This is a genomic window from Pseudoroseomonas sp. WGS1072 (assembly GCF_049340465.1).
Classification (GTDB): Bacteria; Pseudomonadota; Alphaproteobacteria; order Acetobacterales; family Acetobacteraceae; genus Pseudoroseomonas.
This window is the reverse complement of sequence record NZ_JBMPSU010000001.1, coordinates 388,058-442,701: the sequence shown is the minus strand read 5'-3', so window position 1 is coordinate 442,701 and position 54,644 is coordinate 388,058. Positions and strand designations below refer to the sequence as shown.

General features: G+C 70.0%; 53 protein-coding genes, 1 tRNA gene, 2 pseudogenes and 1 other annotated feature (2 of these 57 running past the window's edge). Of the genes and pseudogenes, 28 read left to right on the top strand and 28 right to left on the bottom strand.

The genetic code is table 11. The annotated features are described in order from the left end of the window. On the top strand, positions 1-236 hold the end of the coding sequence (locus ACF3NH_RS02135; protein WP_422921698.1) for a flavin reductase. 295 nt of this gene lie to the left of the window's left edge; only the last 236 of its 531 coding nucleotides appear in the window; its start codon lies beyond the left edge, outside the window; its stop codon occupies positions 234-236. 56 nt (positions 237-292) lie between these two features. Here the strand turns inward: ACF3NH_RS02135 and ACF3NH_RS02130 are convergent, their stop codons facing one another. After that, positions 293-1,531, bottom strand: coding sequence for a polyhydroxyalkanoate depolymerase (locus tag ACF3NH_RS02130; protein ID WP_422921697.1), 1,239 nt, complete (start codon positions 1,529-1,531; stop codon positions 293-295). Positions 1,532-1,732: 201 nt separating this feature from the next. After that, on the bottom strand, positions 1,733-2,908 hold the full coding sequence (locus ACF3NH_RS02125; RefSeq protein ID WP_422921696.1) for a BaiN/RdsA family NAD(P)/FAD-dependent oxidoreductase: 1,176 nt from the start codon (positions 2,906-2,908) through the stop codon (positions 1,733-1,735). Between the two features lie 116 nt (positions 2,909-3,024). Here ACF3NH_RS02125 and ACF3NH_RS02120 point away from each other — a divergent pair, with 116 nt between their 5' ends. Both ACF3NH_RS02120 and ACF3NH_RS02115 read left to right on the top strand, forming a co-directional pair. Further along, the gene (locus ACF3NH_RS02120) at positions 3,025-3,966 is read left to right on the top strand and encodes a diacylglycerol/lipid kinase family protein (RefSeq protein ID WP_422921694.1); all 942 of its coding nucleotides are present in this window, start codon (positions 3,025-3,027) and stop codon (positions 3,964-3,966) included. Next, the gene (locus ACF3NH_RS02115) at positions 3,963-4,820 is read left to right on the top strand and encodes an inositol monophosphatase family protein (protein ID WP_422921693.1); all 858 of its coding nucleotides are present in this window, start codon (positions 3,963-3,965) and stop codon (positions 4,818-4,820) included. The genes ACF3NH_RS02120 and ACF3NH_RS02115 overlap by 4 nt, the downstream gene beginning before the upstream one ends. A 42-nt stretch (positions 4,821-4,862) precedes the next feature. On the opposite strand, the gene ACF3NH_RS02110 is transcribed toward ACF3NH_RS02115, so the two are convergent. Beyond that, positions 4,863-5,036, bottom strand: coding sequence for a hypothetical protein (locus ACF3NH_RS02110; RefSeq protein WP_198366019.1), 174 nt, complete (start codon positions 5,034-5,036; stop codon positions 4,863-4,865). Positions 5,037-5,198: 162 nt separating this feature from the next. Between ACF3NH_RS02110 and ACF3NH_RS02105 the strand changes: the two genes are divergently transcribed. The 3 genes from ACF3NH_RS02105 to ACF3NH_RS02095 all read left to right on the top strand — a co-directional run bounded on the left by ACF3NH_RS02105 (position 5,199) and on the right by ACF3NH_RS02095 (position 8,041). Beyond that, on the top strand, positions 5,199-7,007 hold the full coding sequence (locus ACF3NH_RS02105) for a monovalent cation:proton antiporter-2 (CPA2) family protein (protein WP_422921692.1): 1,809 nt from the start codon (positions 5,199-5,201) through the stop codon (positions 7,005-7,007). A 62-nt stretch (positions 7,008-7,069) separates the two neighbouring features. Continuing rightward, complete coding sequence (soxR, locus tag ACF3NH_RS02100) at positions 7,070-7,519, top strand: redox-sensitive transcriptional activator SoxR (protein WP_198366021.1); 450 nt, start codon at positions 7,070-7,072, stop codon at positions 7,517-7,519. Between the two features lie 90 nt (positions 7,520-7,609). Beyond that, on the top strand, positions 7,610-8,041 hold the full coding sequence (locus ACF3NH_RS02095) for a DoxX family protein (RefSeq protein ID WP_422921690.1): 432 nt from the start codon (positions 7,610-7,612) through the stop codon (positions 8,039-8,041). 22 nt (positions 8,042-8,063) lie between these two features. On the opposite strand, the gene ACF3NH_RS02090 is transcribed toward ACF3NH_RS02095, so the two are convergent. Beyond that, complete coding sequence (locus tag ACF3NH_RS02090; protein WP_422921689.1) at positions 8,064-8,690, bottom strand: YcbK family protein; 627 nt, start codon at positions 8,688-8,690, stop codon at positions 8,064-8,066. A gap of 131 nt (positions 8,691-8,821) precedes the next feature. Further along, positions 8,822-9,364 carry an NUDIX domain-containing protein gene (locus ACF3NH_RS02085; protein ID WP_422921687.1) on the bottom strand — a complete coding sequence of 181 codons (543 nt, stop codon included), beginning with the start codon at positions 9,362-9,364 and terminating at the stop codon, positions 8,822-8,824. Between the two features lie 185 nt (positions 9,365-9,549). Here ACF3NH_RS02085 and ACF3NH_RS02080 point away from each other — a divergent pair, with 185 nt between their 5' ends. From ACF3NH_RS02080 to ACF3NH_RS02070, 3 genes are all read left to right on the top strand, one after another. After that, complete coding sequence (locus tag ACF3NH_RS02080) at positions 9,550-10,551, top strand: glycoside hydrolase family 26 protein (RefSeq protein WP_422921686.1); 1,002 nt, start codon at positions 9,550-9,552, stop codon at positions 10,549-10,551. A 36-nt stretch (positions 10,552-10,587) separates the two neighbouring features. Further along, positions 10,588-11,307, top strand: a complete 720-nt coding sequence (locus ACF3NH_RS02075) for a 4'-phosphopantetheinyl transferase family protein (protein WP_422921685.1) — start codon at positions 10,588-10,590, stop codon at positions 11,305-11,307. A gap of 226 nt (positions 11,308-11,533) precedes the next feature. Continuing rightward, positions 11,534-14,605, top strand: a complete 3,072-nt coding sequence (locus ACF3NH_RS02070; protein WP_422921684.1) for an acetoacetate--CoA ligase — start codon at positions 11,534-11,536, stop codon at positions 14,603-14,605. A 65-nt stretch (positions 14,606-14,670) separates the two neighbouring features. Here ACF3NH_RS02070 and ACF3NH_RS02065 read toward each other — a convergent pair whose 3' ends face one another. From ACF3NH_RS02065 to ACF3NH_RS02045, 5 genes are all read right to left on the bottom strand, one after another. Further along, entirely contained in the window at positions 14,671-17,130 is a 2,460-nt protein-coding gene (locus tag ACF3NH_RS02065; RefSeq protein ID WP_422921683.1) for a glycogen/starch/alpha-glucan phosphorylase, read from the bottom strand. Between the two features lie 83 nt (positions 17,131-17,213). Then, a complete protein-coding gene (gene glgA / locus ACF3NH_RS02060) occupies positions 17,214-18,662 on the bottom strand; it encodes a glycogen synthase GlgA (RefSeq protein ID WP_422921682.1) in 1,449 nt (482 codons plus the stop codon). Continuing rightward, complete coding sequence (gene glgC, locus ACF3NH_RS02055) at positions 18,662-19,939, bottom strand: glucose-1-phosphate adenylyltransferase (protein ID WP_198366029.1); 1,278 nt, start codon at positions 19,937-19,939, stop codon at positions 18,662-18,664. Before glgC ends, glgA begins: the two co-directional genes overlap by 1 nt. A gap of 228 nt (positions 19,940-20,167) precedes the next feature. After that, complete coding sequence (locus ACF3NH_RS02050) at positions 20,168-20,404, bottom strand: hypothetical protein (RefSeq protein ID WP_198366030.1); 237 nt, start codon at positions 20,402-20,404, stop codon at positions 20,168-20,170. A 185-nt stretch (positions 20,405-20,589) separates the two neighbouring features. Then, a complete protein-coding gene (locus ACF3NH_RS02045; protein WP_422921680.1) occupies positions 20,590-20,991 on the bottom strand; it encodes an MAPEG family protein in 402 nt (133 codons plus the stop codon). Between the two features lie 160 nt (positions 20,992-21,151). On the opposite strand from ACF3NH_RS02045, the gene ACF3NH_RS02040 reads away from it, so the two are divergent. Together ACF3NH_RS02040 and ACF3NH_RS02035 are read left to right on the top strand one after the other, a co-directional pair. Next, positions 21,152-24,091 carry a glycosyl hydrolase gene (locus ACF3NH_RS02040; RefSeq protein ID WP_422921679.1) on the top strand — a complete coding sequence of 980 codons (2,940 nt, stop codon included), beginning with the start codon at positions 21,152-21,154 and terminating at the stop codon, positions 24,089-24,091. 97 nt (positions 24,092-24,188) lie between these two features. Then, positions 24,189-24,650, top strand: coding sequence for a nuclear transport factor 2 family protein (locus tag ACF3NH_RS02035; RefSeq protein WP_198366033.1), 462 nt, complete (start codon positions 24,189-24,191; stop codon positions 24,648-24,650). Between the two features lie 55 nt (positions 24,651-24,705). On the opposite strand, the gene ACF3NH_RS02030 is transcribed toward ACF3NH_RS02035, so the two are convergent. The 3 genes from ACF3NH_RS02030 to htpG all read right to left on the bottom strand — a co-directional run bounded on the left by ACF3NH_RS02030 (position 24,706) and on the right by htpG (position 28,510). Further along, positions 24,706-24,906 carry a hypothetical protein gene (locus tag ACF3NH_RS02030; RefSeq protein WP_422921678.1) on the bottom strand — a complete coding sequence of 67 codons (201 nt, stop codon included), beginning with the start codon at positions 24,904-24,906 and terminating at the stop codon, positions 24,706-24,708. Positions 24,907-24,976: 70 nt separating this feature from the next. After that, positions 24,977-26,554, bottom strand: coding sequence for an aldehyde dehydrogenase (NADP(+)) (locus ACF3NH_RS02025; protein WP_422921677.1), 1,578 nt, complete (start codon positions 26,552-26,554; stop codon positions 24,977-24,979). Positions 26,555-26,671: 117 nt separating this feature from the next. Continuing rightward, on the bottom strand, positions 26,672-28,510 hold the full coding sequence (gene htpG / locus ACF3NH_RS02020) for a molecular chaperone HtpG (protein ID WP_422921676.1): 1,839 nt from the start codon (positions 28,508-28,510) through the stop codon (positions 26,672-26,674). Positions 28,511-28,661: 151 nt separating this feature from the next. On the opposite strand from htpG, the gene ACF3NH_RS02015 reads away from it, so the two are divergent. Beyond that, positions 28,662-29,888 carry an ABC transporter substrate-binding protein gene (locus ACF3NH_RS02015; protein WP_198366037.1) on the top strand — a complete coding sequence of 409 codons (1,227 nt, stop codon included), beginning with the start codon at positions 28,662-28,664 and terminating at the stop codon, positions 29,886-29,888. A gap of 21 nt (positions 29,889-29,909) precedes the next feature. Here ACF3NH_RS02015 and ACF3NH_RS02010 read toward each other — a convergent pair whose 3' ends face one another. Continuing rightward, on the bottom strand, positions 29,910-30,167 hold the full coding sequence (locus ACF3NH_RS02010; protein ID WP_198366038.1) for a hypothetical protein: 258 nt from the start codon (positions 30,165-30,167) through the stop codon (positions 29,910-29,912). A gap of 521 nt (positions 30,168-30,688) precedes the next feature. On the opposite strand from ACF3NH_RS02010, the gene ACF3NH_RS02005 reads away from it, so the two are divergent. The 14 genes and pseudogenes from ACF3NH_RS02005 to ACF3NH_RS01940 form a co-directional block, all read left to right on the top strand. Beyond that, a complete protein-coding gene (locus ACF3NH_RS02005; protein WP_422921675.1) occupies positions 30,689-32,926 on the top strand; it encodes a VapE domain-containing protein in 2,238 nt (745 codons plus the stop codon). A 277-nt stretch (positions 32,927-33,203) separates the two neighbouring features. After that, positions 33,204-33,485 (top strand): hypothetical protein, encoded by a 282-nt coding sequence (locus ACF3NH_RS02000; RefSeq protein WP_422921674.1) that lies wholly within the window; start codon positions 33,204-33,206, stop codon positions 33,483-33,485. Further along, positions 33,482-33,658 (top strand): hypothetical protein, encoded by a 177-nt coding sequence (locus tag ACF3NH_RS01995; protein WP_422921673.1) that lies wholly within the window; start codon positions 33,482-33,484, stop codon positions 33,656-33,658. Before ACF3NH_RS02000 ends, ACF3NH_RS01995 begins: the two co-directional genes overlap by 4 nt. 739 nt (positions 33,659-34,397) lie before the next feature. After that, positions 34,398-34,541: a hypothetical protein gene (locus ACF3NH_RS01990; RefSeq protein WP_422921672.1), complete on the top strand. Its 144-nt coding sequence runs from the start codon at positions 34,398-34,400 to the stop codon at positions 34,539-34,541. Next, the gene (locus ACF3NH_RS01985) at positions 34,538-34,990 is read left to right on the top strand and encodes a hypothetical protein (RefSeq protein WP_422921671.1); all 453 of its coding nucleotides are present in this window, start codon (positions 34,538-34,540) and stop codon (positions 34,988-34,990) included. Before ACF3NH_RS01990 ends, ACF3NH_RS01985 begins: the two co-directional genes overlap by 4 nt. A gap of 20 nt (positions 34,991-35,010) precedes the next feature. Continuing rightward, entirely contained in the window at positions 35,011-35,442 is a 432-nt protein-coding gene (locus ACF3NH_RS01980; RefSeq protein WP_422921670.1) for a hypothetical protein, read from the top strand. Further along, complete coding sequence (locus ACF3NH_RS01975) at positions 35,439-35,660, top strand: hypothetical protein (RefSeq protein WP_422921669.1); 222 nt, start codon at positions 35,439-35,441, stop codon at positions 35,658-35,660. Before ACF3NH_RS01980 ends, ACF3NH_RS01975 begins: the two co-directional genes overlap by 4 nt. 54 nt (positions 35,661-35,714) lie before the next feature. Further along, positions 35,715-36,194 carry a hypothetical protein gene (locus ACF3NH_RS01970; RefSeq protein WP_422921668.1) on the top strand — a complete coding sequence of 160 codons (480 nt, stop codon included), beginning with the start codon at positions 35,715-35,717 and terminating at the stop codon, positions 36,192-36,194. Next, a complete protein-coding gene (locus tag ACF3NH_RS01965) occupies positions 36,194-36,508 on the top strand; it encodes a hypothetical protein (protein WP_422921667.1) in 315 nt (104 codons plus the stop codon). The genes ACF3NH_RS01970 and ACF3NH_RS01965 overlap by 1 nt, the downstream gene beginning before the upstream one ends. Further along, positions 36,492-37,766, top strand: a complete 1,275-nt coding sequence (locus ACF3NH_RS01960) for a phage major capsid protein (protein ID WP_422921666.1) — start codon at positions 36,492-36,494, stop codon at positions 37,764-37,766. Before ACF3NH_RS01965 ends, ACF3NH_RS01960 begins: the two co-directional genes overlap by 17 nt. Positions 37,767-37,792: 26 nt before the next feature. Further along, on the top strand, positions 37,793-38,311 hold the full coding sequence (locus tag ACF3NH_RS01955; RefSeq protein ID WP_422921665.1) for an HK97 family phage prohead protease: 519 nt from the start codon (positions 37,793-37,795) through the stop codon (positions 38,309-38,311). Then, a complete protein-coding gene (locus ACF3NH_RS01950; RefSeq protein ID WP_422921664.1) occupies positions 38,311-39,459 on the top strand; it encodes a phage portal protein in 1,149 nt (382 codons plus the stop codon). The genes ACF3NH_RS01955 and ACF3NH_RS01950 overlap by 1 nt, the downstream gene beginning before the upstream one ends. After that, the gene (locus tag ACF3NH_RS01945; RefSeq protein WP_422921663.1) at positions 39,459-39,692 is read left to right on the top strand and encodes a helix-turn-helix transcriptional regulator; all 234 of its coding nucleotides are present in this window, start codon (positions 39,459-39,461) and stop codon (positions 39,690-39,692) included. Before ACF3NH_RS01950 ends, ACF3NH_RS01945 begins: the two co-directional genes overlap by 1 nt. Beyond that, positions 39,689-40,675, top strand: a pseudogene (locus ACF3NH_RS01940) (tyrosine-type recombinase/integrase); the annotation flags it as partial. The gene ACF3NH_RS01945 and the pseudogene ACF3NH_RS01940, both read left to right, overlap by 4 nt. Positions 40,676-40,826: 151 nt before the next feature. On the opposite strand, the gene ACF3NH_RS01935 reads toward ACF3NH_RS01940, so the two are convergent. The 13 genes and pseudogenes from ACF3NH_RS01935 to ACF3NH_RS01875 all read right to left on the bottom strand — a co-directional run bounded on the left by ACF3NH_RS01935 (position 40,827) and on the right by ACF3NH_RS01875 (position 51,383). Then, positions 40,827-40,902 (bottom strand) — tRNA-Phe (locus ACF3NH_RS01935). A 145-nt stretch (positions 40,903-41,047) separates the two neighbouring features. Further along, a complete protein-coding gene (locus ACF3NH_RS01930) occupies positions 41,048-41,485 on the bottom strand; it encodes a septal ring lytic transglycosylase RlpA family protein (RefSeq protein WP_422921662.1) in 438 nt (145 codons plus the stop codon). Positions 41,486-41,557: 72 nt separating this feature from the next. After that, positions 41,558-41,743: a DNA gyrase inhibitor YacG gene (gene yacG, locus ACF3NH_RS01925; protein WP_422921661.1), complete on the bottom strand. Its 186-nt coding sequence runs from the start codon at positions 41,741-41,743 to the stop codon at positions 41,558-41,560. Beyond that, a complete protein-coding gene (locus ACF3NH_RS01920; protein WP_422921660.1) occupies positions 41,733-42,842 on the bottom strand; it encodes a ribonuclease E/G in 1,110 nt (369 codons plus the stop codon). The genes yacG and ACF3NH_RS01920 overlap by 11 nt, the downstream gene beginning before the upstream one ends. Beyond that, positions 42,827-43,477, bottom strand: coding sequence for a Maf family protein (locus ACF3NH_RS01915; protein ID WP_198366041.1), 651 nt, complete (start codon positions 43,475-43,477; stop codon positions 42,827-42,829). The genes ACF3NH_RS01920 and ACF3NH_RS01915 overlap by 16 nt, the downstream gene beginning before the upstream one ends. After that, on the bottom strand, positions 43,477-43,695 hold the full coding sequence (gene infA / locus ACF3NH_RS01910; RefSeq protein WP_007003972.1) for a translation initiation factor IF-1: 219 nt from the start codon (positions 43,693-43,695) through the stop codon (positions 43,477-43,479). The genes ACF3NH_RS01915 and infA overlap by 1 nt, the downstream gene beginning before the upstream one ends. Before the next feature lie 195 nt (positions 43,696-43,890). After that, the gene (gene hisD, locus ACF3NH_RS01905) at positions 43,891-45,201 is read right to left on the bottom strand and encodes a histidinol dehydrogenase (RefSeq protein WP_422921659.1); all 1,311 of its coding nucleotides are present in this window, start codon (positions 45,199-45,201) and stop codon (positions 43,891-43,893) included. Further along, the gene (gene hisG, locus ACF3NH_RS01900) at positions 45,198-45,902 is read right to left on the bottom strand and encodes an ATP phosphoribosyltransferase (RefSeq protein ID WP_422921658.1); all 705 of its coding nucleotides are present in this window, start codon (positions 45,900-45,902) and stop codon (positions 45,198-45,200) included. Before hisG ends, hisD begins: the two co-directional genes overlap by 4 nt. Positions 45,903-45,938: 36 nt before the next feature. Further along, on the bottom strand, positions 45,939-47,201 hold the full coding sequence (murA, locus tag ACF3NH_RS01895) for a UDP-N-acetylglucosamine 1-carboxyvinyltransferase (RefSeq protein ID WP_198366044.1): 1,263 nt from the start codon (positions 47,199-47,201) through the stop codon (positions 45,939-45,941). A gap of 30 nt (positions 47,202-47,231) precedes the next feature. Next, positions 47,232-47,786: a dCTP deaminase gene (gene dcd, locus ACF3NH_RS01890; protein WP_422921657.1), complete on the bottom strand. Its 555-nt coding sequence runs from the start codon at positions 47,784-47,786 to the stop codon at positions 47,232-47,234. Positions 47,787-47,896: 110 nt separating this feature from the next. Further along, a complete protein-coding gene (locus tag ACF3NH_RS01885; RefSeq protein WP_422921656.1) occupies positions 47,897-48,070 on the bottom strand; it encodes a hypothetical protein in 174 nt (57 codons plus the stop codon). A gap of 1,081 nt (positions 48,071-49,151) precedes the next feature. Next, the gene (locus ACF3NH_RS01880) at positions 49,152-50,609 is read right to left on the bottom strand and encodes an AlbA family DNA-binding domain-containing protein (RefSeq protein WP_422921655.1); all 1,458 of its coding nucleotides are present in this window, start codon (positions 50,607-50,609) and stop codon (positions 49,152-49,154) included. A gap of 18 nt (positions 50,610-50,627) precedes the next feature. After that, positions 50,628-51,383: pseudogene (locus ACF3NH_RS01875) on the bottom strand (IS5 family transposase). 58 nt (positions 51,384-51,441) lie between these two features. Between ACF3NH_RS01875 and ACF3NH_RS01870 the strand changes: the two are divergent. Further along, a protein-coding gene (locus tag ACF3NH_RS01870) for an IS3 family transposase (RefSeq protein WP_422921654.1) occupies positions 51,442-52,670 on the top strand; the annotation gives its coding sequence in 2 pieces (ribosomal slippage) (positions 51,442-51,739 and positions 51,739-52,670; 1,230 coding nt in all). After that, positions 51,726-51,842: a sequence feature (AL1L pseudoknot), on the top strand. Its footprint overlaps the gene before it by 117 nt. Positions 52,671-52,726: 56 nt before the next feature. Here the strand turns inward: ACF3NH_RS01870 and ACF3NH_RS01865 are convergent. Continuing rightward, positions 52,727-53,371: a hypothetical protein gene (locus tag ACF3NH_RS01865; RefSeq protein ID WP_422921653.1), complete on the bottom strand. Its 645-nt coding sequence runs from the start codon at positions 53,369-53,371 to the stop codon at positions 52,727-52,729. Between the two features lie 817 nt (positions 53,372-54,188). Here ACF3NH_RS01865 and ACF3NH_RS01860 point away from each other — a divergent pair. Beyond that, positions 54,189-54,644: the beginning of a hypothetical protein gene (locus ACF3NH_RS01860; protein WP_422921652.1), read on the top strand. Its footprint extends 1,746 nt past the window's final position; only the first 456 of its 2,202 coding nucleotides appear in the window; the start codon lies at positions 54,189-54,191; its stop codon lies beyond the right edge, outside the window.

Genomic DNA, 54,644 nt, shown 5'->3' with positions numbered 1-54,644 from the left:
CCGGCCGCTGGAGCCGGCTGGATACCGGCGCGCCGGTGCTGGACGGCTCGGCCGTCTCGCTCGACTGCGCCATCGAGGAGGTGCTGGAGAAGGGCACCCACAGCGTCTTCTTCGCGCAGATCCGCGGCATCCGCCTGGGCGAGCATGGCCCGGGGCTGATCTGGTGGGGCCGCGAATACCACCCGATCGGGCGGGAGCACGGCCCGAGCGGGTCCCGATCAGGCGGAAGCATCTGATCGGGTGAGGATGCCCGCGTTCCGCCAGAGCGCGGGAGAGAGCCGCCGCCCCCGGCTCAGGAGGCGAGGCGCGACGGGAAGGGCTCGCCCAGGATGGCGCGGCGGACTATCGGATAGACCTCGTTGGCCCAGCGGCGCCCGCTGAACACGCCATAATGCCCGGCGCCCTGCTGCACGTGGTTGTGCTTGAGCGCCGCCGGCAGGTTGGCGCAGAGCGCGAGCGCCGCCGAGGTCTGGCCGACCGCGCAGATGTCGTCCCGCTCGCCCTCCACAGTCAGCAGCCGGGTGCGGGTGATCGCCTCCGGCCGCACCGGGCGTCCGTGATGGGTCATGTGCCCGAGCGGCAGGTCATGGTCTTGGAAGACCGACTTCACCGTCTGCAGGTAGAACTCGGCCGGCATGTCCATGACGGCGAGGTATTCGTCGTAGAAGCGCCGGTGCGCGTCGGCCAGCTCGGAGTCGCCGCCGACCAGGTTGCGGTACTGTTCCTGATGCGCCGTCACGTGCCGGTTCAGGTTCATGGAGATGAAGGCGCTGATCTGCAGCACGCCCGGATAGACCTTGCGCCCGCTGCCCTGGAAGCGCCAGGGAACGGTCTCGATCAGGTTGCGCTCGAACCAGGCGATCTCGTGCTCCTGGGCCAGGCGGTTCACCTGGGTGGGCTTGACGCGGGTGTCGATCGGGCCGGCCATCAGCACCATGCTGTCCGGCGTCGCGGGGTTCCCGGCCTCGGCCATGACGGCGGCGGCGGCGAGCACCGGCACGGCCGGCTGGCAGACCGCCAGCACATGCCCGCCCGGGCCGATCTCCTCCTGGAAGCGGATGACGTGGTCGATGAACTCGTCGAGCCCGAAGCGGCCGGCCGAGAGCGGCACGTCGCGCGCATTGGTCCAGTCGGTGATGTAGACATCGTTGTCCGGCAGGAGCACCTGCACCGTGCCGCGCAGCAGGGTGGCGAAGTGGCCCGAGATCGGCGCCACCACCAGGACCTTGGGCTGGCTGACGGCGCAGTCCTTGCGGAAGTGCAGCAGGGTGCCGAAGGGCGTGGAGAGCACCGCCTCCTCCTCCACCGCCACCTCCTCGTTGCCGAGCATGACCGTGGTGAAGCCGAAGGGGGGGCGGGTATGGGTGATGCCGCTGCTGCCGACCAGCTCCAGCGCGGCGGTGAACTGGCGCAGCATGAAGGTCTCGGGCCGGCCGCTGTCGAACTGGCGCAGCACCGCCCCGGTGCCCTTAGCGAAAAGGCGCATCGGGGTCAGGAGATCCTGCTGCGCCTGATACAGGGAATACATCATCTGCCCGCGTCTCTCCCGGTTCCGGCCCCTCAGTCGGGCCGCCTCGCTCGCCACCCCGCCGGGCCAGGGGGCCGCGACGCGAGCACGCCATAGTGCGAAGCCATCCGTCAACAATCTGTCAAGCCTGGGGCGGGCTGGTTGGTTGCATGGAGCCCATGCGTCAGGGGCGGGTCTGGTCCGCTTGGCCTCCGGGACGGCTTCTCAGAGGGCCTCGCCGGCGACGTGGCCGCTGGCCCAGGCCCACTGGAAATTGTAGCCCCCGAGCCAGCCGGTCACGTCCACCGCCTCGCCGATGACAAAGAGGCCCGGCGCCGCGCGCGCCTGCATGTCGCGCGAGGACAGGGCCGCCGTGTCCACGCCTCCCAGCGTCACCTCGGCCTTGGCGTAGCCCTCGGTGCCGGAGGGGAGGAGGCTCCAGGCGTTGAGCTGGCCGCCGGTCCGCTTCAGGTCGCGATCGGTCTGCGCCGCCAGGATGCCCGCGGGCAGCCAGGCGGTGGCCAGAGCCTGGGCCAGGCGCTGCGGCAGCATCTCGGCGAGCAGGCTGCGCGGCTCGGCGCGGGGGCGGGCCTGCTTGCCGGCCAGCAGCCGGGCGGTGGCATCCTCGCCCGGCAGCAGGTCCAGGGTCAGCGCCTGCCCCTCCCGCCAGGCGGAGGAGGCCTGCAGGATGGCGGGCCCGGAGAGGCCGCGATGGGTGAAGAGCACCGCCTCGGGGAAGGCGTGCCGCCCCGCCCGGGCCACCGCCGGCAGGGAGAGGCCGGAGAGCGGCCGCATCAGCGCCAGCGCCTCACCCTCGAAGGTCAGCGGCACCAGGCCGGGGCGGATGCCGGTCAGCGGCAGGCCGAAGCGCCGGGCGGTGTCGTGCGCCAGGCCGGTCGCGCCCATCTTCGGGATGGAGAGGCCGCCCGTGGCCAGGACCAGGGCCGGGGCGGTGAAGCGGCCATGGTCGGTGTCCAGGTAATAAGCGGTATCCCGCCCGATGTCGGTGACGCGGTGGCCGAGACGGAGCGTCACGCCCGCCGCCTCGCATTCCGCCAGCAGCATGGCGACGATCTGCCGCGCCGAGCCGTCGCAGAAGAGCTGCCCCAGCGTCTTCTCGTGCCAGGCGATGCGGTGCCGGCCGACCAGCCCCAGGAAATCCGCCGGCCGGTAGCGCGCCAGGGCGGATTTGCAGAAATGTGGATTGGCCGAGAAGAAGCGGTCCGGCGCCGTGTGCAGGTTGGTGAAATTGCACCGCCCGCCGCCCGAGATCAGGATCTTGGAGCCGGCCTGGGCCGCGTGGTCGAGCAGCAGCACGCGCCGCCCGCGCTGCCCGGCGCGCAGCGCGCACATCAGCCCGGCCGCGCCGGCGCCGAGGATGATCGCATCGAAATCCCGCATCATCCCCGCCTTAGAGGCGCCGCGCCCTCCCGGCAATCGCGGCCTCGGCCCTGGCGTTTTTCACGCCCCGTCCGGAACCGGATGGAACGGGAAAGATGGCGCGGAGTTAACGCGGCATGAAAGCCACGCTGTTCCACAACCCCTCCGCCGGGGACGAAGACCATTCCACGGAATCCCTGGTGCAGCTCCTGCGCCGGGCCGGCCTTCCGAGCCAGCCGCATTCGACGCGCGGCAACGCCCTGGAGGACGGGCTGCAGGAGGAGAGCGGGATGGTCATCGTGGCCGGCGGTGACGGCACGGTGGGCAAGATCGCCGCCCGCCTGCCGCGCCGCGACCGGCCGCTCGCCATCCTGCCGCTCGGCACCGCCAACAACCTGGCGCGCGCCATGGGCCGCTGGCCCTCGCCGGAGGCCTTCGCCGACCAGTGGCGGCAGGCCGATGAGCGGCGGCTCGCCGTGGCCTTCGCCGAGGGGCCCTGGGGCTGCCGCCGCTTCGTCGAGGCCGCCGGCTTCGGTGCCTTCGCGGAGGCGGTGCAGGAGGCCGACCGGCAGGGGCTGGAGGGCGTCGAGGCCGGCCGCGCCGCCTTCCGGGCCATCCTGCGCCGCGCCGAGCCGGTGACCCTCCGCCTGGAGGCCGATGGCCAGCCGCGCGAAGTCGAGACGCTGCTGGTCGAGGTGATGAACATCCCGCTCTTCGGCCCCAACCTGCCGATAGCGCCGGAGGCCGATCCGGAGGACGGGCTGCTCGATCTCGTCACCCTGGCGCCGGAACGCCGCGAGGCCATGCTGCGCTGGCTGGAGCGCCCCGACGAGGGAAAGGCGCCGACCGATGTGCAGCGGGCCGGCCGGATCGTCATCGACTGGCCCGGCGGCCCCTGTCGGCTGGATGACGAATGCGTCTCGCGCGAGGCACCGATGCGGGTCGTCCTCGGCATCGAGGAGGAGCGGCTGCGCGTGCTGGTGCCGCCCGCGGCGGAGCGGAACACGCCGGACATGGAACCGGACACGGGACAGGCCAAGGGACCGGCCAAGGGACCGGATGGGGAGAGGCGCGCATGACGCTGGACGCGGAGGCGCTGTCGGCCATTGGCCGGATGGCGGTGGAGATGGCTGGGCTCGCCGGGCGCGAGATGTCGGCGGCGCTGGGTCATGCCCTGGCCGTGGCCTACAAGCCCGGCCGGCAAGGGGAGGCGACCCTGCGCGACCCGGTCTCCGAGGTCGATCAGGCGGTGGAGCGGCTGATCCGCGCCCATCTGGCCGAGGCCTTTCCCGACCACGACGTGCTGGGCGAGGAGATGACGGAACGGCCGGCGCGGGGCAGCCCGATCCTGTGGGCGCTGGACCCGGTGGACGGCACGGCCAATTTCATCAACGGCTTCCCGATGTTCGCGGGCTCGGTCGGCGTGCTGCACCGGGGCGTGCCGGTGGCGGGGGCGGTCTGGTGCGCCTCCAGCCATGCCTTGCACGCGGGGGTGTATCACGCGGTGCGGGGCGGCAGCCTCTATTTCGACGGCACCGCGGTGGCGGCGGCCTTCAACCCGGCGGTGCGGCGCCGCCTCGGCGGCTTCGCCGATGCCTCCGCCTCGCGCGCGCCGGCGCTGTGGGAGCCGCGGCGCACCGGCTCGGCTGCCATCGAATGTGCCTTCGTCGCCGCCGGCCTGCTGGAGGTGGCGCGTTTCGAGCACCCCAATGTCTGGGACATCGCCGGCGGCTTCGCGCTGGTCCGCGCCGCCGGCGGCGAGATCCGCACGCTGGGGCCGGACGGATGGGAGGTCTTCGAGGGCTTCGGGGAGGGCGACCCCGCGACGTGGCGGCGGCCGGTCGTGCTGGGGCGGCCGGAGGCGGTGGCCGAACTGTGCCGCCTGTCCGGGGAGGCGGACCGCCCGGAGGGCGGAGGCGCCCCGCTCGCCTGAGGCAGGGCGGGGCCGGGACAGCGCGGCTGGGCGGCGCCGGCCTCAGCCCTGCGAGGCGGCGCGAACCAGTCGCAACAGCTCCTCCGGGATCGGCGCGTCCTCGGGCAGGTCGTAGGCACGGTGGAAGGTTTCGCGCAGCCACTGGTCCACGGCGCGCTGCGGCATGGCGGGCGGCTCGGGGCGGGGATCAGGCTGGCTGTACAGGGCGGCGAACATGGCTTGCATCCAAGCATGATTTAGTGACTTCCGGTTTAACCGCCCGCCGCCTTTTCGGTTGCCCGCTCTCCCGGTCGCGGCCGGGAGGCGTGGCGGAGGAGTGGCGATCTGGCATGATCGGCGGAGAGGCCGCCGGTGGCGGCGGCCGGGAGGGATCGCCGCATGGCCGCCGAGGGATATGCAAGCGAGCTGGGGCCGGTCGTCGGCATCCTGGCGGCCGCGGTGGTGGCGGTGCCGCTGTTCCGCCGGATGGGCCTCGGCTCGGTCCTGGGCTACCTGGCGGCGGGGCTGGCCATCGGTCCCTTCGGCCTGCGGGTGGTGACCGACCCGCAGGCGATCCTGCATGTCGCCGAGCTTGGCGTCGTCATGTTCCTCTTCGTCATCGGGCTGGAGATGCAGCCCTCCCGCCTGTGGGGCCTACGGCGGCAGATCTTCGGCCTGGGCGTCGCGCAGGTGGCGGTGTGCGGCGCGCTGCTGACCGGCATCATCTGGCTGGCCGGCTTCAGCCCCGCCGTGGCCTTCGTGGCGGCCATGGGCTTCGTGCTCTCCTCCACCGCCATCGCCATGCAGGTGCTGGACGAGCAGGGCGAGACCGCCACCCCGGCAGGGCAGCGCATCGTCTCGATCCTGCTGCTGGAGGATCTCGCCATCGTGCCGCTCCTGGCGCTGGTGGCGCTGCTCGGGCCGGCCCAGGCCGAGGGCGACCGCTGGCTCCATGTCGCCATCGCCCTGGGCAGCCTGGCGGCGCTGCTCGCGGCCGGGCGCTGGCTGCTGAACCCGATGTTCGCGCTGCTCGCCGCCGCCGGGGCGCGGGAGGTGATGACCGGCGCCGCCCTGCTGGTGGTGCTGGGCGCCGCGCTGGCCATGGAGCTGGGCGGGCTCTCCATGGCCATGGGCGCCTTCCTGGCCGGGGTGCTGCTCTCGGAATCGGTGTTCCGCCACCAGCTCGAGACCGATATCGAGCCGTTCCGGGGCATCCTGCTCGGCCTGTTCTTCATGGGCGTCGGCATGTCGCTCGACCTTGGCGTGCTGGTGCGCGACTGGCCGCTGATCGTGGTGGGCGTGCTGGTGCTGATGCTGGCCAAGGCGGCGGGCGTCTATCTGGTGGGCCGGGCCTTCGGCGCGGGCGGGCGGGAGGCGCTGCGCCGCGCCGCCGTGCTGGCCCAGGGCGGCGAGTTCGCCTTCGTGCTCTACGCCGCGGCGCAGGCCGGCAGCGTGATCGACGCGCGCACCGGCGCGCTGCTCACCGCCGTGATCATCCTGTCCATGGCCCTGACCCCGCCCGCCGTGCTGCTCGCCGCCCGGCTGCCGCGCCGCGCCGAACCCTCCCTGGAGGGAATCGACAAGGCGGATGCACTGGAGGGCGAGGTGCTGATGATCGGCTTCGGCCGCTTCGCGCAGGTGGCGAGCCAGGGGCTGCTGGCGCGCGGCATCGACCTCTCGATCATCGAATCCAGCACCGAGATGATCCGCACCGCCGCAAGCTTCGGCTTCAAGGTCTATTACGGGGACGGCACCCGGCTCGATGTCCTGCGCACCTCCGGGGCGGGGCGGGCGCGCGCCATCCTGGTCTGCGTCGACAACCGGCAGGCGGCGGACCACATCGTCACCCTGGCGCGGGAGGAGTTCCCCCAGGCGAAGCTCTTCGTCCGCTCCTATGACCGCGGCCATTCCCTCGACCTGATCCGCCAGGGCGTGGACTACGAGATCCGCGAGACCTTCGAATCCGCCATGGCCATGGGCGCCGCCGCCCTGGCCGGCCTCGGCGTGCCGGAGGAGGAGGCGGCCGACCTCATGCGCGACATCCGCCGCCGCGACGCCGCGCGGCTCGACCTGCAGCTCTGCGGCGGGCTGCAGGCGGGACGCGACCTGATGCACGGCAACCGCCCGGTGCCGGGGCCGCTGACCGCGCCGCGCCGGAAGGGACGGGCGCTCAACCCCGAGGCCGAGGTGGCGATGCGGGAGGAGTGAGGCGGCTCGCGAGCGGCGTCTCCCCGCCCTATAACCTCACCCATGGATGAGGTCCCGCCCCGATGAGCCCGCAGGCCCAGGGCCTGAGCGTGGGGGAGGTGGCGCGGCGCAGCGGCGTCGCCGTCTCGACCCTGCATTTCTACGAGGCCCGCGGGCTGATCGAGGGCTGGCGAACCTCCGGCAACCAGCGCCGCTACCACCGCGCCGTGCTGCGCCGCGTCGCCATCATCCGCATCGCGCAGCGGGCCGGCATCCCGCTGGCGACCATCCGCGAGGCGCTGGCCGGGCTGCCGCAGGACCATGCGCCGAGCATGGAGGACTGGCGGCGCTTCACCGCCGACTGGAGCGGGATGCTGCAGCAGCGGATCGACAGCCTGGTGCAGTTGCGGGACCAGCTGACCAGTTGCATCGGCTGCGGCTGCCTGTCGCTGCGCGACTGCCCGCTGCGCAACCCCGAGGACCGGCTGGGCCGGGAGGGGCCGGGTCCGCGCCGGCTGGCCGGCTTCGGCTGAGGCGCCGAACCGGGCTTGACCTCAACCGGGCTTGAGGTCCTAGGACGGGCTCCGGCCGCGCCCCGCGCGCGCAGAACCGGAGAACCGATCTTGCGAAGCCTCCCTGGCGCCCCGGCGCCCGCCGCCATCGCCGGCATCCTCGAATCCCGCGCCTTCGGCCTCCTGGCGCGCATCCTGCTGACCTTCGTCTTCTGGACCAGTGGCCTGGCCAAGCTGCTGGACTTCAGCGCCAGCGCGGCCGTGATGGAAGGCTTCGGCCTGTCGCCGGGCTGGGCGGTGAACCTGGCGACGCTGGTCCTGCAACTCGGCGCCTCGCTGCTCATCATCCTGAACCGGGCGGTCTGGCCGGCGGCCCTGGCCCTGGCCGTCTTCACCCTGCTCACCATCCCGGTGGCGCATCCTTTCTGGGCGCGCGAGGGGGAGGAGGCCTTCCGGGACCTGACGGTGGCGCTCGAGCATGTCTCGGTGATCGGCGGGCTGGCGCTGGCCGCCATCCTGTCCCGTCGGAGCGGCCGGTTCTGAGGGGTGGGCGGCCCCGGGCGCCTCAGCGCCGGCGGGTGGAGGCCCAGGCCTCGGCCATGCGGTTCATCCGCTCGACACGCGGATCGACACGGACCGGCGCCCGGGCCGTGGCGAGCAGGGTGCCGTCACCGCCCCAGTTGCGCACCGGGCCGGAATCGATGTGCACGAAGCCCTGCTGCGGATAGCTGCCGACCCCACCGCGCCGCAGGCGCAGCGCCGTCTCGACGAAATCCGGCAGGCGGGCCGGGGCCACCTGGATGTCCAGCGCGGCGGCCCGCAGATGCTGGCTGTCGCCCGCGCCATGCACCGCGGCATTCGTGGCCGGCGTGCGGTAGCCGGAGAGGATGAGGAACTCCGTCATCCGCTGCCGCGCGCCCAGATCCCAGAGGATGTCGATCGCCGCCGGGTCGAAGGCGCGGATGGCGCCGGTGCGGGTATCGGCCAGCACCTCGGAGATGTCGGCCATGGCGGCGGCATCCGGGGCAATGCCGTTGTGGTAGATGCCGCTGAAGCGGTTCCCGTTGGCGGCATGGCGCAGCGTGATGCGGCGGGGCTCGGGCCCGGCGGGGCGGCTGCGGCGCGTGGCGGCCAGGGCCAGGCCCGGCACGGAGGCGAGAGTGGCGGCGAGAAAGAGGGTCCGGCGACGCATGGCGCGGACCCTAAGGCAGACCGGGCCGCCGCGATAAGCCCATTTCACGCGATTGGGATCAGAAAATAAGCAAAATGAACCGAATTCTTAATATTGATACGATACGTCGCAATTCGGGGTTGTGGGTTTCCTTACAATAGGCTGTGGATCCTCAGCATGCCAAGAGCGGCGATGCTCATCGCATCCATCAGCCTCCCGTCCCGGATCATCGCCTCGACCTCGGCCAGCGGGATGGCGCGGCAGATCATGTCCTGCTCCGACGCCTCGCGCGCCGCCTCGCCCTGGCGCAGGCCGGTCGCCAGGAAGACATGGCCCCGCTGGTTGCAGTAGCCGGCGCCCTGGAAGATCGTCCCCACCCGCAGCAGATGCCCGGCCACCAGCCCGGTTTCCTCGCGCAACTCGGCGGCGGCGACCTCCTCCGGCTTCACCTCCGGGCGGGTCTCCCAGGTGCCCATGGGCATTTCCCATTGCCGCGAGCGCACCGGGTAGCGGTACTGCTCGACCAGCGTCAGGCAGCCCTCCTGCCAGGGAGCGACGATGACGAAGTCGGGGCGCTCCACCACGCCGTAGAGACCCTCCGAACCGTCGCGCAGGCGAGTGCGGTCCTCCCGCAGCCGCAGCCAGCGGTTCTCATAGGCCACCCGGCTGCTCAGGGTGACGATCTCCTCGCTCATGCCCGCTCCGGGATCTGTTTGCGGGCAGCAGGATAGGCGCCGCGCCGGCTTCACGAAACCGCGGCTGGCGCGGGCGTGAACGCGGGACCATCGCAAATTGAGCGATCAGTCTCTATCCTTGGGACGATCAACCGCCGCACCGCCCTTTGGGGCCGCCCCATGGGGCCGATGAAACAGGATTTGCCATGCGCCGCGATGCGACAGGCCGGACGGCCCTGCAAACCGCCCTCAGCCCCGCCGCCGGGAAGCGGCGCCGCCTGGCTCTCGCCCTGTCGGTGCTGGCGGCCCTCGGCCTCGGCCCGGCCGCCGAGGCGCGCGCGGAGGGGCGGGTGCCGATCGGCGCCTATGCGGCGAACGACCCGAAGCTCGTCGAGGAATTCGAGCAGTGGTTCGGCTGCCCGATGGACCAGCTTCTGGTCTTCACCGACCAGGCGAGCTGGGAGGGCATCGGCTGGCCCCAATGGTTCATCAACCAGTTCAAGGCGCTGGACCGGCCGACCCTGTGGTCGGTGGCGATGATCCCCAGGGGCTCCAGCCTGAGGGAGGCGGCCAGCGGGCGCTACAACCGCTACTACGTGTCCGCGGCGCGCGCCCTGGCCGAGACCAAGCCCTTCGCGGATGGCACCATCCGCATCCGCCTGGGCTGGGAGATGAACGGCAACTGGTTCCCCTGGGCGGCGGAGGGCAAGGAGGAGGACTTCATCCGCACCTTCCGCCACATCGTCGATTCCTTCCGATCCGTGTCCGACAAGTTCCGCTTCGAATGGAACTTCAACTACGGGGAGCGGATGGACCCCGCGACGGCCTATCCGGGTGACGACTATGTCGACATCATCGGCATGGACTTCTACTGGAAGCACGAGTACCTGCCGCGCGATCCGGTGGCCGCCTTCGAGCGCATCCGCGATCATCGCTGGGGCCTGCGCTATGTCGAGAACTTCGCCCGCGCGCGCGGCAAGCCCACCGCCTATTCGGAATGGGGCGTGCAGGGCGACAACGCGGCGCCCTTCATCAAGCTGTTCCAGGAATGGATGGCGCAGCACAACGTGCTCTACCACAACTACTGGAATTCCGACGCCGACTATGCCGGCCGCCTCTCCTCGGGCAAGTGGCCCGCCACCGCGCGCGCCTTCCGCGAGACCTTCTGCCCCGCCAGCCGCGCCGAGGCCGCGCCGCCGCGGCGCTGAGCCCCGGCATCCCCCCGGCCGCGCCGGCCGGCGGGCATGACGGTGGGCGAGCTGTCCTGGCCCTGGCCGCCGCGCGCGGCGGCCGACCCGCCGCCGCTGCCGCCCGGGGAGATCCATCTCTGGCTCGCCAGGCTGGACGCGCCGGTCGGGGCGGCGGCGATGGCGCTGCTGGCGCCGGAGGAGCGGACCCGCGCCGCCGCCTTCCGCCGCCCCGCCCTGAGCCAGGCCTATCTGGCCGCGCATCTGGCGCTGCGCCGGCTGCTCGGCGGCTATCTGCGTCGCGCGCCGGCGGGAATCGGCCTGATCCGCGGCCCCGCCGGCAAGCCCGCCCTGCGGCAGGGGCCGGGGGATGCGGCGCCGGGGCTGCAGTTCAACCTCTCCCACGCCGGGGACTGGGCGCTGCTCGGCTTCGCCCGCGGCCGGGCGGTGGGGGTGGATCTCGAGCCGCTGCGGCCCGACCCGCCGCTCGAAGCCGCGAGCCTCGTCTTCTCCCCGGTGGAGCGGCGCCTCCTGGACGCGCAGGACGTGGCATCGCGCGGGACCACCTTCCTGCGCCTCTGGACGCGCAAGGAAGCCCGGCTGAAGGCCGAGGGGCAGGGCTTCTCGCGCGACCCGACACGGCTCTGCACCCTGTCGGAGCAGGGATGGTGGATCGACACGCCCAAGGGGCCGCCGGACCACCTCCTGGCGGTGGCCGCCTCTGCGCGGCCGGCGCGCTGCCTGGGCCATATTCTCTCGGAACAGATCGAAATCTGAGGCAATGCCCGCATCACGAGGTTTTTTGCGTTGCAGCGCAAATCGCGCTTGCACCGGCAAGGGCGCTCATTTCCAATAGGTTACGGCGACTGATAGGCAATGCGTCGAAAAATAGCCAAAATTCAACTAATTGAGATGATTGTTCCAATTCATTGCGGATGGGAAAATTAAAGACGATCCTTGCGGCGGAATGAGTGCGGGGTGGCGTGAGATGGACGGATTGCCGGTGATTCGAGAAGCGCAGCGGCTGGGCGAGGCGGCTCCGGAAACGGTTCTGCACACCCCCTCCGTCGCCGACATGCTGGGGTGTCAGATGGCCGAATTCGCCGCCTGGCTCGCCGGCCAGGGGCTGCTGGCGGAGCCGGCGGGGCCGGAGGCGCTGCAACGCTACGCCGTGCAGGATTACCGCGGCTTCTGGAGTGCCTTCCTGCGCTGGTCCGGCCTGGATTGCAGCGGCGAGGCCGAGCCCGTCTGCACCGGCGACGATTGCGAGACGGCACGCTTCTTCCCCGGCCTGCGGCTGAACTACGCGGCGAATCTGCTCTCGCCCCGCTGGGACGACGCGGCCCCCGCCGTCACCGCCCTGGTGCCGGGCCGCCCGGCCGAGCGCCTCAGCCGGGGCGCCCTGCGCCAGCGGGTGGCGCGGCTCGCCACCGTGCTGCAGCAGCTCGGTCTCCGCCCCGGGGACCGCGTCGGCGCCGTGATGCGCAACGACGCGGAGGCGGTGGTGGCGGCGCTGGCCGTCGCGGCGCTGGGCGCCACCCTCTCGACCGCCGCGCCGGAGATGGGCAGCGAGGCGATCCTCGACCGCTTCGCGCAGCTCGACCCGGTCCTGCTGCTGGCCCATCTGCGGCCGGCCGCCCAGGATACCGGCCTCGCCCTGACGACGCGCCTGGCCCAGGTGGCGCGGGGCCTGCCCGCCTGCCGCGGTGTGGTGGCGCTGGACGGGCCGGCCGAGATCCCGGAACTGCTGCTGCCGCTGCACGATGCCGCGGCCCTGTGCGCCGCCGTGCGGGCCGAGGCGGCGTGGCAGGAGCATCCCTTCAACCAGCCGCTCTTCATCCTGTTCTCCTCCGGCACCACCGGCCAGCCGAAATGCATCGTGCACGGGGCCGGCGGCACGCTGATCGAGCATGTGAAGGAGCACCGGCTGCACAGCGAGCTGCGGCCCGGCGACAAGCTGTTCTTCCAGACCTCCTGCGGCTGGATGATGTGGAACTGGCAGCTCTCCGCCCTGGCCTCGGGCGCCGAGATCGTCACCTACAGCGGCCCGATCGCCGAGGCCGACACGCTCTGGTCGCTGGTGGAGCAGGAGCGGGTGACGCATTTCGGCACCAGCCCGGGCTATCTGAAGATGTCCGAGACGGCCCGGCTGCATCCGGCGCGGGACCACGACCTCTCGGCGCTGCGCGTCATCCTCTCCACCGGCTCGGTGCTGGACGAGGCGCGCTATCACTGGGTGCGGCGGAAGGTGGGCGACCTGCCGCTGCACTCGATCTCGGGCGGCACCGACATCATCGGCTGTTTCGTGCTCGGCCATCCGCAGCGCCCCGTGCATGCCGGGCAGAGCCAGGCCCGCAGCCTCGGCCTCGATGTCCGCGTGCTCTCGGAGGAGGGGCAGGACCGGCCCGGCGCCGTGGGCGAGCTGGTCTGCGCCAATCCCTTCCCGTCCCGCCCCCTGGGCTTCCACGGCGATGCGGACGGCAGCCGTTTCCATCAGGCCTATTTCGCGCAGAATCCGGGCGTCTGGACGCATGGCGACCTGGCGGAGGCGACGCCGGAGGGCGGCATCCGCATCTATGGCCGGTCCGACGGCATCATGAAGGTGCGCGGCATCCGCATCGGCCCGGCCGAGATCTACCGCGTTCTGCGCCGCTTCCCCGAGATCCGCGACGCCATGGTGGTGCTGCAGCGGGACCCCGAGGTGGCAAGCGAGGGTCGGGCGGTGCTGGCCCTGGTGCTGGAGGCGGGGCGGACGCTGGACGGCCCGCTCATCGCCGAGATCCGCCGCGCCCTGGCGCGCGAGGCCTCGGCGGCGCATGTGCCGGACCTCTTCCTACAGGTCGCGGAGTTGCCGGTGACCCATACCGGCAAGCCGTCCGAGGCGGCGATGCGCGACGCGGTGAACGGCCTGCCGGTGCGCAACCTCTCCGCCCTGGCCAATCCCGGATGCCTGGAGGCGCTGCGCCACCACCCGGCGCTGCGCCACGCACCGCTGGCCTCTCCCCTGGCGGCCCGCGCCGCGGCGGCCGGCACGCTGAACTTCCTGCGGGAGCTCTGGCAGGAGCTGCTCGGCATCGCCCCGATCGCGGCGGAGGACGACTTCTTCGCGCTGGGCGGCCATTCGCTCCTGGCGGCGCGGCTCTTCGCCGAGATCGAGCGGGTGAAGGGCGTGCGCCTGCCGCTCACCACCCTGCTGCGCGCGCCCACCGTGGCCGCGCTCGCCGCGCTGGTCGACGTGCCGGAGCCCGCCCCGCCAGGCGGCCGGCTGGTGGTCATGCGCGAGGGCGAGGCCGGGGCCGGCCCGCCGCTCTTCCTGATCCACAGCATGGCCGGCCGGGTGATGGAGCTCTGGGCGCTGCAGCGGGCGCTGCGCACCGGGCGCCGCATCTACGGCATCCAGGCGCAGGGCCTGGAGCCGGGCGGCGCGGCGCAGAGCTGCGTGCATGCCATGGCGGCCGACTATCTCCGCATCCTGCGGGAGGCGCAGCCGAGGGGGCCCTACTGGCTCGGCGGCTACTCCTTCGGCGGGCTGGTGGCGCTGGAGATGGCGCAGCGGCTGCGGCGCGAGGGCGAGGTGGTCGAGCAGTTGATCGCCATCGACACCAGCGTGCATCCCCGCTTCCTGCCGGGGCCTCAGCGGATGCACCACCTCGTCTCCCGCCCGCTGCGGGTGGCGCGCGACATGCGGACCCGCGGCCTGCGGGGCAATCTCGACTTCCTCGGCAAGAAGGGGATGATGCTGCTGGATCGCGCGCGGGTGCGGCTGGGCCGGCCGGCGCGGCATCTCGACCTTGTGGGCGACCTGACGGCGGATGCGCATCTGCCCGAGGATCTGCGCCGGGTGCGGGGCGGCATCATGCTGGCAACCCGCAACTACCGCCCCCGGCCCTATGCCGGGAAGGTCACCCTGATCCACGCCATGCAGGGCGGCGCCTATGACATCCTGCCGACCTGGCGGCGGCTGGCCGGCGAGAATCTCACCCTGCTGCCGACCGAGGGCGACCATCTCACCATGATCCAGGAGCCGCAGGTGCGGAGCCTGGCGCGCCGCCTGGACGCGGTGCTGCGCGGCTGAGGGAAGGGGAGGGGGGCGCCAAGCCGGGCACCCCCCCCTTTTTGAAGTCCCCTTGCCGGCGCCGTTCAGCGGGAGGGCACGTTCCAGATGTCCTCCGCGTATTCGCGGATGGTGCGGTCGGAGGAGAACCAGGCCACCCGCGCCGTGTTCAGGATGCTGCTGCGCCACCAGTGCCGCGGCTGGCTCCAGCGCAGGTCGACCGCGCGCTGCGCGGCGTGATAGGCATCGAAATCCGCGCTGACCAGGAAGTGGTCGGCGTTCATCAGGCCCTGGATCAGGCCGGAATAGCGCTCCGGCTCCTCCGGCGAGAAGACGCCGGCCGCCACCGCGTCCAGCACCTCCTCGAGATCGGGCGATTCCCGGATCTGCGCGCGGGCGTCGAAGCCGTCCCGCCGGCGCGCCGTGGCCTGCGCGGCGGTGAGGCCGAAGATGAAGATGTTCTCGGCGCCGACGCGTTCCAGGATCTCGACATTGGCGCCGTCCAGCGTGCCGATGGTCAGCGCCCCATTCAGCGCCAGCTTCATGTTGCCGGTGCCCGAGGCCTCCATGCCGGCGGTCGAGATCTGCTCCGAGAGGTCGGCCGCGGGGATGATGCCCTGCGCCAGGCTGACATTGTAGTTGGGCAGGAACACCACCTTGAGCAGGCCGCGCACCGTGGGATCGCTGTTGATGACGCGGCCGACATCGTTGATCAGCCGGATGATCAGCTTGGCGGTGTGGTAGCTCGGCGCCGCCTTGCCGGCGAAGATCTTCACCCGCGGCACCCAGTCGCGCTGCGGCTGCGCGCGCATCGCGTTGTAGAGCGCGACGGTCTGCAGGATGTTCAGCAACTGCCGCTTGTATTCGTGGATCCGCTTGATCTGCACGTCGAAGAGCGCGTCGGGATCGACGACGATGCCGGTGCGCGCGACGATCTGCCGGGCGAGCGCCTGCTTCGCCTGGTGCCGTTGCCGGGCGAAGCGCTGCTGGAAGGCGCTGTCCTCGGCGAAGGCGTCGAGACCCTCCAGCCGCTCGGGTTCGTCCAGCACCGCCTCGCCCAGCGTCTCGGTCAGCAGGGCGGTGAGCGGCGGGTTGGAGCGCATCAGCCAGCGGCGGAAGGTGATGCCGTTGGTCTTGTTGACGATGCGCCCAGGGCAGACCTGGTTCAGTTCGGCGAAGACGGTCTTGCGCATCAGGTCGGTGTGCAGGGCGGAGACGCCGTTGACGCGGTGCGAGCCGATGAAGGCGAGATGACCCATGCGCACGCGCCGGCCGTGATGCTCGTCGATCAGCGAGACGGCGGCGAGCAGCCCATCCTGCGCACCCTGGTCGCGCGCCGCCTCCAGGTGCTTGGCGTTGATCATGTAGATGATCTGCATGTTGCGCGGCAGGACGCGTTCCATCAGCGCCACCGGCCAGGTCTCCAGCGCCTCCGGCAGCAGGGTGTGGTTGGTGTAGGAGAAGGTGGCGCGGGTGATGTCCCACGCCTTGTCCCAGGCCAGGCCATGCAGATCGACCAGCAGCCGCATCAGCTCGGAGACGGCGATCGCCGGATGCGTGTCGTTGAGCTGCACGGCCGCCTTTCCGGCCAAGCTGTGGATGTCGCCATGCAGGCGCAGGTGCCGGCGCAGCAGGTCCTGCAGCGAGGCGGAGGCGAAGAAGTACTCCTGCCGCAGCCGCAGCTCCTGGCCCGCCGCCGTCTCGTCGCTCGGATAGAGCACGCGGGAGATCGCCTCCGCCCGCACCCGGTTGGCCATGGCACCGACATGGTCGCCCCGGTTGAACTCCTCCAGGTGGATCGGGTCCGTGGCGCGGGCCGACCAGAGCCGCAGCGTGTTGATCCACTTGCCGCGCCAGCCCACGATCGGCGTGTCATAGGCGATGGCGCGCACCGTCTCGCCCGGATACCAGACCAGCCGCTGCCGCCCGTCCACGCCGGCTTCCGCCGCCACATGGCCGCCGAAGCCGATGTCGTAGATGATGTTGGACCGCTCGAACTCCCAGGGATTGCCCAGCGAGAGCCAGTCCTCGGGCAGCTCGCGCTGGCGGCCGTCCTGGATGACCTGGCGGAACAGCCCGTGCTCGTAACGGATGCCGTAGCCATAGGCGGGGATGCTGAGGCTGGCCATGCTCTCCATGAAGCAGGCGGCGAGGCGGCCCAGGCCGCCATTGCCGAGCGCCGCGTCGGCCTCCTGCGCCGTCACCTCGTCCAGCTCGACGCCGAGGCCCGAGAGGGCCTCGTGCACCGGCTCGGTCATGCCGAGATTGCCCAGCGCGTCCGAGAGCAGCCGCCCGATCAGGAACTCGAGCGACATGTAGCAGACCTGCTTGTGCCCCTGCGCCACCGTCTCGGCGTTGGAGGCGCGCCAGCGGTCCACGATCCGGTGCCGGGTGGCGAGCGTCACGGCCAGGAACCAGTCGCGCGCGCTGGCCCGGTCCGGGTTGGCGCCGACATGGTAGATCAACTGGGCCATGATATCGCGGCGGAGGCTCGCCGCGTCGTCGGCGCTGGTCACGAGGGTGGAATGCACGGGGCTGTCACTCATGCAGGGTATTCCCAGGGCTGAACCCCATCATGCCAGCAGAGGAAGGGCCGCTGTCCAGCGCCTTCGCGCATCCGGCCGGGAGACTAGCGGGACTGCAACTCACGGTAGAGCGATGCATAGCGCGCCGCGGGGCGGCGCCAGCTCACATCGCCGGCCATCCCGGCGCGCTGCGCGCCGCGCCAGGCCGCGTGGTCGGCCCAGAGCGCCGCCAGCCGGTCCAGCGCCGCCTCCAGCGCGGGGGCGGAGGGCGGGGCGAACTGCAGCCCGGTCCCGACCCCGGCGGCCAGCGCCATCTCGTTGGCGTCGATCACCGTATCGGCCAGCCCGCCGACCCGGGCCACCACCGGCAGGGCACCGTAGCGCAGGGCGCAGAGCTGGGTCAGGCCGCAGGGCTCGAAGCGGGACGGCACCAGCAGGGCGTCGCAGCCCGCCTGGATGCGATGGGCCAGCCCCTCATCATAGCCGAGCCGGGCGCCGATCCGGCCGGGATGCGCCTCGGCGGCGGCGCGGAAACCGGCCTCCAGGCCGGGATCGCCGGTGCCCAGCACGGCGAGCTGCATGCCGTGGCGGAGCAGGGCCGGAACCGCCTCCAGCACCAGGTCCATGCCCTTCTGCCAGGACAGCCGGCTGATCACGGCCAGCAGCGGCGCGGCGGGGTCCGGCGCCAGCCCCATCTCGGCACGCAGCGCGGCGCGGTTGGCCTCGCGGCCCTCGAGCCGGCTCGCGTCGTAGGAGGCGGCGAGGTGCGGATCGGTGGCCGGGTTCCAGACCCCGGTGTCGATGCCGTTCAGGATGCCGCTGAGGGTCCGCCCGCGGCTGCGCAGCAGGCCGTCCATGCCCATGCCGCCTTCCGGCGTGCGGACCTCGGCGGCATAGCTCGGCGAGACGGTGGTGACCCGGTCGGCCAGCCGCAGCCCGGCCTTGAGGAAGCCCAGCGCGCCGTAATACTCCACCCCCTCGACCGACCAGGCATGCGGCGGCAGGCCGAGAGCGGTCAGCAAGGCACCGGGGAACTGCCCCTGGAAGGCCAGGTTGTGCACCGTCATCACGGTGCCGGGCCGCCCCTCTCCGCCATAGTGCAGATAGGCGGGGGCCAGGCCGGCCTGCCAGTCATGCGCGTGCACGACATCGGGCAGGAAGCCCGGCAGCAGGCCGCGGCCGATTCGTGCCGCCGCCTGGGCCAGGGCGGCGAAGCGGAAGGCGTTGTCCGGCCAGTCCTGCCCGTCCGGGCCGGAATAGGGGTTGCCCTCGCGGGCATAGAGGGAGGGCGCGTCGAGGATGAAGAGGTCGAGCCCGGCGGCGCGCGCCGCCAGCAGGCGGGCGGGATGGCCGAAGAGGCTGTCGCCGAGATCATGCGCCGTCTCGGCCCGCTCCAGCGCGCGCAGCACGCGGGGATAGCCCGGCAGCAGGGTGCGGGTGACGACGCCCTCGGCCTCCAGCGCGGCGGGCAGCGCGCCGGCGACATCGGCAAGCCCCCCGGTCTTGACCAGCGGATAGACCTCGGAGGCGACGGAGAGAAGGCGGAGGCTCATCAGCGCGCTTTGTCGTCCAGCATGTCCAGCATGGGCTGCGTGATCAGGCAGATGCCCTTGTTGGTGCGGCGGAAGCGCCGCGCGTCCAGCTCCGGATCCTCCCCCACCACCATGCCGGGGGGGATCTGGATGCCGCTGTCCACGATGGTGTTGCGCAGCCGCGCGCCGCGGCCGATATCCACGCCCGGCAACAGCACGCATCCCTCGACCGCGGCGTAGGAATTCACCCGCACCGAGGGGCAGAGCACCGAGCGGCGCACCGAGCCGCCCGAGACGATGCAGCCGCCCGACACCAGGGAGGCGGTGGCCATGCCGCGGCGGCCCTCCACATCGTGCACGAACTTGGCCGGCGGGGTCAGCTCGGCATAGGACCAGATCGGCCATTCGCGGTCGTAGAGGTCGAGCGCCGGGACCACCTCGGTCAGGTCGATATTGGCCTGCCAGTAGGCATCCACGGTTCCGACGTCGCGCCAGTAGGCCTCGGCCTCCTGGCCGGAATGGACGCAGGATTCGGCGAAGCGGTGCGCGTAGGCGCGGCCGTGGCGGACGATGTAGGGGACGAGGTCATGGCCGAAGTCGTGGCTCGACTGCGGGTCGGCCGCGTCGCGCCGCAGCTGCTCGGCCAGGAAGCGCGTCTCGAAGACGTAGATGCCCATGCTGGCCAGGGCCATATGCGGCCGGTCCGGCATGCCGGGCGGGTCCTTGGGCTTCTCCAGGAAGGAGATGATGCGTCCGTTCGGCTCGACATGCATCACGCCGAAGCCGGTGGCCTCCAGGCGCGGCACCTCGATGCAGCCGACGGTGACATCCGCGCCGCTGTCCACATGCTGCTGCAGCATGCGTTCGTAATCCATCTTGTAGACATGGTCGCCCGCCAGGACGACGATGTGGCGGGGCGCGTAGCTCTCGATGATGTCGAGGTTCTGGTACACCGCGTCCGCCGTGCCGGTGTACCAGCCGGTCTCGGAGACGCGCTGGCTGGCCGGCAGGATGTCGAAGGTCTCGTTGCGCTCGGGGCGCAGGAAGTTCCAGCCGCGCTGCAGGTGCCGGATCAGGCTGTGCGCCTTGTACTGGGTCGCCACGCCGATACGGCGGATGCCGGAGTTCAGCGCGTTGGACAGCGCGAAGTCGATGATGCGCGACTTGGCGGCGAAGAAGACCGCCGGCTTCACGCGCCGCTCGGTCAGCTCCATCAGCCGGCTGCCCCGCCCACCGGCCAGCACGAAGGCCATGGCGGTGCGGGCGATAGGCCCCTCGATCGTCGGCCTGGAGGGCATGGATGGCGAACTCCCCTGAAACATGTCCTGCCAAAGCGCCCGCCCGGCGGCGGTTGCCGGCTACGGGAAGCGATCTTGCCCGTCCCGCACCGGCGGGCGCCGGCGTGGGACGGGAGGGCATTGAGACATGCTTTGCACGGCCGCGCCATGGTGCGTGGCGCAAAAATGAGCCGCGTCGTCGCAGCGGAGCGGCAGGGCCGCGCCGTGCGGGGGGGAGGGGCGGAAGGCTCAGTCGGCGGATTGCACCAGACGCAGGCCGGGCGCCTCGACCTCCTCCGCCTCGGCCGTGTCATTGGCGGGCTCGACGCTGAAGGCGAGGATGCGCTCGGCGGCGTCCACCTCCATCAATGCCTCCAGGATGGTGCGGCGGTCGGGGCCGGGGCGCTCGTCGAGCGCATCGACCAGCAGAGCCTGCGCGACCTGAACACGAAGCTGCACCTCGTGGAGAGAATCCCGGAGATCCATCGTTTGATTGCCTTATGGGGGGTAGCAGGCGCTTTGTACGATTGTGTAAAAATCTCGTCCATTATTATGATTGAGACGCGGCTCACGCCCCGATTGCGTCTCGCCGCACGAAATTCGGATGGCCGTCACGCCTCTCCTGCGAGGGACCGCGGCAGCAACCCGTATCCCCGGTTGCCGCCGGGACCTCATCCGGCCCAGGGCAGCGCGGAGCCCAGCACCATCAGCAGCCCGGCCACCGAGACGCCCCAGGCCAGCGTCCGCAGATAGGGAATGCCTGCGGCGTAGAGCGGCAGATAGGCCAGCCGCGCCCAGACGTAGATCGCCGCGCCCAGCGCGCTCGCCGATCCGCCCCGACCGCTCAGCTGGACGAGCAGGACGGCACCCAGGAAGAAGGGGAAGGTCTCCATGAAATTGGCCTGGGCCCGTTGCAGGCGGCCGGCCATGCCGGTCAGCGGCGGCTGCGGCGTGTCCCGGGGGCCGAGCGCCCAGGGCAGGCCGGACTGTCCGCGCGCCGCGGCGGCGGCCAGGACCAGGTGCAACAGGCCGAGCAGAAGGCTCCAGGCCAGCCAACGCAGTTCAGGGCTCATCGGGGAATATCCTGTTCAGGGCAGGGCGCATTGCCGTCATGCCCGCAATGGTTGCATCAAATCTAATAAATTCTAGCGCCCTTAACGGCTTCTTGACCTCTTGCCGCGATTCTGGGCCCAGGGGCGGCCCTGGCCGCACTCCTTCCAGAAGGCGGGCAAGATGACTGCACTTGGCGTTTATGTCGGCAACAATGCGGGTCAGGTCTCGACCTTCGAGAAGTGGCTGGGGCGCGAGGTCGACAGTGTCCACGGCGTCGTCGGCTTCGCCAACTGGAACGACTTCGTCAGCAGCGCCAGATGGATGGTCAACGACCTCTGGAAGAACACCGACCGCGACATCTTCTGGTCGGTGCCCCTGATCACGCGGGACGCCAACCTCTCCTCCGCCGCCCGGGGCAGCTACAACCAGCACTACAAGTCGGTCGCGGAAACCCTCCTGAACGGCACGCCGGGCACCGACAAGATCCATATCCGCACCGGCTGGGAATTCAACGGCGACTGGTTCCACTGGAACGCCATCGGCAAGGAGCAGGACTTCATCGGCGCCTTCCGCCAGATGGTCACCACCTTCCGCTCGGTCTCCGATCGCTTCGTCTTCGAATGGAACGTCGACGCCGCCTCGGGCGGGATGAACCCGGCCAATGCCTATCCGGGCGACGACTATGTCGACATCATCGGCATGGATTTCTACTGGAAGCCCGAATATGTCGGCAGCGATCCGGTCAAGGCCTTCGAGACCATCCGCGACTGGAAGTACGGGCTGAAGTGGCTCGAGGCCTTCGCCGACGCGCATGGCAAGCCCACCGCCTATTCGGAATGGGGCATCAAGACCGACACCGCCGCGCCCTACATCAAGCTGGTGCAGGAGTGGTTCGAGAGCCACGACGTGGTGCTGCAGGCCTACTGGGATTCCGACGCCGCCTATCCCGGCCGCCTGTCGGACGGCACGGAGCCGAAGTCCGGCGCCGCCTACAAGGACGCCTTCTCGGGCCCGGGCATGGAGGGGCCGGCCGTCGTCACCCCGCCCACGCCCGCGCCCGCCCCGGCTCCGGCTCCGGCCCCGGCGCCTGCGCCCACGCTCCCCGCCGCCAGCGGCGACAGCACCACCACGACCGCCGCCAGCGCCGCCGCCACGCGCAGCCTTCACGGCACCGGCGGCAAGGACACGCTGACCGGCGGCGACGGCCATGACGCGCTCCACTCCCATGGCGGCGGAGACACGCTGAAGGGCGGCCGAGGGGACGACACCTATTACATCGGCGCCCTGACCGATCAGGTCGTGGAACTGGCCGGCGGCGGCGTGGACACGGTCTCGACCTGGATCAGCGGCTATGTGCTGCCGGACCATGTCGAGAACCTGACGCTGACCGGCACCGGCTGGAGCAGCGGCACCGGCAATGCCCTGGCCAACCGGCTGATCGGCAACGACAGCCCGAACGTGCTGAACGGCAAGGGCGGCAACGATCTGCTGACCGGCGGCGGCGGCAACGACACCTTCGTCATCGCCCGGGGCGAGGGCAACGACACCATCACCGACTTCCGGGCGGGCAACGGACTGGGCGACGTGCTGCGGCTGGACGGCTTCGCCTTCGCGAACTTCGCCGCGGTCAAGGCGGCGGCGCGGCAGTCGGGCGGCGACACGGTGATCGATCTCGGCGGCGGCCAGAGCGTGACGCTGAAGGGCGTCGCCCTCTCCAGCCTGGCGGCCGACGACATCGCCCTGGTCAACAGCACCGCCACCGCGCCGTCACCGGCCCCGGCGCCCGAGCCTTCGCTCAACCCGCCGTCGCCGCTGCCCTCCGCCACCACGACCTCGGCCGCCAGCGCCGCCTATACCCGCACCGTCTGGGGCAGCGCGAAAGCGGAGACCCTGATCGGCACGGACGGCCACGACCAGCTCGTCTCGGCCGGCGGCGGGGACACGCTGAAGGGCGGCAAGGGGGATGACACCTATGTCGTCTACACCGCCACGGACAAGGTGGTGGAACTGGCCGGCCAGGGCATCGACACCGTCACCACCTGGCTCTCCGAATACACCCTGCCCGAGCATGTCGAGAACTTCGTCGCCACCGGAACCTCCTGGACCCAGGCGACCGGCAATGGCCTGGCCAACCGGCTGACCGGCAATGACAGCCCGAACGTGCTGAACGGCAAGGGCGGCAACGACATGCTGACCGGCGGCGGCGGCAACGACACCTTCATCCTGGCCCGGGGCGAGGGGCATGACATCGTCACGGACTTCGCCAGCGGCGACAGGATCTCGCTCCAGGGCTTCGGCTTCTCCGACCTGGGGGCGGTGAAGGCGACGGGCCGCCAGGTGGGCAACGACGCCGTCCTCGACTTCGGCCAGGGCGACGGGCTGACGCTGCGCGGCGTGCAGCTGGAGGCGCTGAAGGCGGCGGATTTCGGCTTCAGCGCGAGCGCCGCCGCCGAGGCCCCCGCGCCCGCACCCGCGCCCGCACCGGCCCCCTCCACCGGCTCCTCCGCCCCGGCGGCCGGAACCGCCTCGCTGCCGCTCAGCGCGGAGCCGGCGAAGTGGTTCTACGGCACGGCCAGGGCCGAGAGCTGGACCGGCACCGCGGGCGCCGACGGCTACAAGTCGCTGGGCGGGGGCGACACCATGCGGGGCGGGGCGGGCGACGACACCTATGTCGTCTACAGCGCCACGGACAAGGTGGTGGAACTGGCCGGCCAGGGCACCGACACGGTCACCACCTGGATCGACGCCTACACCCTGCCGGACCATGTCGAGAACCTGATCTTCACCGGCACCTCCTGGTCGAAGGGCACCGGCAACGCGCTCGACAACCGCATCATCGGCAATGCCGGCAACAACGTGCTGGACGGGCGCGGCGGCAATGACGTGCTGACCGGCGGGGCCGGCCGCGACACCTTCATCGTCAACAAGGGCATGGGCCATGATGTCATCACCGACTTCCAGGCGGGCGTGGACCAGCTGCAGCTGAAGGGCTTCGGCGCGGAGGCGACGGTCGGCCAGGCCGGGCAGCTCCTCACCATCCAGGATGCCGGCGGCTGGACCAGCCACGTCACCCTGCTCGGCGGCGTGACGCTGGGCCACGGCGACTACGTCTTCGCGTGAGGCGGGGAGGCGCCGCCGCCTCCCTTGCTCCTTCCCTGGACCTTCCCACCGGCGCGGCATAACGTCGCGGAACAAGAACGAATCCAGGGAGGGTCCGATGATGATGTCTCGCAGGGGCGTGGCGCTGGCCGCCGCGCTCTGTCTGTCGGTGGGGATCGCCGCGCCGCGCGCGGCGGCGGCGCAGGAGGCCCGGGGTGGCGAGGCCGTGGTGGCCCGCGCCGTCGATGCGCTGACCGAGGCCATGCTCAAGGTGGACCGCGCCCGGCTTGCCGCCCTGACGGCCGAGAAGCTGAGCTACGGCCATTCCGCCGGTCGCATCGAGAACAAGGAGCAGTTCATCGCCTATCTCGAATCCAAGGCGAGCGCCTTCACCCGGATCGAGCTGAGCGAGCAGACCATCGACCTCGCCGGTCCGAACGCCATCGTGCGGCACCTGATGGTGGGCGAGACCGTCTCGCCGGCCGGCCAGACGACGCCGGTGCGGATCGGCGTGATGCAGGTCTGGCAGAAGGACGGGAACGACTGGCGGCTGCTGGCGCGCCAGGCCTTCCGCCTCTGAGGCCGCCCGCCTCTGAGTCTACGGGGGGAGGGGACGGGTCCCGCCCCCTCCCGCCTCAGCCCCGCCTCTGGCCGATCAGCCGGGCGATCACCATCAGCACGATGCCGAGCGTGATCACGCCCGAGGTCGCCGGGTCCTCGCGGATGACATCCATCACCGTCTGCGGGATCCAGAGCAGCACGTCCCACCCCAGCAGCCGGGCCGCCAGGCCGAGCGCCACGAGCAGACTGCCGATGAACCAGAGCCGTGCCGCCATGCCGCCTCCCCAGGGCGGGCGGCGTCATGCCGCCCGGCCGGGGGGTCTAGCACAGCCGCCCCGGCCGTGCTCAGCCCTGCGTCAGCGTGCCATCCACCCGCCGCCAGAGGCCGAGCGGATTGTCCTCCCGCAGCGACGGCGGCAGCAGCGCCGCCGGCAGGTTCTGGTAGCAGACCGGGCGCAGGAAGCGCTGGATGGCCAGGGTGCCGACCGAGGTCGAGCGCCCGTCCGAGGTGGAGGGGTAGGGCCCGCCATGCACCATGGCATGGCTGACCTCGACCCCGGTCGGGTAGCCGTTCACCAGGATGCGGCCGACCCGGCGCTCCAGCACCGGCAGCAGTGACCGCGCCGTCTCCAGATCTCCCTCATCCATCTGCAGCGTGGCGGTGAGCTGGCCTTCCAGCCGCTCCGTCAGGGCCAGCACCTGCGCCATGTCGGTGCAGCGGATGACCAGCGAGGCGGAGCCGAACACCTCCTCCGACAGCGCCGGATCGGCGATGAAGTGCTCCGCCGTGGTCTCGAACAACGCCGCCTGGCCCTGCATCTCGTCGCCGGCCTGGCCCTCGGCCAGCTTCCGGACGCGGTTGTTGCCGGCCAGATGCCCGACGCCCTCGCGATAGGCCTTCAGGATGCCCGGCGTCAGCATGGTCTGCGCCGCGGCGCCGGAAAGCGCCCCGGCCGCGGCGGCGGTGAAGCGGTCGAGGTCGGGCCCGTCCAGGCCCAGGATCAGGCCGGGATTGGTGCAGAACTGCCCGGCGCCCATGGTGAGCGAGCCGATGAAGTCGCGGCCGATGGCCTCGGCCCGCGCCTTCAGCGCCTCCGGCAGCAGGTAGACCGGGTTGATGCTGCTCATCTCGGCATAGACGGGGATCGGCTCGGGCCGGGCGGCGGCGGTCTGCATCAGCGCCGTGCCGCCGGCGCGCGAGCCGGTGAAGCCCACCGCCTTGATGCGCGGATCGGCGACCAGGCCCTGCCCGACCACGGCGCCGGAGCCGAAGAGCAGGGAGAAGACGCCTTCCGGCAGGCCACAGGCCCGCACCGCCGCCTGGATGGCGCGGCCGACCAGCTCCGAGGTGCCGGGATGCGCCGAATGCGCCTTCACCACCACCGGGCAGCCGGCGGCCAGCGCCGAGGCGGTGTCGCCGCCGGCGACCGAGAAGGCCAGCGGGAAGTTGGAGGCCCCGAAGACGGCGACCGGGCCGAGCGGGATCATCCGCAGCCGCAGGTCCGGGCGGGGCAGCGGCTTGCGGTCGGGCAGGGCGGGGTCGATGCGCGCCTGCTGCCAGCCGCCATCGCGGATCTCGGCGGCGAAGAGGCGGAGCTGGCCGACCGTGCGGCCGCGCTCGCCCTCCAGCCGGGCACGCGGCAGGCCGCTCTCGGCCATGGCGCGGACGATCAGCTCGTCGCCGATGTCGAGGATGGCCTGGGCGGCCGCGTCCAGGAAGGCGGCGCGCGCCTCGGGGGCGGTCTCGCGGTAGCTGTCGAAGGCGGTCCAGGCCAGAGCGCAGGCGCGCTCCACATCCGCCGCCGTGCCGCCGCCGAAGGCGGGCTCCATGGGCTGGCCGGTGGCCGCCTCGACGGCGCGCACGGGCCTGTCGGTGCCGCGCAGGGCCGTGGCGCCGATCAGCATCTCGCCGGTGATGGGCATGGACATCTCCCCCTTGGGCCGCCGTGTTGTACGATGACCATACGCATGGGCGAGAATGGCCGGGAAATCAAGTGCGGTCCGCCGCCGCCGCCCGGTGGCCGGGCGGCGGCGATCCGCTCAGCCCAGCCGCGCCGCTAGGGCTTCCGTCACCTGCCGGGCGAAGGCCGCGGGGTCGCGCGGGGTGTCGCCATCCTGCAGCCGCGCCAGGTCCAGCAGCAGCCCGGCCTCCTCCCGCAGCTCGGCGCCGGCCGCCGCGCGCTCCGCCAGGCGGCGGATCAGCGGGTGGCGCGGGTTCAGCTCCAGCACCGACATCTCGACGCCGAGGCCCCGCCCGGCGCGGCGCAGCAGCCGCTGCAGCGAGAGGTCCGGCGCGCCGGGCATGGCGGCGAGCGCCACGGCGCTGTCCACCAGGCGCTCGGTGGCGCGCACCTCCGTCACCTCGCCCTCCAGCGCCGCCTTGAGGCTCGGCAGCAGGCCTGCGAGATCGGCCGGGGGCTCGGCCGGCGCGCCCTCGGGGGCGAACCGCGCCAGGTCGGCGCTCTCCTGCGTCACGCTGCGCAGCGGCCTGTCCTCGAAGCGCTCCAGCCGCTCGGGCCAGAAGTTGTCGATCTGGTCGGAAAGCAGCAGCACCTCCAGCCCGCGCGCGCGGAAGCCCTCCAGCTGCGGCGAGGCGGCGAGTGCCGCCGGGTCCTCGCCCACGAGGTAGTAGATGGCCTCCTGCTCCGGCTTCATCCGCGCGACGTAATCGGCGAGCGAGGTCCAGCCCTCCTGGCCGGTGGAGCGGAAGCGCAGCAGCGGCGCGACATCCTTGCGGTGCTCGGCATCCTCCCAGGCGCCTTCCTTCAGCACCGGGCCGAAATTCTCCCAGAACCGCGCATAGTCCTCGGCCTCCTTCGCGCGGCTCCGCAGCTCGGAGAGCACGCGGCCGGTCACCGCCTTGCGGATGCGGCCCAGCACCGGCGTCGCCTGCAGCATCTCGCGGCTGACGTTGAGCGGCAGGTCCTCGGTGTCCACCACGCCCTGGACGAAGCGCAGCCAGGGCGGCAGCAGCCCGGCCTGGTCGGTGATGAACATCCGCCGGACATGCAGCCGCACCCGGCTCTCGCGCTCCCCCTCCACCGCCTGGAAGGGCTTCATGCCGGGGATGAAGAGCAGGGCGCTGAACTCCAGCGTCCCCTCGGCACGCCAGTGCAGCGTCGCCCAGGGCTCGTCGAAGACATGGCCGAGATGGCGGTAGAACTCGGTGTAGCTCTCCGCGCTGACCTCCGACTTCGGCTTGCGCCACAGCGCCGTGCCCTCGTTGGCCGGCTCCTCCTTGCCGTCCTGCAGCAGGACGATCGGCACGGTGATGTGGTCGGCCCATTTGCGGATGATGGTGCGCAGCCGCAGCGGCTCCAGGAACTCGGCGGCATCGGCCTTCATGTGCAGCACGATGTCGGTGCCGGCCTCGGCGCGGCCCGCGGGCGCCAGGGTGAACTGGCCGCGCCCCTCCGAGGCCCAGAGCCAGGCCTCCTCGCTGCCCGCCGCGCGCGAGGTCACCTCGACCCGATCGGCCACCATGAAGGCGGAATAGAAGCCGACGCCGAACTGGCCGATGAGGTTCGGCCGGTCGGCGGCCTGGCTCTCGGCCAGGGCCTTGGCGAAGGCCAGGGTGCCGGAGCGGGCGATGGTGCCGAGATTCTGCGCCAGCTCCGCCTTGCTCATGCCGATGCCCGGATCGGAGAGGGTGAGGGTGCGCGCGGCCTTGTCCGGGACGATGCGGATCCGCGCCTCCCCCGGCAGGCCGAGCTCCGGCCGGGTCAGCGCCTCGAAGCGGCGCTTGTCGATGGCGTCGGCCGCGTTGGCCACAAGCTCGCGCAGGAAGATCTCGCGCTCCGAGTAGAGGGCGTGGACGACCAGATCCAGCAGCCGCCCCACCTCGGCATTGAACTCATGCCGCTCCACCGTCTCGCTCACAGGCCTCTCCTTGGATGGATGCTTTGTCGCGAGGCGCGATATGCGCGGGGCGGGCGCCGGTTTCAACGGCGCTTGCGGCACCGCGGCAGAGCCGCCAAGCTCGCGCCCGCGGCGCCGGGCGCCGCGACGTTCGAGGAAGGAAAAAGACCGGATGACCGAGTTCCGCCGCCGCCATCTGCTGGCGGGGGGCGCCGCCCTGCTGGCGCCCCTGCCGATCGCCCGCGCGCAGCAGGCCGCGCCGGTCCGCATCGGGGTGCTGGCCGACTTCTCCGGCCCCTATCGCGACACCTCCGGCCCCACCGCCCTCGCCTGCGCCCGCCAGGCGGCCGAGGATCTGGGCCTGGCCGCGCGCGGCATCACGGTGGAGTTCGTGCAGGGCGACCACCAGAACAAGCCCGACGTCGCCCTCGCCCTGGCCCGCCGCTGGATCGACCAGGACGGCGTCGACATGATCTGCGAGGTCAACAACTCGGCCATCGCCCTGGCCGTGGCCGGGCTGGTGCAGGAGAAGAACAAGGTCCAGGTGAACACCGGCGCCCTCTCCGCCGCGCTGACCGGCGAGCGCTGCTCGCCCAACACCGTGCACTGGACGGCCGACACCTACATGCTGGCCAAGACGGTGGGCAGCGCCACGGTGCGCAACGGCGGCGACAGCTGGTTCTTCATCACCGCCGACTACGCCTTCGGCCACCAGATGGAGAAGGATCTGACCCGCTTCATCCAGGCCGCGGGCGGCAAGGTTGCGGGCTCGGCGCGCTTCCCCTTCCCGGGCACCACCGACTTCGCCTCCTTCATCCTGCAGGCGGCGGCCAGCCGGGCCAAGGTGGTGGGGCTGCTGATGGCCGGCGCCGACATGGTGAACTGCATCAAGCAGGTGCAGGAGTTCGGTCTGTCGCGGCGCGGGGTGAAGGTGGCCGGCACGCCGATGTTCGTCACCGATATCCACGCGCTCGGCCTGGAGACGGCGCAGGGTCTGCTGCTGGCCGAGGCCTTCTACTGGGACCTGAACGACCGCACCCGCGCCTTCCTGAACCGGGTCAAGCCCAAGGTGCCGAACAACTGGCCGAACCAGGAACAGGCCGGCACCTATTCCGGCGTGCTGCATTACCTGAAGGCGGTGGCCGACCTCGGCCTGCCGGCGGCGAAGGCGAGCGGCGCCGAGGTGGTGCGGCGGATGCAGGCCATGCCGACCGACGATGACTGCTTCGGCCCCGGCACGCTGCGCGCCGATGGCCGCAAGATCCACCCCTCCTACCTGTTCGAGGTCAAGGCGCCGGGCGAGAGCCGGGGTGCCTGGGACTACTACAACCTGCGCGGCACGCTGGCGGCGGAGGAAGCCTTCCGGCCGCTGAAGGAGGGCGGCTGCCCGCTGGTCTGAGGCCGCGCGCGGGGTCGCCCTCTACCGCAGCACCTGCGCGACCCTCTCCGCCTCCTTCTCCGGCATCTGCGCCGCGAGGGTGCCGATCAGACGGAGCAGCTCGGCCTGCTCCGGCCCGTTCCCCCGGGCCAGGAAGGTCGCCACCGGGATCTCGGAGACGGCCCCGCCGGAGGGAGCGTTGGGCTCGTGCCGCACGAGCGCGCCCCGGTCCGGGTCCTGCACGAGGTACCAGGAATCGCCATTGGAGCTGCCATGGATCAACCGCTCGGCCTTGGGCATCGGGACGCCTCCTTGTTTCCAGGAGGATGAACGTCTCGGCCCGCTTTTCGTCGCCGTCCTGTCCCGCGCTTTGGCCAATCGCTCCGCGGAGAACCCGCAAGTCCGGGATGAGCGCATGACGCCCCATGGCGGGACGGTGCCGCCGAGAGCCTGAGTTACGGCTCGGATCGGAGGAGGGAGGATGGTGCCCAGAGCCGAGCGGCGGAAGCCCCGGTAAATCAGCAAGTTAGTTCTCAGTGGGACCGCAGCAAAAGCGAGGAAATTCAACGGCCTTCTAATCCGGAAAGTCCCACTTTTTCGGGTGCGGGGCAAGCCGGAAGCGGGGGGGCGAGCGTGCTCCGCGCAACCTTGAGCGCGACCAGCAAGACTGTTCGCGTCTGGTGCTCGCATTGTGGGTGCCATCACCAGCACGGTGCCGCCGGCATCCTCGATGGGCAGAACCCGCACCGTCAGGCGCACTGCCATCGTCCGGGGAGCCCCTATCAGCGCACCGGCTACCTGCTGGTGGTGGAGGGCCTGCGATGAGCGCCGCCACGCAGCAGCCCGACCCCACAACCGCCCTCCGCCTGCGGCTGCTGGCGAACGGCTATGCGCCGATCCCCGTCACCGCGCCGAATTACAAGCACGAGAAGGTCAAGAGCCCCGGCAAGCAGCCGTTCTTCAAGGGCTGGAACACGGTGCGTCCAGGGACCGTTACCGCCGACATGGTGGCCGCGTGGCCGGCAACAATCCACAACCATCCGAACACCGGCCTTGTCTGTGGCGAGCTTGTCGGGGTGGATATCGACGTGCACGAAGAAGGCCTTGCAAGACGGCTTGAGGGGCTGGCGCGGACCATGCTGGGGGAGACGCCATTGCTCCGCATCGGGCGGGCGCCAAAACGCCTCCTGGCTTATCGGGCCGTGGTGCCGTTCGACAAGCTGATGACGGCGCCGACGATGAAGCTACCGGACGGCACCAGCGCGCAAGTCGAGGTGTTGGCAGACGGTCAGCAGTTCGTGGGGTATGGCCTGCATCCCGATACCGGGCGGGATTATGAATGGCCCGATAGCGGTCCTGACAGCACGCCCCTGGACGAGCTGCCGGCCGTCACGGCGGCGACCATGGCTGGCTTCATCACCGCGGCCGAGGCCATGATCCGTGCAGCGGGCGGAAGGACCGACAAGGACCGCGAGGACGAGCTGGCAGCGGAAGCCGATCCGATCCTGTCGGATGGCGCGGGGGAGAAGCCCTCAGCACGAAGGGCTGGCGGTTATCGGGCCCCTACCCGCGACGAAGTGGAAAGCGCCCTGGCGGCCGTCCCGAACCGGCATGACTGGCATGGCTGGGTGAAGATTGGCGCCGCCATCTATGACGCCCTGGCCGACGATGGCGAAGACCTGTTCATGGCTTGGTCGGCGCAGTCCTCCAAGCATGACGAGGCTGCCACCCGCACCAAATGGGCCAGCTTCCGCACCAGCAGCTTGCGGATCAAAGCAGCATCGCTGTTCTGGGAAGCGCGCCAGAACGGCTGGAAGCCGGAGCGGAAGGGGAACAACGACAACACCGGCCGAACCAGCTCCCCGGAGGGCGCCGCGCCCTGGCTCCGGGACTGCCAGACCGACAAGGAAGGCGACCCGCGCGGCAATCTGGCGAACGTCATGCTGGCGCTCCGCGCCGACCGGCAGCTCACGGATCTGCTGGCCTATGACCAGATGCTGCGGGCCGAGATCCTGGCGCGGCCGGTGCCGTCCAGCCTGTGCCCGCCGGAAGAGGCGCGACCGGTGCAGGATGCCGATGTCAGCGCCTTACAGGAGTTCCTGCAACGCCAGGGACTGGAGAGGGTGAGCAAGGACACGGTGCACCAGGCCGTGTCGCTGCGGGCCAGGGAACGGGGCTTTCACCCGGTGCAGCAGTACCTGAACGGCTTGTTCTGGGACGGGCAGCCGCGGCTGGCGACGTGGCTGCACACCTATCTCGGCGCCGAGGCCACGCCCTACACCGCCGGCATCGGCACCATGTTCATGGTTGCCATGGTGGCCCGCGTGTTCCAGCCCGGCTGCAAGGCCGACTACATGATGGTGCTGGAAGGCGCGCAGGGGGCGATGAAATCCACCGCCTGCGCCATCCTCGGCGGGCCGTGGTTCAGCGACAACCTGCCGGATATCCGCGGCGGCAAGGACGTGTCGCAGCACCTGAACGGCAAGTGGCTGATCGAGGTGGCCGAGATGTCGGCGCTCGACAAGGCCGAGGCCGCCGCGCTGAAGGCCTTCATCACCCGGCCCATCGAGCGCTACCGCCCGAGCTACGGCCGGAAGGACGTGATCGAGCCCCGGCAGTGCGTCTTCATCGGCACCACCAACAAGACCGCCTACCTGCGGGATGAGACCGGCGGGCGGCGGTTCTGGCCGGTGAAGGTGGCGCCGGTGCTGGACGTGGCCGGGCTGGTCCGGGGCCGCGACCAGCTCTTTGCCGAGGCCTATGCCCTGTATCGCCAGGGCACGCCGTGGTGGCCGTCCCGGGACTTCGAGGCCGAGCACATCCGCAGCGAGCAGGAACAGCGCTACGAGGCCGATGCCTGGGAACAGGCCATCGCGGAATGGCTGCACAGCAAGGACAAGGTGACAGTGCTGGCCGTGGCTCGTGGCGCCCTGGGTATCGAGACGGCGAAGATCGGCACGGCCGACCAGCGGCGCATCGCCGCCGCGCTGGAGCGGCTCGGCTGGGGGCGGCGAGCCTCGAACGGAATTAAGTGGTGGCTCAAGGAGGGGCGGCCATGAGTGTCGCACTCTCGAAAGTGCGACACTGCGACCCTCAGCAAAAACAATGCGCTAAGGGCACAGTGTCGCACAGTGTCGCACATTCCCCTACGAGGTCTGTAGGAGTTATCTACCCCCCTACCAGCACCACTACCCCTAGGAAGTACGTAGGGGAAAATGCGGCACTGTGCGACACTGCGGCACTGAACGCTGAGATATCAACGGCTTACCCAGTGCCGCACTTTGCGGTGCGGCACTCCCCGCGCGCCGCCCCCGTCCCGAGCCGGAGCCGCCCGGCATGAGCCGCTATCCCATCCGCATCGGCGCGGCCGACCTGGAGGATGCGCGGGAGGCCGGTAGGGACTTCGCCCGTTCGGTCATGGCCTGGGCGACCGATCAGGACGACGCCACGGCTGCCCTGTACCAGGCCGAGGAATGTATCGAGGCGACGGCGGCGAATGCCGGCTACGCCCGCCCCGAGGTCCTGACCCTTGCCAACGCCTTCTTCGACGCGGCCCAGGCCGAACATCTCCGCCTATATGCGGCAGGCTGCTGCGGTAGCCGGGCAGGCCATGCATGATCCGCGTCCTGTTGCTGCCCGATGCCTGCGATCCAGAGGGTGCGCCACGGCCCGCGCTGGCGATCCCCGGCCGGGCCAGGCCGACCGTCTTCCCGAGTCTCGCGGAAGCCCTGGCGGCGCTGCGACGGCTGGAGGAGGGCGGGGCATCTCTCGCCAGCGCGCCCGCCGAATGAAAATCGCTCAGGGCTGCCCGGCTAGACCGCGCCCCCTAGGTGATTTTCGCTAAATCACCATGTTTTTGGGAACAGAGGGTCGAGGCGCATTGCATGCCGGGCGAATATCCGGGCATGCAATGCGCGCGATCTTTAATCCGCACGCTGGAAAAATCACCTGGGGTCGCGGTCTAGCGCGGCAGCTCTGAGCGATTTTCCGATTGGCTCAGTGCGCTGCCCGGTCCCGATGCGTGATCCAGTAGCTGAGCACGGCGGCGGCCAGCAGACCAAACGGCCCGATGGACAGAAGGGCGAGTTCCGAAAGCGTCATTCTTTCATCCCTTCCAGAAGTGCGCGTGCCGGTTCTGCCAGGCGCAAAGGTATGGGCAATACGACCATACCTTGAGGTACATGCGTCTTACTTCGGCAAAGCCTTATCGAGCAGCCGCCGCACCGCCTCGGGCCGGGAAGGCGCGTCATCCTGCCGCTCTATCCAAGTATCCAGGCGAGCCAGAGCCTCAGGCTGGAGCCTGAGCATAATCGGCGTCCCTGCCTGAGGCGGTCGCTTTTTCGTGGTATCACGAGTTGACGGCGGCATGCATTGCTGATATCACGAAAGCGGCCGGGGAGGAAGGTGGCACTTCCTGTCCCGGCCTAACCACCACCCGTTCGCTTGGAGAACCGGCAATGGCTAACTGCGCCGAATACGCGCGCACTGACTGCGCGTCCAGAAGAAGACCGCCGCCCAAGGTCGCTCACGGTGAGCGACCTGTTGGACGCCTACGACGCGCCGCGGCCCTTCCCCGCCCGGACCCAGGAGGCGCGCGGTCAGTGCGCGCCGGTGGTTTCGCACCGCCGCGGTTCCAAACTCTGCACGGTGATCGAGGGCGAGGTGGTGCGATGAGCCGCCCCGCACCCTTCTGCGCTGCCCCGGCGCAAAAGCCCTACCGCTCCGGCTTCCTGCGGCGCTCCCTGGCCTATATGGCGAACGGCGACCGGCCGCCGGTCTTGGCCTTCGTCTGGCCGGCGCGGGCCCTGCTGTTGCATATCGGCAGTGTGCCGTCGTGCAACGTGCTGGAGCGGTCGGAGCACGTGGCGGAGTGGATCAGGCTGACGGAGGAGAAGGCGGACGTTTCGCGGCAAGTTGCCGCGAAACCCCCCGGCCGCCCGGAGGGGGGACGCAAGGCCGCCGCGCGCGAGATCGGCGTTGATGAGAAGGCCGCGCGCCGCGCCGCCAAGGTCGCCGGCCTGTCGGAGCGGGCGAAGGATGCGGCCGAAACCGCCCTCCGCGCCAGCATCGCCGCCTGCTGCATCGTCTTCGTGGCCTGCGCCGGCTGGGCGGTGACGCTGTGACCGCGCGCAGAAGAATGCTCATGGCCGCGGCCCTGGCGCCCGTGGCGGTTGCGCCGGTGGTGGCAAAGGTCATCCATATTGATGATACCCTTCTCCTCAATGTTGAGGAGAACCCCGACGCCGAGCTGATCGCCCTGTGCCAGCGTGTCCTCAATATTGAGGACACATGGGACCGGCTGTTCGAACTGGAATGCGAGGCGGACGAGGCCGGCGACAAGGTGGAGCGCGACCGCTTCGGCGATGCCCAGCGGGCGCTGGTCCCGGAGATGAACGAGACCCTGGCCGCCCTGCATGAGATCCCGGCGCAGACGACGGCCGGGCTGGTCTGGAGGGCGCGCGTCATGCGCCGCCGGGTACAGGCCGCTCTCGACGGCGACGCCCTCAACTCGGAAGAGCTGGCCGTGTGGAGCCTCACCGAAGATATTCTGCGGCAGCTGGGAGGTCAGGCATGAGGCGGCTCCGCAAGCTCTGGCTCCGCATCCGCATCCGTTGCCTTGAGCTGGAGCTGGCCTGGCGCGAGGGGCGGAAGCAGGCGCTGGCCGCCGAGATCGAGGAGCAGTTCGGCTACGAGCCCGGCTGGCTTCTCCTGCCGGGAAATGCCGAGAAGCATCTTTCCTGGCTGGAGCAGCGGCAGAGGTGGCATAAGGCGGGACACATAAATCCCCATTGAGCTTGGTTGGCAACATGGCTATATTAGCTCAGTCAAGCTTTCTGAGGTGTGGCCGTGCCCAAGCCCGACGAGCCCTTGCCGCAAGGCCCCTTTCCCTCCCCGGTCATCGCGGCGGCCCTCGGACTCGCGCAGTCCACCATCGGCACCTGGGGCTCCCGCGGCATGTTCGATCACTACGACTTCGGCCGCGGCGGACGGGGCCGCCCCATGCAGATGTCCTTGCGTGACGCCCTGGCGACGGCGCTGCTGGTCCACAAGACCCGCAGCGGCATCGAAGCGGTGGAGCTCGAGAATCCGAGCGTGTTCTATCGCTATGCCGACATGTGGCTCAGGGCGCTGCACCAGGCGAAGCGCCCTCGGCAGATGATCATCTCCTACTTCGGCATCCCCGGGGAGGGCAGGGTTCGCATTGGCATCAACGCGGACGCGCTGGAGAACCCGCCGGAGGATCAGGAGCCGCCGACCGTCGAGCTCGTTTTCGATCTCGACACGATCTTCGGCAATTTGATCACGAAGCTGCGGGGCAATGCCTGATGCGCTTCGAGATCCTCGCGCTGCGCCCCTTCGAAGGCTTCCCCAGCGAGGGCTACTGCGCTGAGGTCACGCTCGGCTATGCCGACATGACCATCTCCGGCTGCCGTCTGGGCCATGACTGCCATGGCAAGCCGTTCGTCGCCTTCCCCAAGCTCACCGGCCAGCGGGCCCGCATCCACGTCAAGGATGGCGGCACCCGGCGGAAGATGGTGAGTGATGCGGCCACGCTCTACGAGCAGATGAAGGCCGCCGCCGAAACGCCCGTCGCGAAGGCATCGTCTGTTTGGGACAATCGCGATGCCGTCCATCCGTGACCTGATCTCTCGCCGCGAAGCCATCCGCGCCGAGCTGCACGACATCCTCGCCAAGCATCCCGACGGCGCGCTGCCGGACGAGACGCGCGCCCGCGCCGATGCGCTGGAGGCCGAAGCGCTGCGCGTGACCGACGCCGAGCGCCGCCAGGCCATGCTCGACGATCTCGACCGCCGCGCCGCCGGCCAGCCCCTGAACGGCACCGGCGATGCCAACTTGGATCGCGAGGCGGCTCGCGTCGGCCTGCTCGACGTGGTGCGGGCCGGCATGGGGGGTAACGATCACGCCGCCGGCCGCGCCCGCGAGATCAGCGCCGAGCTGGAGCGCCGCTCCGGTCGTAAGGCGCAGGGTCTCTACTGGCACATGGGCCAGCCCATGGAGCAGCGCGTGCTGACCACGGCGGCCCCGGCGGGCGGTCCCGGCAGCAACCTGATCGCGACCGAGCATCGCCCGGACCTGTTCATCGACCGCCTGCGCAACACCACGCGGGTGCGCTCGCTAGGCGCGACGGTGCTCACCGGCCTGACCGGCAATCTCTCCATCCCGCGCCGGAAGGCTAGCGTGACCGCCGGCTGGGTGGCCGAGAACAGCCCCCTGCCGAACAGCGATCCGCAGTTCGAGGCGATTACCCTGACGCCGAAGCATGCCGGCGTGATCAGCGAATGGTCGCGCAACATGGTGCTGCAGAGCAGCCCGGACGTCGAGCAGCTCGCCCGGAACGATATGGCGCTGGAACTGGCCGAGAAGCTGGACACGGCCGCCATCGCCGGAACGGGCACCAGCAACCAGCCGCGCGGCATCCTGAACACCGCGGGCATCGGCACCGTCTCCCTCGGCACGAATGGCGGCGCGCTGACCTATGACGCGGTGGCCGATCTGGTCGGGCTGGTGGACGACGCGAATGCCTCCGGCACCGGCTTCCTGATCAACAGCAAGACCCGTCGCGCCGCCGCGAAGTTGAAGGACAGCACGGGCGTTCCCCTGGGCCTCGCCACGGTGTTCCAGGGCCAGACGGTCGCCGTCAGCAACCTGGTGCCGAGCAACCTGAGCAAGGGCACCGGCAACAACCTCTCGGCGCTGATCTATGGCAACTGGTCGGATCTACTGATCGGTGTCTGGTCCGAGCTCGACGTTCTGGTGAACCCGTACGAGAGCACGGCCTACTCGAAGGGCAATGTGCAGATCCGGGCGATGATGACGGTGGATATCGCCGTGCGTCACCCGGAGAGCTTCGCGGCCATCACCGACGCGGTGGCCTGATGAGCGCGGCCCGGTTCCCTGACGGGATGGAAAGGCGCGCGGCCGTCGAGCTGCGCGCCTCCGGGCGCCGCCTGGAAGGCTATGCGGCCTCCTTCGGCGTGCCCGCCCAGATCGGTGGCTTCGTCGAGGTGATCCAGCCCGGCGCCTTCCGGGCCGCGCTCCTGATGAAGAAGGACGTGCTGGCCCTGGTGGATCACGATCCCGGCCGCCTGCTGGCCCGCACCAGCTCCGGCACGCTGCGGCTGGAGGAGGACGCGAAGGGCCTGCGCTTCGAGCTGGACGTGCCCGACACCCAGCTTGGCCGCGACGTGCTGGCCCTGGCCGAGCGCCGCGATCTGGGCGGCATGTCCTTCGGCTTCCGTGTCAATGACGAGGCGTGGCCGACGCGGGACCGGCGGGAGCTGCGCGCGGTGGATCTGATCGAGGTCAGCATCGTGCAGGCGCATCCGGCCTACAGCCAGACCACGATCAGCGCGCGGGCGCGCACCATGGGCCACGCCGAAGCGGTCGCCCGCCTGCGCCGCGCGATGGTGGAGGCGCTGTGATGGCCGGCCTTCTCTCTCGCATTCTCCGGCGCCCGGCTGAGACGCGGGCCCTGGACTACGAGACCTTTGGTCGCTTCTTCGGCATCGCGCAGACGCCGGGGGCCGGGCATGTCAGTCCGCGGCTGGCCGAGAACCTTGCGACCGTCACGGCCTGCGTCGGGGCCGTCAGCAGCGTCATGGCGAGCCTGCCGGCCTATGTGTACCGGCGGGCGCCGGGTGGCCGCACGGAGCTGTACGACCATCCGGTGGCCCGCCTGGTGCGCCGGCCGAACAGCCATCAGTCCTGGCCGGATCTGGTCGAATGGCTGATGGCCCAGGCGCTGCTGCACGGCAATGCCCTGGCCGAGATCCAGTATGACGGCGCCGGGCGCGCCACGGCGCTAGTGCCCGTACCCTGGCCGCTGGTGAGCGTGGTGGCGCTGCCGAGCGGGCGTATCGCCTACGACATCGCGCCGGTGAACGGGCCACGCCGCCGGCTGCTGGAAGGCGAGGTGTTCCACCTGCGCGACCGCAGCGACGACGGCATCGTCGGGCGCTCCCGCATCAGCCGCGCGCCGGAGGTGTTGGGTATCGCCATCAGCGCCAACACGGCGGTGAACAAGCTCTACTCTGGTGGACTGAGGACGCAGGGCTTCATTGAGGCGCCGAACATCCTGACGGACGCTCAGCGCACTGATGCTGAGGGATGGGCGGGCAGGATCCGCGAGGCGATGCAGCATGGCCGCCTGCCGCTGCTGGAAGGCGGTTTCCGGTTCAACAATGCCTCGCTCAGCCCCGAAGATGCCGAGTTGCTGGAAAGCCGCCGCTTCAGCGTGGAGGAGTTGTGCCGGCTGTTCCAGGTGCCGCCGCCCATCGTCCAGGATCTGAGCCACGGCACCTTCACAAACTCCCGCGAGGCCGGGCGCTGGTTCGCGCAGTTCAGCCTGGCGCCCTGGGCGCGGAAGATCGAGGCCGAGTTTGAGCGCAGCGTATTCGGCGCGAGCAGCGCGGATTGCCTGCTGGAGCTGGATATGTCGGGGCTGATGCGGGCTGACGCCGAGGCGCGCTGGCAGAGCCACAAGATCGCTGTGGACGCCGGTATTCTCGATGCCGACGAGATCCGCGAAATCGAGGGCTGGAACCCGCGGGGGCAGGCGGCGGGCGCCTGATGGCAAAGCTCGATGCCCTTCCCCTGAGCCTTCCGCCGCTGGGCCTGTGCCGGGCGACGGCGGCGGCCTTCCTGGGCATCAGCACCACCACCTTTGACGAGATGGTGAAGGATGGCCGGATGCCGGGCGCCAAGCGGATCGGCAGCCGGAAGGTGTGGGACCGGCGGGCGCTGGAGGTGGCGTTCGCGGCGCTTCCCGGTGACGGTGATGCCAATCCCTGGGACGAGGCATGATCAAGGTCGAGCGTCACTACCGGCACGTCGTCCGCGACACCGACCGGCACGGCAATGTGCGGGTGTATCTGCGGCAGCCGGGCAAGCCCAAGATGCGGCTGTATGCCGAGCCGGGAACGGACGCTTTCGATGCCGAGTATCGGGCGGCCGTGAATGCCAAGCCGAAGAAGCCCGCGCCGCAGCTTGGCAAGGTGCTTCCGGGGAGCGTCGACGCCCTGTGCATCGCCTACTACAAATCGGCCGAGTTCCGACGGATGGACGAGCGCACGCAGCGTGTGCGGCGGCAGATCCTTGACCGCTTCCGGGTCGAGCGTGGCGACAAGCCTGCCGCCCGCCTGGAGCCGCGGCACCTGGTGGTGATCCGGGATGCCAAGGCGGACACCCCCGAGGCCGCCAACGGCCTCCTGAAGGCGCTGAGAGCCGCCTACCGGCACGGCATGGCTGTGGGCCTGGTGGATCAGAACCCGGCCCTGCGCGTCTCCTACCTGCCCGGAAGCGCCGAGGGCTTCCACGCCTGGACGCTGGAGGAGGTGGCCCGCTTCGAGGCGCATTGGCCCGTGGGGAGCAAGCCGCGTCTTGCCTTGGCGCTCCTGCTCTACACCGGGCAGCGCCGCAGCGATGTGGTGCAGTTCGGCCGGCAGCATGTGCGGGATGGCTGGCTGCGGTTCACTCAGCACAAGAACCGGAGCAAGCGGCCGGTGCGTCTGGAACTGCCCATCATCCCGGAGCTTCAACAGGCCATCGACGCCACGCCCACCGGCGAGCTGGCTTTCCTGGTGAGCGGGAAGGGGACGCCCTACTCGGCCGAGACCTTCGGCAATAGCTTTCGGCGCTGGTGCCGAGAGGCCGGGCTGCCGCTTTGCTCTCCACATGGGCTGCGTAAGGCGGCTGCGGCGCGGCTGGCCGAGCTTGGGTGCAGCGCACACGAGATCATGGCTGTGACGGGCCATCGGACCTTGAAGGAGGTGGATCGGTATACCCGCGGCGCGGCCCAGCGGGTGATGGCGGAGAGCGCTTTCTCCCGCCTCATTGCGGCGTCGGCCGGCAATGAAAAGTCCCACTCAAACCTGGCGGGGTCTGAGTGGGACGAAAGCGATAGTCAAGCTACTGAAAACAAAGGAGATAGTAAGTGGATGGTGCCCAGAGCCGGAATCGAACCAGCGACACTGCGATTTTCAGTCGCATGCTCTACCAACTGAGCTATCTGGGCCCATGGCCGGGGCGCCGTATCGGCCGCCCCCGGTAGAGGAGGCGCTGATTAAACCAAGGGTCAGGGCTTGTCCAGAGGCCGGGCCGGCACCCTTGGAAAAAGCCCAGCGGAAAAAACCCAGCGGGAAAAGCCCAGCGGGAAAAGCTCAGCCCGGATCCTGCCGCCCGCCCAGCGGCACGATCTCGACCATGGCGGTGCCCTGCTCGCGCATGCCGAGCTGGGTGGCGACGCGCGGGCTGACATCGAGCACGCGGCCGCGCTTGAACGGCCCGCGATCCTCGATGGTGACGACGGCGGTGCGCCCGTTCTCCAGGTTGCGGACCCGCGCCCGGGTGCCGAGCGGCAGGGTGCGGCTGGCGGCCGAGGCGGAATTGCGATGGAAGCGCTTGCCATTCGCCATCCGCTTGCCGTGGAAGCGCTCGGCGTAGAAGGAGGCGTGGCCGCGCTGTGGCTTGGCCTGCGGGCCCGCCACGCCGCGCTGCGCCGCCGTCTCGCGCCGCTCCCGCGCCCCGGCGGGCTCCGGCGGCAGGGCAAAGGCGAGGCCCAGCCCCAGGCAGGCTGCAAGCATGGTGAAACGTCGCATCCTATCCTCCTGTTCCGGCGAGCTTCCTAGAAATCCTTACGCTTGGCCCGTGGAATGGTTGCCCCGGGCCACCTACCGCTCCCCGTCCTCCTCCACCTCGGCGGGGGGGCCGGGAATGGCGTAATCGCCGTTCAGCCAGCGGCCGAGGTCGATCTGCTTGCAGCGGGTCGAGCAGAAGGGGCGGGTGTCCGGCTGCGAGGGCTTGCCGCAGACCGGGCAGCCGGCCTTGCGGGCGGGGCGGCGGGTTTCATCCGGCATGGACGTGCTCCTGTCCGGGGGGGCAGAGCGGGTCGGGCCGCAGGTGCAGCGGCCCGGCCGCGCGGTGGAACTCCTCCAGCGCGCCGGGCCAGTCGCGCAGGGCGGCCAGCACGGCGGGGGAGGCGGTCAGGGTCAGCGGGGCGCCGGGGCGGGCGGCGGCGTCCCGCAGGCCGCGCCGCAGCGCCAGCAGGCCACGGCTGAGGGGCGAGGGCGGCAGGCCCACCACCTCGTGCCAGGGCCGGTGGGTGCGGCGGCGCTGCAACTCGATCAGGCCCAGCCCGGTCAGGCCGATCAGCCGCAGGTCGGGGTCGGGCGCGGCGGCCTCGGCCATGGCGGGCAGCAAGGCCTTGCGGCGCGCCACCGCGAGCCCCGCCATGTCGATCAGGATGGCGCCGGCGAGGTGCCGCAGCCGGATCTGCCGCGCCGCCTCGGCCAGCGCGGCGGTGTTCAGCGCCCGGTGCGCGGCGGCGTCGCGCCGGCCCGCCGCGCTGCCCGCGTCGATGTCGATGGCGACGAGGGCCGGTGTCGGATGGATCGTCAGCCGCCCGCCGCCCTCCAGCGGAACCTCGGGCGAGGCCAGCAGGTCGAACGCCGTCTCCAGCGCGTCGTCGAAGGCCGGAGCGGTGGAGAAGGCCACGCGCTCCGGCCCCAGCGCCGCGCGCAGCCGGGCGGCGCTGGCGGCGTCATCGGTGCGCAGCAGGGCCGTGGGATGCGCGGCTGCGAGGCGCAGCGGCGCGTCCGGACCGCGCGCCAGCAGGCGCGGCGGGCCTTCGGGCGCGCCGTCCCCCGGCCGCAGCGCCAGGCGCGGCCCCTTGCCGCCCTGCGCCGCGCGGGTGACGGCGACGCGCAGCCACTCGCCCTCGCCGCGGCCCTTGGCGCCCGCGGAATCGGGCAGGAAGCCGGTCTCGCCCCCGGCCATGGCCAGGAAGGCCCCGGCCATGGCCGGGGCGCGGGCGGCGAGGCGGGCGATGTGCAGATCGCCGATGCCCTCCGGCCGGGCCGGACGCTCGATGAAGGCGGCCTCCAGCCGGCCATCGGCCAGGAGGGCGGTCCGCTGCTCGCCGGGCGAGGCGGAGACCAGGATCAGGGGCGCAGCCACCCGATGCCCCGCAGCAACTGCGCGGTCTCGTGCAACGGCAGGCCGACGACGTTGGAATGGCTGCCCGACAGGAAGCGGACGAAGGCCTCCGCCGATTCCTGGATGGTGTAGCCGCCCGCCTTGCCGCGCCATTCCCCGCCGGCGAGATAGGCCTCGACCTGCTGCGGCGTCAGGCGCTGGAAGGTGACCGTGGTCTCCACCAGCCGGGTCAGCACGCGGCCCTCCGGCAGGGCGAGGGCGACGCCGGTGTGCACGCGGTGGCGGCGGCCGGAGAGCAGGGCCAGGCAGTCCCGCGCCTCGGCCTCGGTCTCGGCCTTGGGCAGGATGCGGCGGCCGACCCCCACCACCGTATCGGCGGCGAGCACGAGATGCCCGGGCCAGCGGGCGCGCGCGGCCTCGGCCTTCTGGCGCGAGAGGCGGCCGGCGAGCTGGCGTGGCAGTTCGTCCCGCGCCGGCGTCTCGTCGATCCCGGGTGCCCAGATCGCCGCCGGGGTGATGCCGATCCGCGCCAGCAGGTCGCGGCGGCGCGGGCTTGCGCTGGCCAGCAGCAGCGGCGGGCGGGCGGGCCCGGAAGGGGGAGGGGGCAGGGCGCCCTCGCGGGTCGCTTCCAGGGCCGGCGGGCCCGCCACGGACATTACTTGAACCGGAAGGTGATACGGCCCTTGGTCAGGTCGTAGGGCGTCATCTCCACGTTCACGCGGTCCCCGGCCAGGACGCGGATGCGGTTCTTGCGCATCTTGCCGCTGGTATGGGCCAGGACCATGTGCTCGTTGTCGAGCTTCACGCGGAACATCGCGTTGGGAAGGAGCTCGACGACCTGGCCGCTGAACTCGATCATATCTTCTTTTGACATCAGGCCTCTTTCGGCATGGTTTCGGCTTGGGGGCGCACGGGAATGCGCCAGCGGCGCGGACCATGATGGCCCCTGCCCTGGCGGTCAAGAATGGCCGGGGCGGCGCGAGGCCGCGCCCGCCCTCCGGTCGGGGGCAGAAATGGCGTCAGGCGGCCGATTCTTCAACCATCGGAGCGCGCGGCTCACCCGGGCCCGTCACGTGGGCTCGCCGCCGCGCTGGCCCAGCCGGAGGGCCAGGCTGCGGGCATGGGCGGTCAGGCCCTCCGCCTCGGCCAGGGCGATGGCGGCGGGGCCGACCGCCTCCAGGCCCCGCGCCTCGGCGCTGATCCAGGTGGTGCGCTTGAGGAAGTCGAAGACCGACAGGCCGGAGGCGAAGCGCGCCGTGCGGCCGGTCGGCAGCACATGGTTCGGCCCGGCGACGTAGTCGCCCAGCGCCTCCGGGCAATGCGGGCCCAGGAAGGCGGCGCCGGCATGGCGGATGCGGGCGAAGAGCGCCTCGGGCTCGGCCACCATCACCTCGAGGTGCTCGGGCGCCAGCCGGTCCACCAGCGCCGCGCCCTCCTCCCAGTCGCGCACCACCAGGATGGCGCCGTGGCGGCGCCAGCTCTCGGCGGCGATGGCGGCGCGCGGCAGGCTGGCCAGCTGCTCCCGCACCGCCTGCTCGACGGCATGCGCCATCTGCCCGCTGGTGGTGATCAGGATGGCCTGGGCGCTTTCGTCGTGCTCGGCCTGGGCCAGCAGGTCGATGGCGATCAGCGCCGGGTCCTGCGAGGCATCGGCCAGCACCACCACCTCGGACGGGCCGGCGATCGAATCGATGCCGACCCGGCCGAAGACCTGCCGCTTGGCCTCGGCCACATAGGCATTGCCCGGCCCGGCGACGCGGTCCACCGGCGCGATGCTCTCGGTGCCCCAGGCCAGGGCGGCGATGGCCTGGGCGCCGCCGACGCGCCAGATCTCGGTGACGCCGGCCCGTTGCGCGGCGGCCAGCACCAGCGGGTTCAGCGCCCCGTCCGGCGTCGGCACGCAGATGGCGACGCGCGGCACCCCGGCGACGCGCGCCGGGATGGCGTTCATCAGCACCGAGGAGGGATAGGCCGCCTTGCCGCCCGGCACGTAGAGACCGACGGCATCGACCGCGCTCCAGCGCAGGCCGAGGGTCAGGCCCAGCGGATCGTCCATCTCGAGGTCGCGCGGCAGCTGCGCCTGGTGGAAGCGCTCGATGCGGGTGGCGGCGAGGTCCAGCGCGTCCAGCAGCTCGGGCGCGCAGGCGGCGGCGGCGGCCGCGATCTCGGCCTCGCCGACGCGCAGCGCCGCGGCGTCGCGCGGGGTCCAGCGGTCGAAGCGGGCGGTCAGGTCGAGCAGGGCGGCGTCGCCGCGCGCGCGGATCTCGCCGATGATGCTGGCGACGGCGGCGTCGACCCGGGCGGTGGTGTCGCGCGCCTGGTCGAGCAGGGCGCGGAAGCCGGCCTCGAAGCCGGGCTCGGCGGTGGAGAGGCGGATCATGCGGCGACCTCGGCCAGGGCGGCGCGGAAGCGGGCGAGCCAGACGCCGATCGCCTCGGGCTGGGTCTTCAGCGCGGTGCGGTTGACGATCAGGCGGGAGGTGACCTGGGCGATGACGTCGGTCTCCACCAGCCCGTTGGCCTTCAGCGTCGAGCCGGTCTGCACCAGGTCGACGATGGCGCGGGAGAGGCCGAGCGAGGGGGCCAGCTCCATGGCGCCGTTCAGGTGCACCACCTCGGCCTGGATGCCGTGCGCGGCGAAGTGGCGGCGGGCGATGTTGGGGTACTTGGTGGCGACGGCGAGGCGGGATTCGCGGGTCAGGCCGCCGGCGCCCGCCATCTCCTCCGGCTCGGCCACGCTGACGCGGCAGCGGCCGATGCCGAGATCGAGCGGCGCGTAGATCTCCGGATAGTCATGCTCCATCAGCACGTCCGCCCCGCAGATGCCGATCTGGGCGGCGCCGAAGGCGACGAAGGTGGCGACGTCGAAGGAGCGGACGCGCACCACGTCGAGCGCCGGGTCGTTGGTCTCGAAGCGCAGGCGGCGGCTGGACTCGTGGTGGAAATCCTCGGCCGGCACGATGCCGGCGCGGACCAGCAGCGGCCTGACCTCCTTCAGGATGCGCCCCTTGGGCAGGGCCAGCACCAGCGGCTGGGCGGCATTCCCGGCGACCGGGGTGAGGGGCGAGATCGGCAGGTCCATGACGGGTTGTATCACCGCTTCCGAGACGGAGCCATGTCAGCCGGGCAGACGTTCTATGTCCGCGCCGACCCCGGCGAGCTTGCGCTCGATCCGCTCATAGCCGCGGTCGAGGTGGTAGACGCGGTTGACCACCGTGTCGCCCTGCGCCGCCAGCCCGGCGATGATCAGCGAGACGGAGGCGCGCAGGTCGGTCGCCATCACCGGCGCCCCGGTCAGGCGGGAGACGCCGCGCACGATGGCCGAGGAGCCGTGCGCGTTGATCCGCGCCCCCATCCGCGTCAGCTCCGGCACATGCATGAAGCGGTTCTCGAAGATCGTCTCGGTGATCATCGAGGCCCCCTCGGCCACCGCCATCAGCGCCATGAACTGGGCCTGCATGTCGGTGGCGAAGCCGGGGAAGGGCTCGGTCACGGCATCGACGCCGCGCAGCCCGTCCACCCGCTGCACGCGGAGCCCGGTCTCCTCCTGGATCAGCTCCACCCCGGCCTCGCGCAGATTGGCCGAGACGGCGCCGAAGATCTCGAGTCGCACCCCCTCCAGCAGCACCTCGCCCCCGGTGATGGCGGCGGCGCAGGCGAAGGTGCCGGCCTCGATGCGGTCGGGCAGGATCGGATGGGTGGCGCCGCCGAGGCTCTCCACCCCCTCGATCACCAGCCGGTCGGTGCCGATGCCGTCGATCCGCGCGCCCATGGCGGTCAGGCAGCGGGCGAGGTCGCAGATCTCGGGCTCGCGCGCCGCGTTGACCAGCGTGGTGGTGCCGCGCGCCAGCGTCGCGGCCATCAGCAGGTTCTCGGTCGCGCCGACCGAGACCTGCGGGAAGAGGATGCGGGCGCCGCGCAGCCCCCCCTCGGGCGCGCGGGCGTCGATATAGCCGCCCTCGAGGTCGATGCTGGCGCCCATGGCCTCCAGCCCCTTGAGGTGCAGGTCCACCGGCCGGGTGCCGATCGAGCAGCCGCCGGGCAGCGACACCCGCGCCTGGCCGTAGCGGGCGAGCAGCGGGCCGAGCACCAGGATCGAGGCGCGCATCTTGCGGACCAGGTCGTAGGGCGCCTCGAACTGCGTGGCGGCGCCCTCCAGCAGCAGGCGGCGGCCGGCGGTGTCGTGCTCGACGCGCGGCCCGTGCTGGGCGAGCAGCTGGCGCATGGTGGTGACATCGGCCAGCGCCGGCGCGTTGGTCAGCACCAGCGGCTGATCGGTCAGCAGCGCCGCCGCCATCAGCGGCAGGGCGGCGTTCTTGGCGCCGCCGATGGCGAGGCTGCCCCTGAGGGTGCGGCCGCCGCGGATGCGGATGCGGTCCATGCGCCTTACTCCCTTACTTCCTTGCGCCGCTCAGAGGCGCGGCAGCGCGACGCCGCGCTGGCCCATGTACTTGCCGCGGCGGTCGGCATAGGACACCTCCGGCGCCCCGGCCCCCTGCAGGAAGAGGAACTGGCAGATCCCCTCATTGGCGTAGATGCGGGCCGGCAGCGGGGTGGTGTTGGAGATCTCGATCGTCACCTGCCCCTCCCATTCGGGCTCCAGCGGCGTGACGTTCACGATCAGGCCGCAGCGGGCATAGGTGGACTTGCCGAGGCAGATCACCAGCACGTCGCGCGGGATGCGGAAATACTCGACCGTATGCGCCAGCGCGAAGGAGTTGGGCGGGATGATGCAGGTCGGGCCGCGGCGGGTGACGAAGCTGTCCTCGGCGAACTTCTTCGGGTCCACCAGGGCGTTGTCGACGTTGGTGAAGACCTTGAACTCGTCGGCCAGCCGCGCGTCGTAGCCATAGGAGGAGAGGCCGAAGGAGATCACGCCCTCGCGCCGCTGGTTCTCGACGAAGGGCTCGATCATGCCGTGCCCCGTCGCCATGCGGCGGATCCATCTGTCGGGCATGATGGGCATGGCGGCGTCCTGGCACAAGGGCGGGCGGCAACGGGGGCGGGCGGCAAAGGCGGGCCGGGATAGCGCAGCGGGCTGGCCTCGGCAACCGAGGGCCGGCGAGGGCGACCGCGTCAGTCCCGCGGCTTGGGCGGGGCCGGCTCGGCGGGGGGTGGGGGATCGGCGCGGCCGCGGCTCTGCGCCTTGCGGCGGCGGAGGTTCTCGCGCAGCGCGGCGGCCAGGCGGGCCTCGCGCTCGGCCCGTGCCTGCTCGGCGGGAGAAGGCGGCTTGCCGGGGGACTCGGTCATCGTCGGGTGCGGGGAAAACGGCCGGGGAAGGGGCGGCTGGTGCTGCTGGACAGGATTGAACTGTCGATCTCTCCCTTACCAAGGGAGTTGCGGAAACACCAGCCACTTTCATGGGGTCCCTTAACCTTTTGTTATTACTGTAGTCGCAAAGACTCGATCGTTAGCCTTCAAGGCAGTTAGCGGCAGGATTGTGCCCGCCATAGCGGTTCTGATTGGCACACAGTTGACACAGCACCGGCGCCTCAACAAAGGGCTGCCCGGTGCCCTCAGGCGGCCTAGGTTCACAGCCAGGCCGCCTGCCGCGGCGGACTCTAGCACCTCAAAGAATCCTTTGGCGGGACGGCACCGCAAAGTCTCAGCTTAGTGGACTTGTTCACCTGCGTCTTTAGACCAGGCCCCGCGTAGGCCCGCTTATAATTTCAACACGCCGATAGCCGAAGCTGCCACGTCAGCCGCCTCTAGTTGATATCGTCGCCTCCACGACACAGGGCCCGCAGACCATCATATGAGCCGCCCGGAGTCCTCGTAGGGGTCAGAGCCCGACGGCCCTCCGTGACGGGCTTGTGCCGACAGGGCTCCGTCTAAGCTGCAATTAGAGCGGGACTACATGAATGTTGCCATAAGTAGACCATGAGTCCTCTTCGGCGGCTGCTTGCCGCCTTCTGCCACCCTTGGATGCTCCCGGCTGAGTTGGTGCCGGAGCCAGTGCTTTCCCCTTGTCGGCCGCTCTTCCTGGTTTAGAGACAACGATCTCCACACCGGCGGCAGCCACAGATCACCGACACGTGAGCTTAAGCTATACTGTGTCGGCGGACATCAGGTTCGACAGCGGGTGGTCTGTCTTCGACAAGATCTCACCATCGCTGCTCTGACTTTGGAGCCTGTCCGTGGCCTTCCGTGCCGCTGACGGATTGCCGGGCAGCAGAGGGCCATGGTCAAGAGCCGAGAACCTTCGGTGACGTGCCTCGGTGACAAGCGCTCGGCGCCAAGCGGATCCTCTTTAGCCGTCAGCTTTCCGCCGCCTCATTTGCAGCCAGCAAGTTTGGCTACCAATGAGACGACCCATGTTTCCCGGCGGGGATCAGGAGGTGACCTCATCAAAGCGTGCGATGGCTTTTCGGATAGCGGTCTTCGCGGGGTTGTCGTGGCCTTTGGAGATGAGGTCGAGACATTGGGTGAGTAGAAGCCGTATGGCTTCCGGCTTTATCGGCAGCGGGCGCTGTAGTCCCTGTAGCGCCTGAGCGATGATGCGTGCGTCCTTTATGTCTCTCGGCCTGATCGTCTCCTTCAGCAGCCGAGTGAGCATGTCAACCGCGGGGCCCTGCGGGCGTACATATGCCTTCTCAGTGGAAGACAAGCGTGCCTTATAGAGTGTCACCTGGGCGGGGATCGCAGCCGCGTCGCATTCGATGAACGTCAGGAGGTCCTGATTCGACATGCCAGCAGCCCGGGCAAAGAACCGGATGGGCAGCCAATCATTTCCTGGCACCTCAATCGCGCACCGGACATAGTCCAACGGATCGGCCGTTAGCTGGTTAGCGAGGAAGTCACGCTGCATCTCTGAGCGCATGACAAGGCCTTTCTTCGACGCGGATTTGGACGAGGTCTTGACGTCACCGATGAGGCGGAGAGCCGGTGCACCCGCCTTCTCAACGAATTCACCCTCCTTGATGAGGCTAAGACCTTTGATGATGTCCTCGTCCAGTTCGATGGTCCGCTTGCCGTCAAGCAGTTGCCCCTCGGCAAGATCGGCAATCATCGCGCGATCCGGGCCCAGTGCCAGAAGGCGCTGGACCATCGGCAGGATGTCGGCTCGTGCCTGAGCATCTCGGGCGTCCAGCATCGCTCGCAGGTCGGCGTAACTGATCCGCGTGGATTGCCCTGGATAGCGGAAGAAGATGTCGCCCTCTCGGATATCGCCACCGCCTTCATTTTTGGTTGCGATGATCGGACGGCTGGGGTGCTGCTCAACATGCAGAACACCCACTTTCTTGCCGCCTACCTCGAACAGGGCCCGCTGGAGCCGAGGCGTCGGATTGAAGGTGGCGCGCAGCCGCCGTGCGATCTCGGCAGGATCTGTGTTGGCGAAGTCATCTGTAGCTAGTCCGACTACAGGATGCGCGCCATCTGGGTCCTTATCGCCCACCCCGAAGAAGACGTACCCACCCCGGTTGTTGGCCAAGGCCGCTGCCGCTCGCAGCCAGGGCGCCGGATGCTTGAGTCCGAAGCTCGTCTTGCATTCGGCCTGATCCGTCTCTCTCAAGCTCAGGCGCCACACACCCTTAGCGCCCGTGATAAACATCCGCCGCAACGACGTGTCAGACAACGGGCTAGAAGCTTCGGCCTCTGCTGGAGCAACATCCAATGGCACATCTGTGGATGGCTTGTGGCTGGCAAGGAATGCATTCAGATCCTCGTCGGAGGCCCGGCAAATGCCCGATGAGTTGCTATACCTGCCAGAGGCAATGTCGGTTATGCGTCCTGTGTTCACTGCCCGCCCTGGACGATTGAAAAAGAATTGGATGTCCCGGTTCTTCATGCCGCGAGCTAGAGGCTGTTATGGATCTGCGGCGAGTTGAGCGGCCTGCTTGAGCATGATGCAGGCGAAGGCGACGAGGTGGAGATCGGCAAGGGTGCTGGCGTAGCGCTCGTAGTCCCTTACCAAGCGCCGGAAGCGGGTTGCCCAGGCGAATCAGCGCTCAATCACTCAGCGCCGCGGCAGCAGCACGAAGCCGCGCTTGGCGTCTGGCAATCTGACCACCTCCAGTTCGATGCCGGGGGCCTTCGCGGCATCGGCTGCTTTGCTTCCCGTATAGCCCTGGTCAACATAGGCCAGATCGACGCTCTGGCCTGTGGAGGCCTGCACTGCTTGGGCAAGCCGCCCAACCTCGGCCCGGTCGTCGACACTGGCGGGCGTGACGTGCAACGCCAGCAGATGCCCCAGCGTGTCGACCGCCAGGTGCAGCTTGGAGCCCTTCTTGCGCTTGGCACCGTCGTACCCGGCGCGGGTTCCGCTTTCGGGTGAGGAGCGCAGCGTCCGGCTGTCTAGGATCGCAGCACTGGGCCGCGCCTTTCTCCCCGCGGCGAGCTGTAGCACCGTGCGCAGATCCTCGGCCAGCGCCTCGAAACACCCCGCCGCCCACTAGCGCTGGGCCTGCTGGTACACCGCGGCCCAGGGCGGCAGGTCGTTCGGCATCCAGCGCCAGGGCGCGCCGGTCTTCACCACGTAGCGCAGACCGTTGAACACCTCGCGCAAGCTGTGCTCACGCTGTTGAGCATCCTCGGACAGCAATGTCAGGTAGGGCGCCACCAACGCCTATTTGAACCGCCCCGGGTTCCCCGGAGGCTCCAACTCTTGAGAAGGTGGAGCCATGACGAAGAAGACTTCGAACCGATATTCGCCTGAGGTCCGGCAGCGGGCGGTACGGATGGTGCTGGAGCATGGAGGCGACCATGCCTCGCAATGGGCGGCGATTGGCTCGATCGCGCCCAAGATCGGCTGCACGGCGGAGACGCTGCGCGGCTGGGTGAGGCAGGCCGAGCGCGACCAGGGGCTGCGGCCTGGCCCAACCAGCGCGGAGGGGGAGCGGATCAAGGCTCTGGAACGCGAGGTCCGCGAGTTGCGGCAGGCCAATGAGATCCTGCGCAAGGCGTCGGCATATTTCGCGTTGGCGGAGCTCGACCGCCGCTCGAAGCCATGATCGCCTTCATCGACGATCATCGCGAGGTCTACGGTGTCGAGCCGATCTGCAGGGTGCTGCCGGTCGCCCCGTCGACTTACCACGCCCATGTCGCCCGGCGCACTGATCCGGCCAAGGCCTCGCCCCGCACCCGGCAGGATCGGGTGCTCATGGAGAGCATCCGACAGGTGCATGCGGCCAATTTCGGGGTCTATGGCGCCCGCAAGGTCTGGCGGCAGCTCGGCCGCGAGGGCATCGTGGTGGCCCGCTGCACGGTGGAGCGGCTGATGCGTGCCATGGGCCTACGGGGTGCGGTGCGCGGGAGGGAGATGAGGACCACCGTCTCTAACCCGGCCACGCCGTGTCCGCTGGATAAGGTGAACCGGCAGTTCCGGGCGTCGGCGCCGAACGTGCTGTGGCTGTCGGATTTCACCTACGTCGCGACGTGGCAAGGGTTCGTCTACGTCGCCTTCGTCATCGACGCCTTTGCCCGCCGCATCGTCGGCTGGCGGGTGTCACGGGCGGCCAGTGCAGGCTTCGTCCTCGACGCACTGGAGCAGGCCATCCACGACCGGCGTCCCGTGAAGGGCGGCCTGACCCACCACAGCGACCGCGGGTCGCAATATGTCAGCATTCGGTACACGGAACGGCTGCTCGACGCCGGGATCGAGCCGTCCGTCGGGAGCGTTGGTGATTCCTACGACAACGCACTGGCCGAGACGGTGATCGGACTGTTCAAGACCGAGGTCATCCGCCGCCGCGGCCCGTGGCGGTCGCTGGAAGCCGTCGAATACGCCACCCTCGAGTGGGTGGCCTGGTTCAACATCCACCGCCTCCTCGAGCCGATCGGAAACGTCCCTCCCGCCGAAGCCGAGGCGCGTTACTATGCTGCGGGGGATGCACCAGCCCTGGCCGCTTAACCCAAACCAACCAGCCTCCGGCAAACCCGGGGCGGTTCAATTCGTCGTCGGAAACGTCAGAGGGGTAGGGCTTGCGGGCACTCATGCCGCGCAGCCTGATCGTTACCCAGCCGCAGGTCCATAACAGACTCTAGCCCGTTATCCCCGACGTACTGCTCCATCACGTTCCATTCGAACTTGAACTGGGACGTCGTCCTGGATGGGTACATCTCGGCTTCTGCGTCACGAAACGCCTGAACAAACTTAATGAATGCATTTTTGAAAAGCAAAATGTCCGACGAGCTCTTGACCGACCATGGAAACTCGCCATTCAGCTCCCAGCCAGTACGAATGTAGATCACAGGCTCGTTTGATTGTGCTGCCAGGATGGCCCTGGCTGCATCCTTGTAGTGGCTGTCGAACGCGCCCGCTGCTGCCTCGGCGAGTGTTGCCTTATCTTGTGGTGAGGGAACGGGACCCCAGTCGCTACCAGTCCAAGAAGGCGAAGCATCGTTCTCGACTGTAAGCGGAACCGACCAAAAAATCGTTGCATCGCTTCCGGCCCACATATTTGCGTAGTGGTTCACGGATGCCTTGAAGTCGGACCAATGCGCCATTCCTGTGGAGACATAGATAAGGTCGGGGGAAGTGCCACCCATGTAGTTTGTGTACTGATCCAAAACCGCAGGATCGTTACCAACGTACACACCATTAAGGGTCATAACTGCTCCTTCGCCCGGTGCGCCTCCTGGCGCGTGACCCGGGTGCGTTGGTTCCGCCATGGCCTGTGCCCTGACGGGGGAACACGCGGGATCACGCGGCATTGGCCGCGCGCTTGGTTTCCGCGTCGGACGCCCGCTCCTTTTCGAGCCAGGGCAGCGGTCGTCGTGGTGTTGACAAGGAAGGCCGCTCTATCTTGGACTTGGCAATTTCCAGGAATACCGCCTTATGACGGCCGGCAGCATTCCGTTACAAAAACCCTATAATTATTAATGGTTAAGATTTATTTAACTCAGGGTTGATATTTGCTGGATGAGACGCTCGTGCCCGAAGCAGGCTTCGGATCACGTTTCTGTTATAATCGGTAGAAGATACTAAGAACGCTATCCGGGATCGGCCTGCTTTGGCTCGTCAAGCGGCCATGAAAAAGTTCGGCTGCGCCAAGGTGAATGCCTGATAGATCTTTTGCCTGAAATCTCATCAAATAAAATTTGTCTAATTTATATTGACTTTCTCTCCAAATGTTCTCAAATGGCCTTCAGTCGCTGCCTCAGCGATTGGTATGTGATTCGAGTGTGATCAGAGCCTCAGCTCCCGTTCGCTCCCGAACCACGTCCCGCCGAGGAATGCTTCCCTGGCCGCTGGGTGGGAAGCCCCAGTCGTGCCCTCGATCAGTCGTCCACTATTTACAACAGGTGGCGGTGGAGCAGGGGCAGTCCGGGCGGCGCCAATCACCTGCGGCGGGCTGCGGAAGCTCGATAGAGAAAGCATCGGCGCGCCGTTCCGAGGGCGAGCCGGAAACCGATTGGACGACTGATCGTGGCTCTGAACACCGTTGATACCGACGCCTCGGATGTAGAGATGGCCTCCGGAACTCCCGCGCAGGCCATGACGCCGAACAGATGGGCGGCCGCCCTGGCGACGTCCGGTGGCTCGGGGTCCTCCTTCATCTTTGTCCGCAGCGACGAGGACCATGGCCCCGAACTCTGGGTGAGCGATGGCACAGGCGCTGCGCCACGGTTGCTCAGGGACATCTGGCCGGGGCCGCACGGCGCCGACATTGCCAACATGACCCGGCTGGCCGACGGGCGCGCCCTGTTCACCGCCCAGGATCCGGACCACGGCTATGAACTCTGGGTCACGGACGGCACGGCTGACGGAACGTCGCTGCTCTACGACATCAATGACGGCAGTGGCACTGAGGGGCCTGCCATGTTCACTGCTCTCGCGGACGGGCGGGTTGCCTTCGTCGCCAGCAACGCTGCCCATGGCAAG

Coding starts and splice junctions, on each gene's coding strand:
- ACF3NH_RS02130 (WP_422921697.1), bottom strand. CDS start 1,531: ATGATGTATTCCCTGTATCAGGCGCAGCAGGATCTCCTGACCCCGATG.
- ACF3NH_RS02125 (WP_422921696.1), bottom strand. CDS start 2,908: ATGCGGGATTTCGATGCGATCATCCTCGGCGCCGGCGCGGCCGGGCTG.
- ACF3NH_RS02120 (WP_422921694.1), top strand. CDS start 3,025: ATGAAAGCCACGCTGTTCCACAACCCCTCCGCCGGGGACGAAGACCAT.
- ACF3NH_RS02115 (WP_422921693.1), top strand. CDS start 3,963: ATGACGCTGGACGCGGAGGCGCTGTCGGCCATTGGCCGGATGGCGGTG.
- ACF3NH_RS02110 (WP_198366019.1), bottom strand. CDS start 5,036: ATGTTCGCCGCCCTGTACAGCCAGCCTGATCCCCGCCCCGAGCCGCCC.
- ACF3NH_RS02105 (WP_422921692.1), top strand. CDS start 5,199: ATGGCCGCCGAGGGATATGCAAGCGAGCTGGGGCCGGTCGTCGGCATC.
- soxR (WP_198366021.1), top strand. CDS start 7,070: ATGAGCCCGCAGGCCCAGGGCCTGAGCGTGGGGGAGGTGGCGCGGCGC.
- ACF3NH_RS02090 (WP_422921689.1), bottom strand. CDS start 8,690: ATGCGTCGCCGGACCCTCTTTCTCGCCGCCACTCTCGCCTCCGTGCCG.
- ACF3NH_RS02085 (WP_422921687.1), bottom strand. CDS start 9,364: ATGAGCGAGGAGATCGTCACCCTGAGCAGCCGGGTGGCCTATGAGAAC.
- ACF3NH_RS02080 (WP_422921686.1), top strand. CDS start 9,550: ATGCGCCGCGATGCGACAGGCCGGACGGCCCTGCAAACCGCCCTCAGC.
- ACF3NH_RS02075 (WP_422921685.1), top strand. CDS start 10,588: ATGACGGTGGGCGAGCTGTCCTGGCCCTGGCCGCCGCGCGCGGCGGCC.
- ACF3NH_RS02065 (WP_422921683.1), bottom strand. CDS start 17,130: ATGAGTGACAGCCCCGTGCATTCCACCCTCGTGACCAGCGCCGACGAC.
- glgA (WP_422921682.1), bottom strand. CDS start 18,662: ATGAGCCTCCGCCTTCTCTCCGTCGCCTCCGAGGTCTATCCGCTGGTC.
- glgC (WP_198366029.1), bottom strand. CDS start 19,939: ATGCCCTCCAGGCCGACGATCGAGGGGCCTATCGCCCGCACCGCCATG.
- ACF3NH_RS02050 (WP_198366030.1), bottom strand. CDS start 20,404: ATGGATCTCCGGGATTCTCTCCACGAGGTGCAGCTTCGTGTTCAGGTC.
- ACF3NH_RS02045 (WP_422921680.1), bottom strand. CDS start 20,991: ATGAGCCCTGAACTGCGTTGGCTGGCCTGGAGCCTTCTGCTCGGCCTG.
- ACF3NH_RS02040 (WP_422921679.1), top strand. CDS start 21,152: ATGACTGCACTTGGCGTTTATGTCGGCAACAATGCGGGTCAGGTCTCG.
- ACF3NH_RS02035 (WP_198366033.1), top strand. CDS start 24,189: ATGATGATGTCTCGCAGGGGCGTGGCGCTGGCCGCCGCGCTCTGTCTG.
- ACF3NH_RS02030 (WP_422921678.1), bottom strand. CDS start 24,906: ATGGCGGCACGGCTCTGGTTCATCGGCAGTCTGCTCGTGGCGCTCGGC.
- ACF3NH_RS02025 (WP_422921677.1), bottom strand. CDS start 26,554: ATGCCCATCACCGGCGAGATGCTGATCGGCGCCACGGCCCTGCGCGGC.
- ACF3NH_RS02015 (WP_198366037.1), top strand. CDS start 28,662: ATGACCGAGTTCCGCCGCCGCCATCTGCTGGCGGGGGGCGCCGCCCTG.
- ACF3NH_RS02010 (WP_198366038.1), bottom strand. CDS start 30,167: ATGCCCAAGGCCGAGCGGTTGATCCATGGCAGCTCCAATGGCGATTCC.
- ACF3NH_RS02005 (WP_422921675.1), top strand. CDS start 30,689: ATGAGCGCCGCCACGCAGCAGCCCGACCCCACAACCGCCCTCCGCCTG.
- ACF3NH_RS02000 (WP_422921674.1), top strand. CDS start 33,204: ATGAGCCGCTATCCCATCCGCATCGGCGCGGCCGACCTGGAGGATGCG.
- ACF3NH_RS01995 (WP_422921673.1), top strand. CDS start 33,482: ATGATCCGCGTCCTGTTGCTGCCCGATGCCTGCGATCCAGAGGGTGCG.
- ACF3NH_RS01985 (WP_422921671.1), top strand. CDS start 34,538: ATGAGCCGCCCCGCACCCTTCTGCGCTGCCCCGGCGCAAAAGCCCTAC.
- ACF3NH_RS01980 (WP_422921670.1), top strand. CDS start 35,011: ATGGCCGCGGCCCTGGCGCCCGTGGCGGTTGCGCCGGTGGTGGCAAAG.
- ACF3NH_RS01975 (WP_422921669.1), top strand. CDS start 35,439: ATGAGGCGGCTCCGCAAGCTCTGGCTCCGCATCCGCATCCGTTGCCTT.
- ACF3NH_RS01965 (WP_422921667.1), top strand. CDS start 36,194: ATGCGCTTCGAGATCCTCGCGCTGCGCCCCTTCGAAGGCTTCCCCAGC.
- ACF3NH_RS01960 (WP_422921666.1), top strand. CDS start 36,492: ATGCCGTCCATCCGTGACCTGATCTCTCGCCGCGAAGCCATCCGCGCC.
- ACF3NH_RS01955 (WP_422921665.1), top strand. CDS start 37,793: ATGGAAAGGCGCGCGGCCGTCGAGCTGCGCGCCTCCGGGCGCCGCCTG.
- ACF3NH_RS01950 (WP_422921664.1), top strand. CDS start 38,311: ATGGCCGGCCTTCTCTCTCGCATTCTCCGGCGCCCGGCTGAGACGCGG.
- ACF3NH_RS01945 (WP_422921663.1), top strand. CDS start 39,459: ATGGCAAAGCTCGATGCCCTTCCCCTGAGCCTTCCGCCGCTGGGCCTG.
- ACF3NH_RS01930 (WP_422921662.1), bottom strand. CDS start 41,485: ATGCGACGTTTCACCATGCTTGCAGCCTGCCTGGGGCTGGGCCTCGCC.
- yacG (WP_422921661.1), bottom strand. CDS start 41,743: ATGCCGGATGAAACCCGCCGCCCCGCCCGCAAGGCCGGCTGCCCGGTC.
- ACF3NH_RS01915 (WP_198366041.1), bottom strand. CDS start 43,477: ATGTCCGTGGCGGGCCCGCCGGCCCTGGAAGCGACCCGCGAGGGCGCC.
- infA (WP_007003972.1), bottom strand. CDS start 43,695: ATGTCAAAAGAAGATATGATCGAGTTCAGCGGCCAGGTCGTCGAGCTC.
- hisD (WP_422921659.1), bottom strand. CDS start 45,201: ATGATCCGCCTCTCCACCGCCGAGCCCGGCTTCGAGGCCGGCTTCCGC.
- hisG (WP_422921658.1), bottom strand. CDS start 45,902: ATGGACCTGCCGATCTCGCCCCTCACCCCGGTCGCCGGGAATGCCGCC.
- murA (WP_198366044.1), bottom strand. CDS start 47,201: ATGGACCGCATCCGCATCCGCGGCGGCCGCACCCTCAGGGGCAGCCTC.
- dcd (WP_422921657.1), bottom strand. CDS start 47,786: ATGCCCATCATGCCCGACAGATGGATCCGCCGCATGGCGACGGGGCAC.
- ACF3NH_RS01885 (WP_422921656.1), bottom strand. CDS start 48,070: ATGACCGAGTCCCCCGGCAAGCCGCCTTCTCCCGCCGAGCAGGCACGG.
- ACF3NH_RS01880 (WP_422921655.1), bottom strand. CDS start 50,609: ATGAAGAACCGGGACATCCAATTCTTTTTCAATCGTCCAGGGCGGGCA.
- ACF3NH_RS01865 (WP_422921653.1), bottom strand. CDS start 53,371: ATGACCCTTAATGGTGTGTACGTTGGTAACGATCCTGCGGTTTTGGAT.